Source organism: Pseudomonas sp. G1002, assembly GCF_013385455.1.
Taxonomy (GTDB): Bacteria; Pseudomonadota; Gammaproteobacteria; order Pseudomonadales; family Pseudomonadaceae; genus Aquipseudomonas.
This window is the reverse complement of the sequence record NZ_JACAPY010000028.1, coordinates 272,462-322,722: the sequence shown is the minus strand read 5'-3', so window position 1 is coordinate 322,722 and position 50,261 is coordinate 272,462. Positions and strand designations below refer to the sequence as shown.

Here is a 50,261-nt window from a genome sequence, read left to right as displayed (position 1 = left end):
GCTTTTCTGATGAAAGGGGCCGTTGTGCTTCTTGCGCGTTTAAAAAGGTCTGGTAGAATCCGCGGCCTAATTACGTGCGGTATTCAACAATAGTGTTGATTGGCGGCACGCTAGCCTGAGGAATACACCATGAAAGCCGATATCCATCCAAACTATGTTGCCATCGACGTTACCTGCAGCTGCGGTAACAAGTTCGAAACCCGTTCGACTTTCGGCAAAGCTCTGCCAATCGACGTGTGCAACGAGTGCCACCCGTTCTACACCGGTAAGCAGAAGACTCTGGATGTTGGCGGCCGTGTTGACCGCTTCAAGACCCGCTTCGGTGCTTTCGGCGCTAAAGCTGCTCCTAAAGCCGAGTAAGGCTGGTCCGCTTGGATGGCCTGTATGGCTTGTCCTCGCTGATGAAAAAGGCGTCCCTTGTGGGCGCCTTTTTTGTGTCTGCGATTTGGCTGGCGCCCGCCCAGGCCGAGGTGTTCTGCCCTGCGCCCGGCGATGTCGCGACCTTCGACGTGCAGCGGGTAGTGGATGGCGACACCGTGCGCCTCAAGGATGGCCGCAGCATACGCATGATCGGCGTCAATGCCCCGGAAACCGGCAAGCAGGGGCGCACTGACGAGCCCTTCGCCGTGGCCGCTCGCGAGCGCCTGCAAAGTCTTGTGGGCGCGAGCGGTGGGCGCGTTGGCGTGGTGCCCGGACGGGAGAGCAAGGACCGTTACGGCCGCACCCTGGCCCATCTCTACGGTGCCAATGGAGCAAATCTGGAAGCGCAGTTGCTCGCCGAAGGCCTTGGCTTCCAGGTGGCGGTCGCGCCGAATGTGGAACTGGTGGCCTGCCAGCAAGCCGCCGAACGCAGCGCCCGGCAGGCCCGGCTGGGGGTGTGGCGCCGGTCACCGGTGGTCGATGCGGCGAAGATCCAGCGCTCGGGCTTTGCCGTGGTCAACGGCCGAGTGAGCAAAATCGAACGCAATCGCGGCGGAGTCTGGATTGAGTTGCAGGGCTCACTGGTACTGCGCATTGCACCCAATTTGGTGGGCCGATTCGACAGTGCGCTGTTGAAAGGTTTGCAGGGCCAGTCCATCGAAGCCCGCGGCTGGGTGCTGGACCGCTCCCGACGCGGCGGCCTGGAAAAGGGCCAGGCACGCTGGCTGTTGCCACTGACCGATCCCGGCATGCTCGAGCAGGCGCCGTAAGAAAAAATTGTAGACATTTTTCAGGTCGATTGTGAACAGTTGAGCCCTTGTATCCCGTGGCTCTTGGCCAAAAGTCGTAGGGCAGGGCCCTTGACACCTGTGACTGCCCAGTCTTGTGGGGACTTTGCGACACGCGTATCCTCGGCGGTCCGTCGACCAACAGTAAAAGCGGAATGCCGATATGTCTGATTTGAAAACTGCCGCTCTCGAATATCATGCCCATCCTCGTCCAGGAAAGCTGAGTGTAGAGCTCACCAAAGCCACTGCCACCGCTCGCGACCTGTCGCTGGCCTACAGCCCTGGCGTTGCCGAGCCCGTACGTGAAATCGCCCGCGATCCTGAACTGGCCTACAAGTACACCGGCAAAGGCAACCTGGTTGCAGTGATCTCTGATGGCACCGCGATCCTCGGCCTGGGTAACCTCGGCCCATTGGCTTCCAAGCCAGTCATGGAAGGTAAGGGCGTGCTGTTCAAGCGCTTCGCCGGCATTGACGTATTCGATATCGAAGTCGATTCCGAGAGCCCGCAGGCTTTCATCGACACCGTCAAGCGCATCTCCATCACCTTCGGTGGCATCAACCTGGAAGACATCAAGGCACCTGAGTGCTTCGAGATCGAAAAGGCCCTGATCGAACAGTGCGACATCCCGGTATTCCACGATGACCAGCACGGCACCGCGATCGTTACCGCGGCCGGCATGATCAATGCCCTGGAAATCGCCGGCAAAACCCTTGGCGAAGCCAAGATCGTTTGCCTGGGCGCCGGCGCCGCGGCCATCTCCTGCATGAAGTTGCTGGTGAGCATGGGCGCCAAGCTGGAAAACATCTACATGGTCGACAGCAAGGGCGTTGTGCAGTCCGAGCGTACCGACCTGAACCAGTACAAGGCGATGTTCGCGCATCCGTCCTCCAAGCGTACCCTGGCTGATGCCCTGGACGGTGCAGACGTGTTCGTTGGCCTGTCCGGCCCGAACCTGCTGAGCGCCGAAGGCCTCAAGTCCATGGCGGCCAACCCGATCGTGTTCGCGTGCTCCAACCCGGATCCGGAAATCTCCCCGGAGCTGGCCCACGCCACCCGTAGCGACGTGATCATGGCCACCGGCCGTTCGGACTACCCGAACCAGGTCAACAACGTACTGGGCTTCCCGTTCATCTTCCGTGGTGCCCTGGACGTTCGCGCCAAGCGCATCAACGAAGAGATGAAAGTCGCGGCCGCCAACGCCCTGCGCGAACTGGCCAAGCTGCCGGTTCCTCAGGAAGTGTGCGACGCCTACGGCGGCATCAAGCTGGAATTCGGTCGTGAGTACATCATCCCGAAACCAATGGACAAGCGCCTGATCACCCTGATCTCCGATGCCGTGGCCAAAGCCGCAATCGAGACGGGTGTGGCCACCCTGCCGTATCCGAAGAACTACCCGCTGCAAAGCGTGGATGATGTGTTCAACGGCTAAGCCGTTGTAGCGCACCACCAAAAAGCCCCGGCTCTTGCGAGTCGGGGCTTTTTTTGTGGCTGGCAATTGGCTCGAGCCTGGCGGTGATCCAACTGTGGGAGCGGGCTTGCTCGCGAAGACGGTGTGTCAGTCGGCCCATGTGAGCCTGATACTCCGCTTTCGCAAGCCCGCTCCCACATTGGAACTGCGTGTTAGAACAAGTCGATCGGCGCCGCCTCGTCCGCCGGCAGCGGGCTGCCCGGTGCAACACCATTGCCCAGCTCGTTGACCGACGGCGGCGTGTCCTCGCTCTTGAACAGCTCGAAGTACGCATTCGGCGTGCTCGGCGCTGCTGCACGGCCGCTGACCGGGTCGATCCGCAGGCTCAGGATGCCTTCCGGTTCCGGCTGGGTATGCAGCGGCATATCCTTCAGCGCGGCGCCCATGTAGCTCATCCAGATCGGCAGCGCGACGGTGCCGCCGAACTCCCGGCGACCGAGGCTTTCCGGCTGGTCGTAACCGGTCCATACGGTGGTCACGTAGTCGGCGTTGTAGCCGGAGAACCAGGCATCCTTGGAATCGTTGGTGGTACCGGTCTTGCCGGCGATATCGGCACGGCCCAGGGCCAGGGCGCGACGCCCCGTACCTTTCTTGATCACGTCTTCCAGGATGCTGTTGAGGATGTAGGTGGTACGGCCATCCACAACGCGTTCGGCTACCGCCGGCGCTTGTGGTGCGGCGGGAGCGCCGGCTGCCGGGGCTTCGCCTGGCGTCGGCTCGATGGTGATGCCGCCGTTGGCCGGTGCTGCCTGGCCGTCAGTGGCCGCGACGCCATTGACCACGTCGCCCGGTACCCGTGGTGGGTTGGCGGTGAACAGGGTTTCGCCGCTACGGCTTTCTATCTTGTCGATCAGGTACGGGGTGATCTTGTAGCCGCCGTTGGCAAAGGTGCTCCAGCCGGTGGCGATTTCCATCGGTGTCAGCGTGGCGGTACCCAGTGCCAGGGACAGGTTGGGCGGCAGGTCCGACTTGTTGAAGCCGAAGCGGGTGATGTAGTCGATGGTCTTGCCTACGCCCATCGCCTGCAGCAGGCGGATCGACACCAGGTTACGCGACTTGTACAGCGCCTCGCGGACGCGGATCGGGCCGAGGAAGGTGTTGGTGTCGTTCTTCGGGCGCCAGACTTTGTCCAGGTACTCGTCGACGAACACGATCGGTGCATCGTTGACCAGGCTGGCGGCGGTGTAGCCGTTATCCAGTGCAGCGCTGTAGATGAACGGCTTGAAGCTGGAACCTGGCTGGCGCTTGGCCTGGGTGGCGCGGTTGTAGTTGCTCTGCTCGAAGGCAAAGCCGCCGACCAGGGCACGGATTGCACCGTTCTGCGGGTCAAGCGACACCAGCGCGCCCTGTGCCACGGGCACCTGGCTGAATTTCAGGCTGTCGTCCTTCTGGCGCTGCACGCGAACCAGGTCACCGACCTGCGCCACGTCCGACGGCTGCTTGGGCATCGGGCCCATGCTGTTGGTGTTCAGGAAAGGGCGGGCCCATTTCATGCTGTCCCACGACACATGCTCTTCGCCGGTGCGGGTCAGTACCTGCACGCCATCTTTCTTCACCTGGGTGACGATGGCGGGTTCAAGGCCGCTGATCGGGCGCTGTTTGCCCAGCTCGACGGTCCAGGCGCTCAGGGTCTTGCCCGGCAGGCGCGATTCAGGGCCGCGGTAGCCATGGCGCTGGTCATAGGCGACCAGGCCATCGTGTACCGACTTGTTGGCGATTTCCTGCAGGTTGCTCGGAATCGTCGTGGTCACGCGGAAACCTTCGGTGTACGCCTCGCTGCCATAGCGGCCGACCATCTCGGCACGGGCCATTTCGGCGATATACGGGGCATTCACTTCCGGGGTCGGCACGTGATAGCTGGCGTTCAGCGGCTCGGCCACCGCACTTTCGTACGCGGCCTGGTCGATCTTGCCCAGCTTGTACATGCGGCCCAGGATCCAGTCGCGGCGCTCTTTGCTGCGCGCCGGGTTGGCCAGCGGGTTAAAGCGTGAAGGCGCCTTGGGCAGGCCGGCAATCATCGCCATCTGCGCCAGGCTGGCGTCACGAATCGACTTGCCGTAGTAAACCTGCGAAGCCGCCTCGATGCCGTAGGCGCGGTTGCCCAGATAGATCTTGTTGACGTACAGCTCAAGGATCTCGTCCTTGGTCAGCTGACGTTCGATCTGCAACGCCAGGAGGATTTCCGTGGCTTTGCGGGAAAAGCTGCGTTCGCTGGTGAGGAAGAAGTTCTTCGCCACCTGCATGGTGATGGTGCTGCCACCGGATTGAATGTGTCCGCTTTTTACCAACTGCGTGGCCGCCCGCACCAGGCTGCTTGGGTCGACGCCATAGTGATTGGCGAAGTTATCGTCTTCAGCCGACAGCAGGGCATTGATGAAATTGGGTGGAATGTCGGCGAAACGGATCGGTGTGCGGCGCATTTCGCCGAACTCCGCGATCAGTTTTTCATCGCTGCTGTAGACCCGCAAAGGAATCTGCAACTGGATACTTCTCAGGGCCTCTACGGAGGGCAAACCCGGACTAAGGTAGAGATAGGCCCCGCTGAGCACGAGCATCAGCCCGCAGACGATCGCGACAATGGAGTACCCGAAAAACTTCAGCAGACGAATCAAGGCTTTTGGATTTCCAAGGAAAAGAATGGGTTAGGCGTCGGGGCATGCACGGCAAGTGGTGGATCGACCCGGCCAGCAGATAAACGCGGGAAAAAACGCTGGGCATTAAAGCATTTTTCGGCTTCGGGCGTCATTCGCGCCGCTCATACAAGCCGACCGAATGCAGGAAGCCTGGCAGCAATCAGTCCGTAAGACAGGGAAAGTTTTGGGGAGTTTTATGAGAAAGGGATTTTTCAGGCGAAAAGCCGATGCCGTCCTGGGTATCGACATCAATGACACCGGCGTCAGGCTGGTGGAGCTGGAGGCTTCAGGCACTGGCTACAGCGTGCGGGGCTACGCCATGCAGCAGTTGCCGGCCCATGCGGTGGTCGACAGCAGCGTGGTTGATTTCGATGCCGTCGCGCAGGCACTTTCCCGGGCGCTGGTACAGGCGCATACATCACTCAGGCATGCCGCCGTGGCCGTGGCAGGGCCCTCGGTGATTACCCGCGTGCTGGAGATGGACGCGGGGCTGACGGATGCTGAAATGGTGCGTCGAATCCATGGGGAAGCAGACCAGTACATTCCTTATCCGCTGGAGGATGTGGCTATCGACTTCCAGGTGCAGGGCCCGTCGGCCCATGACCCGCAAAGCGTCGATGTGCTGCTGGTTGCCTGCCTCAAGGAACAGGTGGAGGCCCGTGAGGCGGTTTTGGCCCTTGCGGGGCTGGCGACGCGGATAGTGGATGTCGAAGCATTTGCATTGGCTCGCGCGGGCAGGCAGGCTTCGGACAGCATCACGCCGGGCCGTCGTGTCGATGGCGCGCAATGGGCCGTGGATGCCCAGGGAATGGGAGTGGCCTGCGGGCTGGCCCTGAGGAGTTTCGACTGATGACACGAATCAACCTGTTGCCGTGGCGCGCAGAACGGAATGAGCGGCGGCGCAAATATTTTCTGGTGTTTTTGGCAGGGGCTGCAGCGGTGGCGCTGGCTGCGGTTTGGCTGGCAGACCAGGTGATCGACCGTGCAATTGATCGGCAGTTGGCTCGCAATAACCAGTTGAGCCAGGGTGTCACCGGGCTCGACTCGCGGATCAAGGCCATCGACGAACTGCATGAGCAGCGCCAGCAGTTGATGGAACGGATGAAAGTTGTGCAGGGTTTGCAGGACGATCGTGCGGCGGGTGCTCAGTTGCTGGACCAGTTGGCCCGTGCCGTGCCGGAGGGGGTGCAGTTGCGCGAAGTGAGCGTCGACGGCGGTTCTGTTTCCATCAGCGGCACGGCCGGATCGAACCGGGACATTGCTCAGTTCATGCGAGGCCTCGAAGCTGCCGAAGACTTGGAAGCGCCCCGGCTTCAACGGGTTCGCGGCGCGCAGGAGGGCGACGACAATGGCTTCCAGTTGACGGTTCGCCATGGTCACTCGGATGAGGTGCGCCAATGAGAGGGGCGTCAGGCCTGCCAGGGCTGACGGAATCCGATATAACCGAGCTCTGCCAGAACGCCGCCAACTGGCCCTTGCCGGGCAAGGCGTTGCTGGCTGGCGCGGTGGTTTGCCTGCTGTGGGCGGTGGGCAATACCGTCTACTTGAGTGGGGCGCGGGAGCAACTGCGCCAGCTTGAGTCGCAGGAAGTGGCGCTTGAACAGCAGGTCGCGCTGAAAACCATCCAGGCTGCCGGCCTGGAGTCCCTGGTCCGCGAACTCGAAACAATGCGAGGCCATTTCGCCAACCTGTTACGGCGGCTGCCTGCCGACACCCAGGTACCCGGCCTGCTTGAAGATATTGGCCGCCTGAGTGCCGCCAATGGCTTGGTGCTGGAGGCCATCGAACTTCGGGATGACCAGCCTCGCGCCCTGTACATCGAATCGCCCATGCAGATTGGCGTCACCGGGACTTTTCACGACCTGGCGGCGTTCATCAACGGCATGGCCAGCTTGCCAGGAATTGTCACGGTGCATGACTTGGCATTCAGTCCTGTCGATCCCTCGGAGTTGCATCTCAGTCTGGTAGCCAGGACCTATCGTCACAACCGCCAGGCGGGCGATGACCTGGAGGTTGATTTGCACCCGCCGGCACAGGCTGTCGCCGAGCCCGGGCCGCAGCAAGTGGCGTACGATTTTGCAGCCTTGCGCGACCCTTTCCAGCCGCCCTCTCGCCAACTGGTTCGACCCGCCGGGCGACCGGCTGCCGGACCTGATCTCGCCAGGCCTCGCGGAATCCTCGAAGGCTTCGCCGTGGAGCAGTTCGAAATGGTCGGGACCCTGTCCCTGGGGGCCCAAACCTTCGCCCTGCTGCGCGGAGCGTCGTCTGTCCATCGGCTGGCAATCGGCGATTACCTGGGCCCGGACCACGGGCGCATCACGGCAATCCACGACTCCCATGTCGAACTGGCCGAGCTTTTCCCGGATGGCCAGGGCGCGTGGCTGGAACGCTCGCAAACCCTTGCCCTGAACGTGAACTCATAACGGAAACAAACAATGAAAAGGACTTTTTCGTCCTTCGGTGTGGCGCTATGGATAGCGTTCACGGCACCGATGGTCATGGCTGTGCCCAATCGAATCGACTTGATTCACCTGCCGCCACCTGGCAATGCGCCCCTGAGTACCGGGCGCGTGGCATTCACCGGGGACAAGCTGTCCCTCAACTTCCAGAACATCGAGTTGCGCGCGGTGTTGCAGCAGATTGCTGACGTTGCCGGCCTCAATCTGGTGACCAGCGACGACGTGCAGGGTTCGATCACCCTGCGCCTCAAGGACGTGCCCTGGGACCAGGCCCTGGACCTGGTGCTGCAAACCAAGGGGCTGGACAAGCGTGTGACGGCCAATGTGCTGCTGGTCGCGCCGGCCGAGGAGTTGGCCGCCCGCGAGTTGCTGGCGATGGAGTCGCGCAAGCAAATGACTGAGTTGGCACCGCTGCGCCGCGAGTTGCTGCAAGTCAATTACGCCAAGGCGTCGGACCTGGCCAAGCTCTTCCAGTCGGCCGTGGGCCTGGAAGGCGCCACCGATGAGCGCGGCTCGGTGGCGGTGGATGACCGCACCAACAACATCATCGCCTACCAGACCCGGGAGCGGCTGGAGGAGCTGCGCACGATTGTGGCGCAACTGGATATTCCGGTAAGGCAGGTGATGATCGAGGCGCGGATCGTCGAGGCCAATGTGGATTACGACAAAAGCCTTGGCGTGCGCTGGGGCGGGAATCTGAATCGGGGTAACTGGAGCGCTGGCGGGATCAGGAAACCGCTGGCCGAAGGCGCCGAGCCGCCTGAAATCCCGCCCAGCTCGCCGTTTGTGGACCTGGGGGCGGTCAACGGCAGCGCCGGCCTGGGTGTCGCGTTTATCACCGACAACCTGCTGCTGGACCTGGAACTGACCGCCATGGAAAAAACCGGCAATGGTGAAATCGTTTCGCAGCCCAAGGTCGTCACCTCCGACAAGGAAACCGCGCGAATCCTCAAGGGCACCGAGATTCCCTATCAGGAGTCCAGCTCCACCGGCGCGACCTCGGTGTCGTTCAAGGAGGCCTCCTTGTCATTGGAAGTGACCCCGCAAATCACCCCGGACGGCTGGGTGATCATGGAGGTCAAGGTCACCAAGGACGAGCCCGACTACCTGAACAGGCTCAACGATGTGCCGCCGATCAAGAAAAACGAGGTCAATGCCAAGGTGCTGGTCAAGGACGGGGAGACCATCGTGATCGGCGGGGTTTTCTCCAATACTCAAAGCAAAGTGGTAGATAAAGTGCCATTTTTGGGCGATGTGCCGTATCTTGGCCGCCTTTTCCGGCGGGATGTGGTTTCGGAGAAAAAATCCGAGCTGCTGGTATTCCTGACTCCGCGTATTATGAATAACCAGGCGATTGCTGTGAGTCGTTGATTCTGTGCGAAATTTGATTCTTGTAGGACCGATGGGGGCTGGAAAAAGCACCATCGGCCGTTTGCTGGCCAAAGAGCTGCGCCTGCCATTCAAAGACTCCGATAAGGAAATTGAATTGCGCACGGGCGCCAATATCCCGTGGATCTTCGATAAGGAAGGCGAACTGGGCTTTCGCGACCGCGAGCAGGCGATGATTGCCGAACTGTGCGGCTGCGATGGCGTGGTATTGGCCACCGGCGGTGGCGCAGTGATGCGCGACGAGAACCGCCGGGCGCTGCACGCCGGCGGTCGCGTGGTTTATCTGCACGCGTCTGTCGAGCAGCAGGTGGGCCGCACCGCTCGCGACCGCAATCGCCCATTGCTGCGCACCGCCGACCCGGCAAAAACCCTGCGGGACCTGCTGACGCTGCGCGACCCGCTTTATCGGGAAATCGCCGATCTGGTGGTGGAAACCGATGAGCGGCCGCCACGAATGGTGGTTCTCGACATTCTCGAGCGCCTGGCACAGTTGCCACCCCGTTAAAGCCAGGGCCGAAATGCGCTATCCTCGGCGGCGCGTCATGACCGTCCGAGTTGTGGCGTAGAGCCATCAGGCAGCGTCAGATCCCGACGTTGCCGACAACGTTAATGTAGGGCAGGACGCCTGCTTTCATCTTCAACGCGGGGACACATGCAGACACTTAAGGTCGATCTTGGCGAGCGCAGCTACCCGATCCATATTGGCGAAGGTTTGTTGGACCAGCCCGAGTTGCTCGCACCGCATATTGCCGGGCGGCAAGTGGCGATCATCTCCAATGAAACGGTCGCGCCGCTGTATCTTGAGCGTCTGAGCCGCAGCCTGGCGGCGTACTCGGTGATCTCGGTGGTGCTGCCGGACGGCGAGGCCTTCAAGACCTGGGAAACCCTGCAACTGATCTTTGATGGCCTGCTGACGGCCCGTCATGACCGGCGCACCACGGTGGTGGCGCTGGGTGGCGGTGTGATCGGCGACATGGCTGGCTTTGCAGCCGCCTGCTATCAGCGCGGCGTGGACTTTATCCAGGTGCCGACCACCTTGCTGTCCCAGGTCGATTCGTCGGTGGGCGGCAAGACCGGCATCAACCACCCGCTGGGCAAGAACATGGTCGGCGCGTTCTATCAGCCGAATGTGGTGCTGATCGACACTGCCACCCTCAATACCCTGCCACCCCGCGAGCTGTCGGCGGGCCTGGCGGAAGTCATCAAGTACGGGCTGATCTGCGACGAGCCGTTCCTGACCTGGCTGGAAGAACACGTCGACGCCCTGCGCGCCCTCGACCAGGTGGCACTCACCGAAGCGATTTCCCGCTCCTGCGCCGCCAAGGCGCTGGTGGTGAATGCCGACGAACGTGAGTCCGGCGTGCGCGCCACCTTGAACCTCGGCCACACCTTCGGCCATGCGATCGAGACCCACATGGGCTATGGTGTGTGGTTGCATGGAGAGGCCGTAGCGGCTGGCACAGTGATGGCATTGGAGATGTCGCAACGCCTGGGCTGGATCAGCGCCCAGGAGCGTGATCGCGGGATCCGCCTGTTCCAGCGCGCCGGGTTGCCGGTCATTCCTCCCGAGGAGATGACCGAGGCAGATTTTCTCGAACATATGGCAATAGACAAGAAAGTGATCGACGGTCGACTGCGACTGGTGCTGTTGCGCCGAATGGGCGAAGCGGTAGTGACCGACGATTATCCGAAAGAGATTTTACAGGCCACGCTGGGAGCGGATTACCGCGCCCTGGCCCAGCTTAAAGGTTAATAAGATCCCGATGACTAGTTTGCATGCCGACGAGGCGTTCCTCGGCCATTACCAGTTAAGCCACGACCCTTTTGCTCCTCGGGTGCCTGGTTTCAAGTTTTTCCCTGCGCAACGCAAGCCGGTGCTGGGGCAACTGCACCACCTGGCGCGCTACAGCCAGTTGCTGCTGGTGGTCACCGGCCCATTGGGCAGCGGCAAGACCTTGCTGCGCCAGGCACTGGTGGCCAGCACCAACAAGCAATCGGTACAGAGCGTGGTGGTTTCCGCCCGTGGTGCCGGTGATGCGGCAGGCGTGTTGCGTCAAGTGGCCCAGGCCCTCGACGTGTCCACTGCCGAGCCGAATGCGATCCTCAAGCAAGTGGTGCAACTGGGCCTGACCGGCCAGGAAGTCTACCTGCTGGTGGATGACGCCGAGCAGCTCGACGAATCTGCCCTGGAAGCGTTGCTGGCCCTGGCGGCCGGTACGCCTGAAGGGCGCCCGCATGTGTTCCTGTTTGGCGAGTCTTCGCTGATCGCCGAACTTGAACAGATCAGCGGCGAGCAGGAGCTGTTCCACGTCATCGAACTGCAGCCTTACGAAGAAGAAGAAACCCGCGAATACCTGGCCCAGCGGCTGGAAGGCGCAGGGCAGGGCATCGAACTTTTCTCCGCTTCGCAGATCTCTGATATTCACGAAAGCTCCGACGGCTGGCCTGGCACCATCAACCAGGTTGCCCGGGATGCCATGATCGAAGCCATGATTGCCAGCCGCTCAGCGGTAAAGCGTCCAAAGATGGGGTTTACTATGCCGAAGAAGCACGTATTGGCAATTTCTGCCGTTGTCGTGGTTGCCGTCGCCGCCGCCTGGTTGATTCCAGGTCGCAACAAGGCACCGACCACCGCTGGCGCGCCAACCGAACAGGCGCAGTTGCCACTGGGCAAGCCAACGCCGAACGTTGAGTTTGCCAACTCCGGCCAACCCACCAACCTGCCGATGGTCGGCCAGCCAGTGATGCGCGGCCCGCTCGCCGAGGAAGCTGGCGGCATTTCTGAAGGCGACGACGGCGTGCCGGTAGAGGGCTCCAGCGCCACGCCGCCGACCGTGACCACCACCGCGCCACCTGCGGGCGTGCCAGCCGGTCAGCCAGCGGCCAAGCCGACGCCAGCGCCAGCCCAGGTCGCCACTGCCAAGCCTGCGCCTGTTGCCAAGCCAGTCGCCCCGGCGCCTGCGGCCAAGCCGGCTCCAGCCGCCAAGCCTGCCGAAAAACCGGCCGTCGTGGCCAAGGCCGCGACTGGCGCTGCCGGCAGCAGCTGGTATGCCAGCCAGCCTACCGGTAACTTCGTGGTGCAGATCCTCGGCACCAGCTCCGAAGCCAACGCCCAGGCGTTCGTGAAAGAGCAGGGCGGCGAGTACCGTTATTTCAAGAAAGTGCTCAACGGCAAGCCTCTCTACGTGATCACTTACGGCAACTTCTCCAGCCGTACAGCAGCGGAATCCGCTATCAAGGCCTTGCCAGCGAAGGTTCAGGCTGGTAAACCTTGGCCTCGCACTGTCGCCAGCGTTCAACAAGAACTGGCAACAACTCGCTGAAGATCCGGCGGCCTTACCCAGGCCGCCCTCTCGGCACCTCAAAAAAAACAACACAGCGTGCAGCCCTGAAGGCCGCGCGCGTTGTGGTGTCTGCGTCACAGTGGCTTTTGAGTCGTAGCGGTCAAAATTAAAAAAGTTTTGACTAGCACAGCATATCGCTTTAAACCTTTCATAAATGCGACATAGATTTGCGACATTTCGTCGCTAAATTTGTGAGCGTCTGTGTCGGTGTGTACAATGACCTCCCTTTTGCCCCCGCTAAGCCGGCGTACGTTCGGCGTGGAAGGTAACCGGTTGAATTGAAAAGAAATTTGCCTCGGAATAAGAGGCAGCCTGGTGAGAAAGTGTCTATGAAAGCAGGTCTGTACCAACCCGATGAATTCAAGGATAACTGCGGTTTCGGCCTGATAGCCCACATGCAGGGCGAGCCCAGTCATACCCTTTTGCAAACGGCCATCGAGGCCCTGACCTGCATGACCCACCGCGGTGGGATCAACGCCGACGGCAAGACCGGTGACGGTTGCGGCTTGCTGATTCAAAAGCCCGACCAGTTCCTGCGCGCAGTCGCCAAGGAACATTTCGGCGCCGATTTGCCCAAGCAGTACGCTGTGGGCATGGTGTTCTTCAACCAGGACCCGGTAAAAGCCGAAGCTGCTCGCGAGAACATGAACCGCGAGATCCTGGCCGCTGGCCTGCAGCTCGTCGGCTGGCGCAAAGTGCCGATCGACACCAGCGTACTCGGCCGCCTGGCCCTGGAGCGCCTGCCGCAGATCGAACAAGTGTTCATCGCAGGCGACGGCCTGAGCGACCAGGACATGGCGATCAAGCTGTTCACCTCTCGTCGTCGCTCGTCCGTGGCCAATGCCGCCGACACCGACCACTACATCTGCAGCTTTTCCCACAAGACCATCATTTATAAAGGCCTGATGATGCCGGCGGACTTGACCGCCTTCTATCCAGACCTGAGCGATGAGCGCCTGCAAACCGCAATCTGCGTGTTCCACCAGCGCTTCTCCACCAACACCCTGCCGAAATGGCCGCTGGCCCAGCCATTCCGCTTCCTCGCCCACAACGGCGAGATCAACACCATCACCGGCAACCGCAACTGGGCCGTAGCCCGTCGCACCAAGTTCGCCAACGACCTGATGGACCTGGAAGAGCTCGGCCCGCTGGTCAACCGCGTGGGTTCCGACTCCTCCAGCATGGACAACATGCTCGAACTGATGGTCACCGGCGGCATCGACCTGTTCCGTGGCGTGCGCATGATCATTCCGCCAGCGTGGCAGAACGTCGAGACCATGGACCCCGACCTGCGGGCGTTCTATGAGTACAACTCGATGCACATGGAACCGTGGGACGGCCCGGCCGGCGTGGTAATGACCGACGGTCGCTACGCCGTGTGCCTGCTCGACCGTAACGGCCTGCGCCCGGCGCGCTGGGTGACCACCACCAACGGCTTCATCACCCTGGCGTCGGAAATCGGCGTGTGGAACTACAAGCCGGAAGACGTGATCGCCAAGGGCCGCGTTGGCCCGGGCCAGATCCTCGCCGTGGACACCGAGACCGGTCAGATCCTTGACACCGATGCCATCGACAACCGCTTGAAGTCCCGTCATCCGTACAAGCAATGGCTGCGCAAGAATGCCCTGCGCATCCAGGCAACCATGGAAGACAACGACCACGGTTCTGCCTTCTACGACGTCGACCAGCTCAAGCAGTACATGAAGATGTACCAGGTCACCTTCGAAGAACGTGACCAGGTGCTGCGCCCACTGGGCGAGCAGGGCTACGAAGCCGTCGGCTCCATGGGCGATGACACGCCAATGGCCGTGCTGTCCCAGCGCGTGCGCACGCCGTACGACTATTTCCGCCAGCAGTTCGCCCAGGTGACCAACCCGCCGATCGATCCGCTGCGCGAAGCCATCGTGATGTCCCTGGAAGTGTGCCTCGGTGCCGAGCGCAACATCTTCCAGGAATCGCCTGAGCACGCTTCCCGCGTGATCCTCAGCTCGCCGGTCATTTCCCCGGCCAAGTGGCGCTCGTTGATGACCCTGGATCGCCCGGGCTTCGACCGGCAGATCATCGACCTGAACTACGACGAGAGCCTCGGCCTGGAAGCCGCTGTGCGCAACGTCGCCGATCAGGCTGAAGAAGCCGTGCGCGCCGGCCGTACCCAAATCGTGCTGACCGACCGCCACATTGCCCCGGGCAAGTTGCCGATCCACGCTTCCCTGGCCACCGGCGCGGTACACCACCGCCTGACCGAAAAGGGCCTGCGTTGCGATTCCAACATCCTGGTTGAAACCGCCACCGCCCGCGACCCGCATCACTTTGCGGTGTTGATCGGCTTCGGCGCTTCGGCGGTGTATCCGTTCCTGGCTTACGAAGTACTCGGCGACCTGATCCGTACCGGCGAAGTCCTGGGCGACCTCTACGAGGTGTTCAAGAACTACCGTAAGGGCATCACCAAGGGCCTGCTGAAGATCCTGTCGAAGATGGGCATCTCCACCGTCACGTCCTACCGCGGCGCGCAATTGTTCGAAGCCATCGGCCTGTCGGAAGAAGTTTGCGAGATGAGCTTCCGTGGTGTGCCGAGCCGCATCAAGGGTGCGCGTTTCGTCGACATCGAAGCCGAGCAGAAAGCCCTGGCCGCCGAAGCCTGGAGCGCGCGCAAGCCGATCCAGCAAGGCGGCCTGCTGAAGTTCGTGCACGGTGGCGAATACCACGCCTATAACCCGGACGTGGTCAACACCCTGCAAGCCGCCGTGCAGCAAGGCGACTACGCCAAGTTCAAGGAATACACCGCGCTGGTGGATAACCGCCCGGTGTCGATGATCCGCGACCTGTTCAAGGTGAAAACCCTGGACACGCCGCTGGCCATCAGCGAGATCGAGCCACTGGAATCGATCCTCAAGCGTTTCGACTCCGCCGGTATTTCCCTGGGCGCCTTGTCGCCTGAGGCTCACGAAGCCCTGGCCGAAGCCATGAACCGCCTGGGTGCGCGTTCCAACTCCGGCGAAGGCGGTGAAGACCCGGCGCGCTACGGCACCATCAAGAGCTCGAAAATCAAGCAGGTCGCCACTGGCCGCTTTGGTGTGACCCCGGAATACCTGGTCAACGCCGAAGTGCTGCAGATCAAGGTTGCCCAGGGCGCCAAGCCGGGCGAAGGCGGGCAACTGCCAGGCGGCAAGGTCAATGGCCTGATCGCCAAGCTGCGTTATGCAGTGCCGGGCGTGACATTGATTTCGCCGCCGCCGCACCACGACATCTACTCGATCGAGGATTTGTCGCAGCTGATTTTCGACCTGAAACAAGTCAACCCGCAGGCCCTGGTCTCGGTGAAACTGGTAGCGGAAGCCGGCGTGGGCACCATCGCCGCCGGTGTGGCCAAGGCCTATGCCGACCTGATCACCATCTCCGGCTACGACGGCGGCACCGGCGCTTCGCCGCTGACCTCCATCAAGTACGCCGGCGCACCGTGGGAACTGGGCCTGGCTGAAACCCACCAGACCCTGCGCGGCAACGACCTGCGCGGCAAAGTCCGGGTACAAACCGACGGTGGCCTGAAAACCGGCCTCGACGTGATCAAGGCTGCAATCCTCGGCGCCGAAAGCTTCGGCTTCGGCACCGCGCCAATGATCGCCCTGGGCTGCAAATACCTGCGCATCTGCCACCTGAACAACTGCGCCACCGGCGTGGCCACTCAGAACGAGAAGCTGCGCAAGGACCACTACATCGGTACCGTCGACATGGTGGTGAATTTCTTCACCTACGTCGCCGAGGAAACCCGTGAGTGGCTGGCCAAGCTGGGCGTGCGTTCCCTGGAAGAGCTGATCGGCCGTACCGACCTGCTGGACATCCTTGAAGGCCAGACCGCCAAGCAACAGCACCTGGACCTGACGCCGCTGTTGGGCAGCGATCACATCCCGGCCGACAAGCCACAGTTCTGCCAGGTTGACCGCAACCCGCCGTTCGACAAGGGCCTGCTGGCCGAGAAGATGGTCGAGATGGCCACTTCGTCGATCAACGACGCAAGCGGCGGCGAATTTGCCCTGGATATCTGCAACTGCGACCGTTCCATCGGCGCACGCATCTCCGGCGAAATCGCGCGCAAGCACGGCAACCAGGGCATGGCCAAGGCGCCGATCACCTTCCGCTTCAAGGGCACCGCTGGCCAGAGCTTCGGTGTGTGGAACGCCGGTGGCCTGAACATGTACCTCGAAGGCGATGCCAACGACTACGTGGGCAAGGGCATGACCGGCGGCAAGCTGGTGATCGTCCCGCCAGTGGGCAGCGTCTACAAGACTCAAGACAGTGCCATCATCGGCAACACCTGCCTGTACGGCGCAACCGGCGGCAAGCTGTTTGCCGCGGGCACGGCCGGTGAGCGTTTCGCAGTGCGTAACTCCGGTGCCCACACCGTGGTTGAAGGCACGGGCGATCACTGCTGCGAGTACATGACCGGGGGTTTTGTCGCGGTGCTGGGCAAGACCGGCTACAACTTCGGTTCGGGCATGACCGGCGGTTTCGCCTACGTGCTCGACCAGGACAACACCTTCGTCGACAAGGTGAACCACGAGTTGGTGGAGATCCAGCGGATCAGCGGCGAAGCGATGGAATCCTATCGCAACCACTTGCAGCATGTGCTGGACGAATATGTCGAGGAAACCAACAGCGAATGGGGTCGTAACCTCGCTGAAAACCTCGATGACTACCTGCGCCGTTTCTGGCTGGTCAAGCCCAAGGCTGCCAACCTGAAATCGTTGCTTTCCAGCATCCGTGCCAACCCGCAGTGATATGCGCCTGAAGAGTTTGATGAGGTTTTAACATGGCTGAACGTCTGAATAACGACTTCCAGTTCATCGATGTCGGGCGCAAAGATCCGAAGAAGAAACTGTTGCGTCAACGCAAGAAAGAGTTCGTGGAAATCTACGAGCCCTTCAAACCCCAGCACTCGGCCGACCAGGCCCACCGCTGCCTGGGTTGCGGTAACCCGTATTGCGAATGGAAGTGCCCGGTGCACAACTTCATTCCGAACTGGCTGAAGCTGGTGGCCGAGGGCAACATCCTCGCCGCCGCCGAGCTGTCTCACCAGACCAACACCCTGCCGGAAGTGTGCGGCCGGGTGTGCCCGCAGGACCGTCTGTGCGAGGGTGCGTGCACCCTCAACGACGGCTTCGGCGCGGTGACCATCGGTTCGGTGGAGAAGTACATCACCGACACCGCGTTCGCCATGGGCTGGCGCCCGGACATGTCCAAGGTCAAGCCGACCGGCAAGCGCGTCGCGATCATCGGCGCGGGCCCGGCGGGTCTGGGCTGTGCCGACGTGCTGGTACGTGGCGGCGTGACCCCGGTGGTGTTCGACAAGAACCCGGAAATCGGCGGCCTGCTGACCTTCGGCATTCCTGAGTTCAAGCTGGAAAAAACCGTACTGAGCCATCGTCGCGAAGTCTTCACCGGCATGGGTATCGAGTTCCGCCTCAATACCGAAATCGGCAAAGACGTGACCATGGAACAACTGCTTGAAGAATACGATGCCGTGTTCATGGGCATGGGCACCTACACCTACATGAAGGGTGGCTTCGCCGGTGAAGACCTGCCGGGCGTGTACGACGCTCTGGACTTCCTGATCGCCAACGTCAACCGCAACCTGGGCTTTGAAAAGTCGCCGGAAGATTTCGTCGACATGAAAGGCAAGAAGGTCGTGGTGCTGGGCGGTGGTGATACCGCGATGGACTGCAACCGCACTTCGATTCGCCAGGGCGCCAAGTCGGTGACCTGTGCCTACCGTCGTGACGAAGCCAACATGCCGGGTTCGCGCAAAGAGGTGAAGAACGCCAAGGAAGAAGGCGTGAAATTCCTCTACAACCGCCAGCCGATCGCTATCGTCGGTGAAGACCGTGTCGAAGGCGTGAAAGTGGTCGAGACCCGTCTCGGCGAACCGGATGCCCGTGGCCGTCGCAGCCCCGAGCCGATCCCGGGTTCCGAAGAGATCATCCCGGCAGACGCCGTGGTCATCGCCTTCGGTTTCCGCCCAAGCCCGGCGCCTTGGTTCGAGCAGTTCGAAATCCAGACCGATAGCCAGGGCCGCGTTGTAGCCCCGGAACAAGGCCAGTACAAACACCAGACCAGCAACCCGAAAATCTTCGCCGGTGGCGACATGGTTCGCGGGTCTGACCTGGTAGTGACGGCCATCTTCGAAGGCCGCAACGCCGCCGAAGGGATCCTGGATTACCTGCAGGTCTGACCCCGATCCCGGATTGAAATGGGATCAAAATGTGGGAGCGGGCTTGCTCGCGAATGCGGTATATCAGTCACCAAATGTGTTGGCTGACCCACCGCTTTCGCGAGCAAGCCCGCTCCCACATTTGTTTTGTGGCGCTTTCATATCCGCGACAAATTGACCCGATAGACAAAAGGCACGGCTCTTGCCGTGCCTTTTGCGTCGCGCTCTGAGAAAATGCCCGCACTTTTTTTGCGGATGCCGACATGACTGCCCTCAAGAACGACCGTTTCCTTCGTGCCCTGCTCAAGCAACCCGTGGACGTCACCCCTGTGTGGATGATGCGCCAGGCCGGTCGCTACCTGCCGGAATACCGCGCCAGTCGCGCCCACGCCGGCGACTTCATGAGCCTGTGCATGAACCCGGAGTTCGCCTGCGAAGTCACCATGCAACCGCTGGACCGCTATCCACAGCTGGATGCGGCCATCCTGTTCTCCGATATCCTGACCATCCCTGATGCCATGGGCCAGGGCCTGTACTTCGAAACCGGCGAAGGCCCGCGTTTCAAGAAAGTCGTCAGCACCCTGGCCGACATCGAAGCCCTGCCGATCCCCGATCCCCACAAGGACCTGGGCTACGTCATGGATGCGGTCAGCACCATCCGCCGCGAGCTGAACGGCCGCGTGCCGCTGATCGGCTTCTCCGGCAGCCCGTGGACCCTGGCCACCTACATGGTCGAAGGCGGCTCGTCGAAAGACTTCCGCAAGACCAAGGCCATGCTGTACGACAACCCGCAAGCCATGCACCTGCTGCTGGACAAGCTGGCGCAGTCGGTCACCTCCTACCTCAACGGCCAGATCATGGCCGGCGCTCAGGCGGTGCAGATCTTCGACACCTGGGGTGGCAACCTGTCGGCGGCGGCGTACCAGGAGTTCTCCCTGGCCTACATGCGCAAGATCGTCAGCGGCCTGATCCGCGAACACGAAGGCCGCAAGGTGCCGGTGATCATGTTCACCAAGGGCGGCGGCCTGTGGCTGGAAAGCATCGCCGACGCCGGCGCCGACGCGCTGGGCCTGGACTGGACCTGCGACCTCGGCGAAGCTCGTCGCCGCGTGGGCAGCAAGGTTGCGCTGCAAGGCAACATGGACCCGACCGTGCTGTACGCCAAGCCGGAAGCGATCCGCGCTGAAGTGGGCCGCATCCTTGCCAGCTACGGCAAAGGCAGTGGTCACGTGTTCAACCTTGGCCACGGCATTACTCCGGAAGTTGATCCGGAGCACGCAGGCGCGTTCCTGCGGGCGGTGCACGAGTTGTCGGCGCAGTATCACGAGTGATCGCGCGGCAATGAAAAAGCCCGGCAGATGCCGGGCTTTTTTGTGAGCGGTGATTAAGCCTTGGCTTCCTGCAACGGCGGTAACTTCGCCAGCTTCAACGCCACCAGCAACGCGACGATCAACAGCGCGACGATAAACCCGCCAATCCCGTTCCACCCGGCGTAGTGCCAGAAAAACCCGCCCGCCGTCCCCGCAATACTCGACCCCACGTAGTAACTGAACAGGTACAGCGACGACGCCTGGCCCTTGGCTTTCAGCGCGCGGCGGCCGATCCAGCTGCTGGCCACTGAGTGGGCGCCGAAGAAGCCGAAGGTGAAGATCAGCATGCCGGGCACTACCAGCCACAGCGGGGTAAACAGCGTCAGGGCGATACCGCCGAGCATCAGCACGATGGTGCCCCAGAGCACACGGCGACGGCCCAGGCGGTCGGCCAGGGAGCCGATTTTCGCCGAGCTGTAGATACCCGAGAGGTAGACCAGCGACAGCAGGCCTACCACGGCCTGGCTCAAATCGTACGGGTCCGCCAGCAAGCGGTAGCCGATGTAGTTGAACATCGTCACAAAGGCGCCCATCAGCACGAAGGCCTCGAGGAACAGCCACGGCAGGCCGGCGTCCTTGAAGTGCATGGTGAAGCCGTCCACCAGGCTGCGCGGGTGCAGGGTGCTGGCGCGGAAGTTGCGCGACTCGGGGAGGATCTTCCAGAACACCGTGGCTGCGATCAGCGCCAGGGCGCCAATGATCAGCATCGCCGTGTGCCAACTGACGAAGTCGATCAGCACACCGATGATCAAGCGCCCGCTCATGCCGCCAATGGCGTTACCACCGATGTACAAACCCATGGCCAGGCCGATGTGTTGCGGGTGGATCTCTTCACTCAGGTAGGTCATGGCCACCGCTGCAAGGCCGCTGAGGGACAGGCCCACCAGTGCGCGCATCAGCAGGATGCCTTCCCAGCTTGGCATCAGGCCGCTGGCGATGGTGCACAGTGCGGCGCAGAACAGCGCGGCAACCATCACCGGCTTGCGCCCCAGGGTGTCGGAAATCGGCCCGGTGATCAGCAGGCCAATGGCGAGCATGCCGGTGGCCACCGAGAGAATCAGGCTGCTTTGCGCGGCATTGATGGAAAATTCGTGGGACAGCGCCGGCATCATCGGCTGTACGCAGTAGAGCAGGGCGAAAGTGGCGAAACCGCCGGAGAACAGCGCCAGCACCGTGCGCATGAACATCGGGGTGCCTTTTTCGATGTACTGCTCGTTGAGCTGTGCCACCACTTCATCGAGGGCGGTGGGCGGTACTTCTTGAGCAAGCGGAGCGACAGCAGATTTCACGCGGGACCTCGGGGAGGAAAGGCTGCCAGGGCTGGCAATGCAAAAAAGAATATAGCTCCCTATTGATTCTTTCCAATATATTGTTCGACCTGTTTAAGAGCTTTTACGACCTAATGAGGTTTTCATGGAACTGCGCCACCTGCGTTACTTCATCGCCGTGGCTGAAGAGCTGCATTTTGGCCGCGCCGCGCAGGTGCTGGGGATCTCCCAGCCGCCCCTGAGCCAGCAGATCCAGGCGCTGGAGCAGGAGATAGGTGCGCGGTTGTTTGAGCGTACCAATCGTCGGGTCGAGCTGAGCGAGGCCGGCAGGTTGTTCCTGCAAGAGGCGCGGTTGGTGCTGGCGCAGGTGGATAAAGCGGCGGACGTGGCGCGTCGGGCGCAGCTGGGGGAACTGGGGGAGTTGAAGATTGGCTTCACCTCTTCTGCGCCGTTCAACTCCAGCATCCCACAGGCGATCTTCGCGTTTCGCCAGGCATTCCCGGCGGTGCATTTGAATCTGCAGGAGATGAGCAGCACGGAGGTGGCCGAGTCGCTGGTGGATGAGTCGATTCAGGTGGGGTTGATGCGACCGTTGCCGTTGCCCGATTCCCTGAGCGTCGTGGAACTGATGCGCGAGCCCTTGGTGGCCGTGCTGAACGCCGGGCATCCGTTGGTGGAAGGCAGCGAGCGGGGTTTGCACCTGGCGCAATTGGCCGAAGAACCGTTTGTGTTTTTCCCGCGGACTTACGGCAGCGGGTTGTATGCCCAATTGATGAGCCTGGCGCGTGATGCCGGCTTCAGCCCGCACTTCGCGCAGGAGGCCGGGGAGGCAATGACCATCATTGGCCTGGTGGCGGCGGGGTTGGGTGTCTCGGTGTTACCGGCGTCGTATCAGCGGATCCGCATTGATGGCGTGGTGTATCGCACGTTACTGGATCAGGAGGCGGTGACGGCGGTGTGGCTGGTGCAGCGCAAGGGCCAGCAGACGCCGATGGCCAAGGCGTTTGTCGAGTTGCTGACCCGTAAGGCATTGGTATGACCGACGCATAACCTGTGGCGAGGGAGCTTGCTCCCGCTGGGCTGCGCAGCAGCCCCGAAACCCGACGACTGAGTTTTACCAGGCAACCTTCAATCGCAGGTTTCAGGGGCGCTTCGCGCCCCAACGGGAGCAAGCTCCCTAGCCACAGGGAAGCGGGTGTTTCAGTTCTGCTTCGACGTCCCGGTCTGCTGGAGCAACTGCGCCGTGTCACTCACACCATTGGTGCGCAACGCCGCCAGGATGTCACGGTCCAGCATGCTCACCCAGCGGTTGTAGTTGCGGTGAATCTTGCCGTCCTTGTAGCCCAGGTCGCGGCTGTCGCGGTAGGTGATGGCGTAGCTGGTGGCGGTGTAGCGAATGTCGATTTCAGCGTGGAACTGGTTGCGCACGTTGATCTCGGCCTGCACCAGTTGCGGGCTCAGGCGCTGCACCACCCATTGGCGTTTGTTCAAGGCCGCGATAATGGTCTGCTTCATTTTTTCTTCGTTGACCTGCGGGTTCGCCGGCAAGTCATGCTGGGTGTTGAGCACCGGTTTGTTGGTGCAGCCAGCGGTGGTGAGCAGGGCCAAAGCGACCAGTGTTGCGCGTAGCAGGGAAGACATTCCATTTCTCCAGTCAGTAAAAAAACTTACACCCAGCGGCGGAAAATCAGCGAAGTGTTGACGCCGCCAAAGGCAAAATTGTTGTTCATCACGTAGTCGCTGTGCAGCTCGCGGAACTCACCTTGCAGGTAGTCCAGCTCGCCGCAGCGCGGGTCGACTTCGTCGAGGTTGAAGGTGTGCACGTATTGGTTGCGGTTCATCATCTCGATGCTGAACCACGACTCCAGCGCGCCGCATGCACCCAGGGTGTGGCCGAGGAAACTCTTCTGCGAACTGATGGGCATGCGGCTGCCGAACAGGCTGCTGGTGGCCAGGGTTTCGGCGATGTCGCCCTGGTCGGTGGCGGTGCCATGGCCGTTCACATAGCCGATCGCGTCGGGCGCAAGCCCCGCATCTTCCAATGCCAGTTCCATGGCGCGGCGCATGGTGGCCTGTTCCGGGCGGGTGGTGTGCTGGCCGTCGGCGTTGCTGCCGAAGCCGACGATTTCGGCGTGGATATGCGCGCCACGGGCCAGTGCATGTTCCAGTTCTTCGAGTACCAGGATGCCGCCGCCTTCGCCGATCACCAGGCCGTCGCGGCCACTGTCGTAGGGACGCGGGCTGGTTTGTGGTGCATCGTTTTTCAGGCTGGTGGCGTACAGCGCATCGAACACCATGGCTTCGGTAGGGCACAGCTCTTCGGCGCCACCTGCCAACATCAGCGGCAGGCGGCCGAACTTGATGGCTTCATAGGCGTAGCCGATGCCCTGGCTGCCGCTGGTGCACGCGCTGGACGTGGGGATCAGCCGGCCGGTGAGGCCGAAGAAGATGCTGATATTCGCCGCCGTGGTGTGGGGCATCATCCGCACGTAGGAGTTGGCGTTCAGCCCCTCGGCCACCGAGTTCAGCAGCATATTGCCGAAGGCCTTGATCTCGTCGGTGCTGCCGGTGGACGAGCCACAGGCCACGCCCATGCGCCCGTCCTTGATCGACTCGTCGCCCAGCAAGCCGGCGTCTTTGAGCGCCTGCTCCGCCGCCCATACCGCTAGCCGGGAAACCCGGCCCATGCTGCGCAGTTGCTTGCGGGTCCAGTGGGCGGGCACCACGAAATCATCGATCGGCCCGGCCAGCCGGGTGTTCAGTTCGGTGAAACGGTCCCACTCGTCCATGCGCCGGATGCCGCTGCGGTTGGCGCGGAAGTTGGCGGCGATGGTTGCCCAATCGCTGCCCAGGGACGTAACGCCGGCCATGCCGGTGACCACCACACGTTTCATCAGCACAGGCCTCCATTCACGGCCAGCACTTGGCGGGTGATGTAGCCGGCTTCTGCCGACATCAGGAAATTCACCGCCCCGGCGACTTCTTCCGGAGTGCCCATGCGCTGGGCGGGGATCATTTTCATCAGCTCTTCCACCGGTACGTTCTCATCGAGCATCGCGGTGTCGATCAGCCCGGGGGCCACGCAATTGACGGTGATCTTGCGCTTGCCCAGCTCGATGGCCAGGGCCTTGGCGGCGCCGATCAGGCCGGCCTTGGACGCGCTGTAGTTGACCTGGCCGCGGTTGCCGATCAGCCCGGATACCGAGGTGATGCACACGATCCGCCCGGCGGCGCGACGACGAATCATCGGCATCATCACCGGGTGCAGCACGTTGTAGAAACCGTCGAGGTTGGTGCGCATCACCACGTCCCAATCGTCTTCCGACAGCGCTGGAAACGCGCCGTCGCGCGTCAGGCCCGCATTGAGCACCACGCCGTAATACGCGCCATGGGCTTCCACGTCGGCTTCAAGGATCTCCTTGCAGCTGGCGCGGTCCGCCACATCGAATTGCAACACCCGGGCCTTGCGCCCCAGCGCTTCGATTTCGACCTGCACCGCATCCGCCTCGGCACGCCCGCTGCGGCAGTGCAGCACGATGTCGTGCCCGGCCTGGGCCAGGCGCACAGCGATAGCGCGGCCGATGCCACGGCTGGAGCCGGTCACCAATACGGATTCAGTCATGGCGTGGTGTCCTTCGATTCATCTAAATAGTTGGCCGCCTGGGGCGGTCGAAATACGTTCAAGCGCGCGCTGGCCTGGATGCCGTGACCGGTGAGGTGGCATTCGAACACACCCATGCCGTTGTCGTCTTCCAGGGAGCGCAGGCCGTGGATGGTCAGCTCGGTGCCGGCGGGAAAGTGCTCGACGTTGCACTCGAACTTGCGCGTGCCCAGCAGGAAGCCCAACTCCACGGCTTCACCTTTCTGGCGCGCGCGGCAACCGGCGTAGGCCGCGACGCTTTGCGCCATCAACTCAATGCCGACCCACGCGGGCAGGCTGCCGTCAGCGCGGTTGAAAAGCCCGCCGGGCTTGACCGTCAGGCGGGTCTGGATCTGTTCTTCATCAAAGCTCAGGACCTGATCGATCAGGATCATGTCACCGGCGTGGGGCAGCAGTTCGGCGAGCGGCCAATCAGTCATGGGGCGTCTCCGATAATCAGGCTGACGTTGTTGCCGCCGAAGGCAAACGAGTTGCTCATCAGGCAGCGTTTTTCCAGGGCGTCGCCGGGCGACGCCCACTTCAGTACGGGCAGGTCGGGGTCCGCCTGGCCATCCCAGACATGCGGCGGCACTACGCCTTCTGCCAGGCTCAGCCAGCAGAACGCCGCTTCCAGCGCGCCGGCGGCGCCCAGGGTGTGGCCGGTCATGGGTTTGGTCGAGGAGCAGGCTACGCCGTCCGGGAACAGGGCCGCGACCGCCAGGCTTTCCATGGCATCGTTATGTTGGGTAGCGGTGCCGTGCAGGTTCAGGTAACCGATTTGTCCGGGCGCCAGTTGTGCGCTGGCCAGGGCCTTGCGCATCGCTTGCAACGCACCCTTGCCGGTAGGCTCGGGGGCGGAAATATGGTGGGCGTCGCAACTGGCGCCACTGCCCAGCAGTGCGAACGGCGCCGGGGTTTTGCTCATCAGGAACAGCACGGCGGCTTCGCCGATATTGATGCCGTTGCGGTTCAGCGAAAACGGATTGCAGCGCTCTGCCGAAACCGCCTCCAGCGACGAAAAACCATTGAGGGTCAGCTTGCACAGCGTGTCGACGCCACCGCAGATCACCGCATCGCACACGCCCAGGTCCAACAGGCGTTGGGCACTCATCAGCGCTCGTGCGCTGGAGGTGCAGGCGGTGGAAATCACGTAAACCGGGCCGCTCAGTTGCAGCCAGTCGGCGAGGAAATCGGCCGGGGCGCCAAGCGCCTGTTGCTGATAGTCGTAGTCGGCGGGGAACTGGTTTTCCCGCAGATAGTGGGCGATGCCACGGCTGGCTTCATCGATGCCCGAGGTGCTGGTGCCGAGCACGATGCCAATGCGCGACGCGCCGAACGTCTGGATCGCTTGCCGGATCTCGTCGTCAATCTGCAACGCGGCTTCCAGCAGCAACTGGTTATTGCGGCTGCGATGGGATTCCAGCCCGGGCGGTATCGCCGCCAGTTCACCGTGCACAGCGGCCACCGGCAACACACGCTCCGGCACCCAGCCGCTTTCGGCGCGCATGCCGGAGCAGTCGCCGGCAAACAGGCTGCGGCTGACTTCGCGCTTGTCGCGGCCCAGGGCGCAGATCACGCCGAGGGCATTGAGGTAGGCGCTCATCGGGCAGCCCCTAGCGGCGAGATGTGGTAGGTCAGGTGTTGCCCGATCACGTCCACGCGAAACACCAGGGAGGAGTGATAGGTGATCTTCCAGTGGGACGGCAGGGTGCGGATCAGGTCCATTTCCTGGGTCCCGGGGTACAGCCTGGAAACTTCATCCGCCGAGGTCAGGGCGAACAACAGCGCGGCAAACAGTTCACGCGCCTGGGGATTGGGCGGCAGCAGACCGTCGGCCTGCCAGGCGCCATTGATCAGCATCTGCCGAGCCTGGGGAATGCCCAGCGGGTCCATCATCGACCAGCGGATCCCGCCGCCTTCGCGCTGCATCACCAGCAACCAGTCCTGGCGCTGGCCACCCTGTTCGCGCTGTACGTGCAGTTGCAGTGGCAGGCTCAGTACCGGGTTTTTCGACGGCAACGGCGGCTGGCTGGCGCACGCGCCCAGCAGCAACAGACAGCCGATCAACAGCATTCGGATCATGTTTCAGCGCTCGCCAGAGGTTTGCGGGCGACCACGTTGACCAGGGTTTCTTCGCGCTGGCCGGCCGGTTTTGGCTGGCGCAGGCCCCAGCGCTCAAGCAGGCCGAAGTCGGTGGCGCGGCTCCACCACAGGTACGGGTACGAGACGTTCTGCGGGCCGAACTCAAAGCCCTGCTCGCGAATCATCTCAAGGTACTCTTCTGCGCTTTTCTGCACATGCATCGGGTGACGAAACAGCCAGCGGATTACCCAGGTGTCGATATAGGCCTCGGTGGATTCGGCAAACAGCAGGTAGCCGCCCGGCTTGAGCACCCGATAGAACTCTTTCAGGGCGCGATGCTGTTCCACCAGATGATGGAAGGTCTGGTGACAGAACAGCACGTCGACACTGGCGTCGGCCACGTCGAGGGTCGCGCAGTCGCTGCCGATCAACTCGATGGCGATACCCTGGCGCGCGGCTTCGGCGCGGCTCAGGTCGAGGCTGTGGGGGTCGGCGTCGAGGCCGATCAGGCGTTCGGGGGCGAACACCTGCTGCAGGTACTGGAACGACTTGCCCTGGCCGCAGCCGGCGTCCAGCAGCACCGGAGCAACCGGCAGCGGGTCGCTGAACAAGCTGCGCAGGTCGTTGATGGCCACGCGCAGCACATGGTGCTGCCAGGTGTGGCTGCGCAGGAACCAGAAGCCGAACTTGGTTTCTTCGACGTAGTTTTTACTCAGGTATTGGCTGCTCATCTCATCTTCCTTGTCCCGGACGGGCTGGCCCACGGCGCCAGCATGAAGCTGAACGCCAGCCCCAGGCTCACCGACAGCCCAAAATTACTCACCGCCGGTGTGCTGGAAATAGCCAGCAGGCCGAACGATAGCCAGGTAGTCACGGCCGCCAACAGTGTGCCCAACAGGCTCACGGCGGCGCCGCCAATTTGTTCACGCATCAGGATCGCGTAGTCGACGCTGATGGCGGTCACCAGCAGCAGGCCGAACAGGCTGAACAACGTCAACGGCTGCCCCAGCCAACCCAGGCTGGCCAGGCTGCACAGCGCCGCCAGCAACGGCAGGGCGACGATGCGCAAGGCGCCGCCGAAGCCGAACGGCAGGATCAGCAGCAGTACGATCAACACGCAGGACATCAATTTCAATTCCGCCGCGCTGATCTGTGTGGCGGCGAACACCTGGTTCAAGTCGCCGAGGCGATCCACCAACTGCACGCCGGGCAGATCCAGGGCCTGCACCCGCAGCAAGGCCGGGTTGTTCAAACCTTGCAGGCTCACCATCGCCGCCACGCCACCGTCGACATTCCCCAGCCACAGTGTGCGCCACGGCTCCGCCAGTGGGCCGATCAGCGCCGCGTCGATGTCTTCGGTGGGCAGTGACTGCAACTGGGCCAACTCGGCTTGCAGGGCGGCGGCCGGTACGCCGAGGTCCAGCAATGGCTGCCAGTACTGCGGCAGTTGGTTCAGGGCTTCACGCAGTTGCTGTTGCTCCGCCGGCGCGCTGACCAACTGATTGAGCGCCAGGTAACCCTGGAGCTTGTCCATGTTCACCAACTGATCCAGGCGCTGGCTCAGCGCGGCCTGGCGTTCCAGCAACTGCTGCTGGTTGTCCGCCCGCACGAGGAAGAACTGGCTGGTGGGCTGGAACCCGGTAATCCGCGCAACGGCCTGGGCTTCCTGCAGCAACTGCGGCGGCGCACCGATCCACTGGCGGATATCGTTTTTGCTGTTCAGGTGCCACAGCCCACCGGCGCAAAACACCAACACCAGTATCAACAACACCGGGCTTGGCAGGCGCTTGAGCAGCGACTCGCGCACGCTCAGCAGGAACTCGGCAATGCGCAGCGGCCATTGCGCCGGGCGCAGCTCGACGCCTTTGAGCAAGGCCGGCAACAGGCACACGGCCGACAGGTAAGCGCCCACCAGACCGGCAGCGGAGAACACCGCGATTTGCGTCAGCGCCGGGAACGGCGTCCACGCCAGGGCCAGGTAACCGATGCAACTGGTGGCCAGGCTCAGGCTCAGGCCCGGCAAGGTCACGCGCAAGGCCGGCCAACTGCGCCAAGGGCTCATGCTCCAGCTCTTGGACAGGTAATGCAGCGGGTAATCCACCGCCACGCCGATCAGGCTCGAGCCCAGCACCAGCGTGATCACATGCATATGCCCGAACAGCGCCACACAGGCCACCGCACCAAACAGCATGCCCACCAGCACCGGCACGAACGCCAGCAACACCCGCCAGCGGCGGAACGCAAGCAGCAGCAATAACAGGATGCCTACCGTCGCGCCGCCGCCGACCCAAGTGATTTCCCGGGTGGCCTGCTGCTGACCATTGGCTGCATACAGCAGGCCGCTGGCGGCGAGCAATTGCGCGCCTTGCTGGTCGGCCTGCTCGCGGCTGGCCTTGAGCAGGTCAGCCACTTGCAGCGGCAGTTTCATGTCGAAGGCATTGCCGGTGGTGCGGGCCCGCAGCAGTACCCAGCTTTTGCCGTCGGCATCGGCGATCAGCGCGCCGCTGCCGATATCCAGCTGCACCGAACCGTGTTGCGGCTGGCTGTTCTGGATGCGCCCGGTGAGGCCCAGCCAATCGTCCTGGCTCGGCACCAGGCTGAAGCCGGTGAACGGGTCGAACAGCGCCTGAACCCGCTGCTGAATAAACGCCTGGGGCTCGTCGATCAGTTGCTCGCGATCCTTGGCCGAGAGCATCGCCAGCCGGCCTTGCAGCAACTGCTGACGCAGGGCCGGCAGGTCGGCTTGGAGGTTCCACTGAACTTTCTCAAACAGGCCGCTGGCTTGCCAGGCTTCGCCCAATTGCGTCGCCATGGCCACGGCTTTTTGCCGGTCGGCGTGCCCCACCAGCACCAGCATTTCGCGGTTCAGCGGTTCCTGCATGCGCTGTTCGGCGCGCAGCTCCAGCGCATCCGGCGCGGTGCCGGGCACCAGTTCCATCAGGTTCGCCGACAGCGGTGCGCCATGGCGCCATTGCCAACCCGCCAGGGCCAACACGGCCACCAGCAGGATCAGGAACAGGCGCGGCAACCAGCGTTCACTCGGCAAAGTCGTGTTGCTCCGCGTCGCTCAAGGGTTGGCTGCTGGTGCTGTCCTGCATGCGCAGTACGGTGCTGTCGCCCTGGGTTTCCAGCAGCTCGATCTTCTGCACCAGTTCGCCGCCGTCGATATTGATTTGGGTGAACACCTGCTTGAGCAGCAGCGAGCGCGGGATCAACGTGAGTTTCCACTGCTGGGCTTCGCCTTGCAGTTGCAGCTCGAAGTCACGCTGCAAGCCACTGCTGTCGCCCTGTAACACGGCGAGGAACAAACGGTTCTGCTCGGCGCCGGCGCTCTTGTTCGGCAGCAATTGCCAGCCGTTGGCGTCACGCCGGGCGATGCCGTTGGCGCTGATGCGGTAGTCCTGTTGCAGCGGGGTTTTCAGCAGCCACAGCAGGCCGTGGTCCTTGGCCAGGACGAAGGTGCCCTTGCTGGTCAGCGGCTGCGGCAGCGCGCGCAGATGTTTTTCCTGGATGAAGTTTCCGTGGATCACCGTTGGCTTTGCAAGCTGATCACTGAGTTGTTGCAGGTCGAAAGCATGGGCCAGGCCTGGAATGCCCAACAACAGAATGAAGGCGATTCCTGTGGGAGCGGCGGTGCGACGATTCGACTTGCTCGCGAAGAACCTGAGGGCGCCACGGGGTGTCAGGCGGCCTGCGTTATCGTTGACGATTTTCGCGAGCAAGTCGAATCGTCGCACCGCCGCTCCCACAGGGAATCTCATTTCAAGGCTCTCTCTATGGCGTCAGTGAATATTTTTGGCGACGCCAACTGCATTTCACGGCTGGCAATTTCCACCGCCACTTGCACGGTGCTGGCGCGGGTCAGACGCTCACCGGTGGCCTTGTCGCTGATCAGGTAATTGACCTTCAAGCGGTTCTCCCACTCCACCAGGCTGGCGCGCACGTTGATGGTCTGGCCGAAGGTTGCACCGCGCACATAGCGCAGTTGCATATCGATCACCGGCCAGGCGTAACCCGCTTGCAGCATTGCTGTGTAGTTGTGGCCGAGCTTGTCCAGCAAGGCGCAGCGGGCGACTTCCAGGTACTTTACGTAGTGCCCGTGCCACACCACGTTCATGGTGTCGATGTCGAAAAACGGCACGAGGATTTCAGTGTCGCAGTGCAACACGCCGGGGCTACGCATGCAGCCTCCAGTGTTGCTCGGCGATGCGTTTCAGGCACAGGCGCAATTCGCCTTCCAGGGCGCGGTCTTCGATGACCGGCGGAAAGTCTTTGGCCAGCTCGTCGTGCATGGCGGCCAGCGCCGGCGGCAGCGGACGCGCGTCTTCAGCCTGGGCCCGCAGCCATACGCCCTGATTAGCGGCGAGCAAGGTGGCGGCGGCGACTTGTTCGGTCAGTTCCAGCACACGAATCGCATCGCGGGCGGCGATGGTGCCCATGCTCACCTTGTCCTGGTTGTGGCACTCGGTGGAGCGCGAGAACACGCTGGCCGGCATGGTGTTTTTCAACGCTTCGGCGGTCCAGGCGCTGGTGCCGATCTGCACAGCCTTGAAGCCGTGGTTGATCATCGCCCGCTCGGCTGGCGCACCGGACAAATTGCTCGGCAAGCCGTGGTTGTAACGCACGTCCACCAGCAGCGCGAGCTGGCGGTCCAGCAGGTCGGCGACGTTGGCCACCAGGGTCTTGAGGCTGTCCATGGCGAAGGCGATGTGGCCGCCGTAGAAGTGGCCGCCGTGCAGCACGCGTTCTTCTTCGGCGTCGATGATCGGGTTGTCGTTGGCGCTGTTGAGTTCGATCTCGATGAACGAGCGCAACCAGTTCAGGCTGTCGGCCAGCACGCCCAGGACGTGGGGCGCGCAGCGCAGGGAGTAACGGTCTTGCAGGCGATGCAGCGGCGCGGTCGGCGCGTCAATCGCCAGATCCTTGCGCAGCCAGGCGGCGACTTGCATCTGCCCCGGGTGTGGCTTGGCGGCGAACAGGCGCTCGTCGAAATGCTCCGGATTGCCTTGCAGCGCCACCACGTTCAGCGCGGTGATGCGCGTGGCCAGTTGCAGCAGGTAGTCGGCGCGGGCGAAGGCCAGGCAGGCGAGGCCGGTCATCACGGCGGTGCCGTTCATCAGTGCCAGGGCCTCTTTCGGGCGCAGTACCAGCGGGTCCCAGCCCAGCTCGCGGTGCACCTCCGACGCCTGGCGGCGTTCGCCACGGAACATCACTTCGCGCTCACCAGACAAGGTTGCGGCCACGTAGGACAGCGGCGTCAAGTCACCGCTGGCGCCCACCGAGCCTTCTTCCGGAATCAGCGGCAGCACGTCGAATTCCAGGAACGCGTGCAGGCGCTCCAGCAACTCCACGCGCACGCCCGACACGCCATGGCACAGCGACTGCAACCGCGCCGCCAGCACCGCGCGGGTGGCTTGCGCATCCAGCAACTTGCCCAGGCCGCAGCCGTGGAACGTGTAGAGGTGGCGGGGCAGCGCTTCGACGTGCTCCAGCGGCACCGCCACCACGCACGAGTCGCCGTAGCCGGTGGTCACGCCGTAGATCACGCCTTCCTTGTCCAGCAACGAATCCAGGAACTGCGCGCCCTTGGCGATGCGCTGGCGGTACTTGGCATCGGCTTGCAGTTGAGTCGGCGCCTGACGGTTGGCCAGGGCCAGCACGTCTTCGATGCGCAGGGGAATTTCGCCGAAGGTTACCGGCTCAAGATGCGTCGTCATCGGTCTTCCAGAAAGGGTAAAAGTTGAACCATTGTTGGGGCGCTTCCAGGCAGAACTGGCCCAGGCGCTCGGCGTAGCGGGCGGTCCATTGTGCGATCACCTGCTGGCGGTCGCTGCGTTTCCATTCGATCAACCGGGCGAACGGCTCGATGATCAGGCGATAACGGCCTTGATGCTTCAAGCACATCAGCAGGTTGACCGGGCATTTCAGCAAACCGGCCAACAGCCACGGGCCTTGGGGGAAGGCGGCGTCATGGCCGAGGAAATCCACGCGTACCGTGCGCCCGCCATGCAGCGGTACGCGGTCGCCGGCAATCGCCAGCCACTCGCCGTCGTCGAGGCGCTGGCTGAGCAGCATCATCACTGCCGGATCAAGTTCGCTGACCTGGATCAGGCGCAGATTGGTCGCCCCGGCTTCGCCCAGAATCCGGTTGAAACGTTCAGCGTGCTTGGTGTGCACCAGCACGTTCATGGTGACCTTTTCGCCAAGCTCGGCGAGGGCGCGGCACACTTCAAGGTTGCCCAGGTGCGCGCCCACCAGCATCTGCCCGCGTTCGCTGCGCAGCTGGCCGCGCAGTTGGGCCGGGTCGATGATTTCGATCTGCTCCAGGCGCAGCTTGCCGTTCCATACGTCGAGCTTGTCCAGCAGGGCGTCGGCGAATGCCATGAACTGGCCGAAGACGCTTCTGTGGGTAGGGCGCAGGTCGTCGCGCCGGCTCCAGTCGGCCAGGCGCTGCTGGTATTGCCAGGCGCTTTGGCGGGCCGTGCGGCCGAACAGAAAGAAGTAGAAAACGATGCCGTAGAGCAGCGGGCTCAGCAGCCGGCGCCCGAGGACCTTGGCGGCGAAGGCGGTGAATTTCATCAGCCAGAAGCTGCCGCGCTCCTCGCGGTCGGCCCAGTGCTTGGTGTCCTGGCTCATGCCTGCCACCGGCGCCAGAGGATCATCGGCGCGCGCACCAACATGCCGAAGAACAGCCGGGTGTGCATCGAGGAAATCAGCGCGTTGTCATGGAACAGGCGAAAGTGCGACAGGCCGTCGGCGGGATAGTGCACCTTGGTCGGCAGCCAGCGCATCGGCTGGTTGCGCCAGGCCAGTCGCACCAGGATGTCGGAGTCGAAATCCATGCGTTTGCCGATGTTGGCCGAGTCCATCAAGGCCAGGGTCGGTGGCAGTGGGTACACGCGAAAGCCGCACATGGAATCGCGGATCTGCAGCGACAAGGTGTTGATCCACACCCAAACGTGGGTCAGGTAGCGCGCGTAAAGGCGGCCCTTGGGCACGCTGTCGTCGTATTCCGGGTAGCCGCAGATCACCGCATTCGGGTGGGCGCGGGAGGCGTCGAGGAAGGTACCGACTTCCCGCAGGTCGTGCTGGCCGTCGGCGTCCACTTGCAGGGCGTGGGTGAAACCCAGGCGTGCGGCTTCGCGAAAGCCGGCCATGACGGCGGCGCCTTTGCCCTGGTTGGCGGGCAGGGTCAGCAGGGACACGTTGTCGAGGGTTGCCAGTTGCGCCAGCACGGCGGCGCAGGCGGCGCTGCTGCCGTCGTCTACCAGCAGGCATGGCAGGCCGCTGGACAGCACGGTGCGCACCACGGCGGGCACGGCGGCCTCGTGGTTGTAGACCGGGATCAAGGCGCAGGGGTTATGCATAACAGGTACCCCATTGGCACAAGCACTTCGTGTGGCGAGGGAGCTTGCTCCCGCTGGGCTGCGAAGCAGCCCCAACACAGGCGACCGAGACCTGCCTGATAAACCACAGTGCCTGGGTTGGGAGTGCTGCGCACTCCAGCGGGAGCAAGCTCCCTCGCCACAAAAGCTTAATCACTGACCCTCTCCAGCACGATCCGCCCACTGGAGCAGGCGGCCGCCTCATTGCGGTAGGCGAAGTACAACTTGCCGCGCTCCTGATCGAACCGCAGGTGCAGTTCGATCCGGTCATCCGGGCGTACCAGTTGCTGGAACTTGAGCACTTCCATCCCGGCGAACGGCCCCGGCAGCTTGAGCAGTTGCTGGCCCAGGCTCAGCGCCCAATCCACTTGCACCACGCCCGGTAGCACCGGGGTTTGCGGGAAGTGGCCGCTGAAGTAGGCGAGGTCCGGCGGGATCGCCAGTTGCAGGGTCCATTCACCGTTGGCTTCGACTTGTTCCAGTACTTCCGGGGCTTTCGGGCGCGGTGCCAGCAGCAGGGCTTCGACGTCGGCCTGGGGCAGCTTGCCTTGGGTGTTCAGCGGCAATTGGCGCAACAGGCGCCAGCGGCGGGGCAGGGCCAGGGCTTCGCAGTGTTGGCTCAAGTGCTGGCGCAGGGTTTGGGTGACGGTGCGTCGGCCCTGGTTACGCAGGGCATGCAAGCCGTCTGCGCTGAGCACCACGAGGGCGCCGAGGGAGGCGCGGTTTTCCTGCACCACGCCCAGGCGCGTTTCGGCGACCCAGGCATGGTCCATCAGCGCTTGTTCGAGCATCGGCAGGGAGATGCGTTTTTCCTCCAGCTTGACGATGCGGTCCAGGCGGCCGAGCAATTCGAAGCGGCCGTCGGCGTGGATGGTGGCGGCGTCGGCGGTCTGTTCGACATGGCCGGCGGGCAGGTATGGCGAGGCGATGCGCAAGGCGCCGTCGGCGTCCTGGCTCAGTTGCACGTCGGCAAACGGCTGCCACGGTTGTTCGCCCTGGCGCCAGGCGATACCACCGGTTTCCGAGCTGCCGAGGATTTCCGTCGGCCATTGCTGCAGGCGCTGATGCAGGCTGCCGGCGGCCTCAAGGGGCAAGGCGCCGCCGGAGGAAAACACCCGTTTGACCGGTGTAAGCGCTGGCCAGTCGAGGTTGTCACCCATGCGCTTGAGGAGCGCCGGGCTGGCGACCCAGGCAAATTGCGCATGCTCGCGGCTGGCGCGCTGCAAGTCCTCGGGAAATGCCAACTGTTGGCGCACAAAGGTGCGCCCGGCACACAACGGCCACAGCACCCGAAACAGCAAGCCATAGATATGCTGGGTGGCGACGCTGCCGATGATGCACGCCTCGCCCAGGTCGGCGCCCCACAGGGTTTCCAGCGCCTGGACTTCATTGGCCATCTGCCGCAGGGTTTTGTCGATGCGCTTGGGTTCGCCGCTGGAGCCGGAGGTGCACAGGCTCAGGCAGCAGGCGTCCAGGTCCAGGGCCGCGGCGCTTAATGGCGCTTGATACAGCGCATCCAGGTCGCCAGCTTTGGTCAGCCAGGCATCGACGACATCATCCCAGCGTTGGCGCGTTTGTGGTTGCAGGTCAGCGGGCAACAACACGCTGACGCCTGCTCGCCATGCACCCAGCAGCGCGATCGCCAGCAAGCCGGCATCTTCCAGGTACACCGCCAGGCGCTGGATGCCCCGGGCTTGCAACCCGGCGGCCAGGCTCAGGGACTTCTCCCACAAGTGTGGGTGATCCAGGGCAGGTTCGGTGGTCACCAAACGCTGCTCCACAGGCTCAAGCAGCAAGTGCTCAAGATTCAACCAATTCATACGCGGCCTCGAACCCTTTGTCGTACCAGCCATTCCACGGCAAACAACAGCCCCATCAGCCCGTAGGCGATCATGCCGTTGTACAACGTCCACCAGCTCAGCGGCGCCCACAGGGTGAGGGCGGCGGCGAGCAGGCCGTTACACAGGAAAAATACACTCCACACCACGGTGACCTTGCGGGTATACACAATCGCTTTTTCGGGCAGTTGCGGCTCGCTCATGCGCGCCAGGCGCTCGACCATCGGCGGCCCGTATTTCAGGCTCAGGCCGAACAGTGCCAGCATGAAGGCGCTGACCAGGCTCGGGTACCAGCGCAGCATCTGCGGGTTGTCGAACCAGGCGAGCAGCAGACAAAAGACAATGATCGCCGCCGCCATCCAGCGGCTGCCCGGGCGCCTGGCGCCGGTCAGGGCGCGCAACAGCCACAGGCTGCCCAGCAGCAGGCCAAATTGCCACGGGGCAAAATGCTCAGTGCCGTAATACACCGCAAAAGGGTACAGCAGCCCCGCCAGCAACAGGCCAAGGCCGATCAGCCGGCTCATGCGGCCGGTTGAACCAGACGGTAGACCGCCTCGACCACGTCATTCACGGTACGCACGGCCTTGAACTCTTCGGCGGCGATTTTCTTGCCGGTCTGGCGCTTGATGTGGTCGATCAGGTCCACTGCATCAATGCTGTCGATTTCCAGGTCCTGGTACAGGTTGGCGTCGAGCGTGACGCGTTCCGGTTCCAGTTCAAACAGTTCCACCAGGGCGTCGCGCAAGGTGTTGAAAATATCGTCACGAGTTTGCATGGTACGGTCTCAAGCTGCCTGTCGGGCCGTGACGAACGCCGCGAGGCTGGCCACGTTGGTGAAGTGATTGCGGGTGTCCTTGGCGTCGGCATCGATCTTGATGCCGTACTTTTTCTGGATCGCCAGGCCCAATTCCAGGGCGTCGACTGAATCCAGGCCAAGGCCTTCGCCGAACAGGGTTTGCTCGTTGCCGATGTCGCTCTCGCTGATGTCTTCCAGGCCCAGGGCCTCGATGATCAGCGTTTTTATGTCGTGCTCAAGGCGGTGTTGGTCGCTCATCTTCGGCGAGCTCCTTAATAAAATACTGGTGCAGGTAATCGTTGAGCTTGCGTGATGCCTGGGGCGCGGGCCCTTGTGCGGCAAACGCCTGTGGTTCTATATCGGCACCCACGCGCAAACTGAAGTGAAAGCGGCGATTCGGGATGCGATACCAGGGTTCGGCCTTGGTCAGTGTGGTGGGGCTGACCTTGATCACTACCGGAGTGATGATGCTCGCACCGCGCAGGGCAATGGCGGCGGCGCCGCGATGAAAGGTCGGTGCCTGGCCCGGTGAGGTGCGGGTGCCTTCCGGGAAAATGATCAGGGTCTGGCCGTCCCGTAGGGCATCGGCGGCGGCGTCGAGCATGTCGGCGCTGCCGTCGTTGCTGATGTAGCCGGCGTCGCGCACCGGGCCTCGGGTGAAGGGGTTCTGCCACAGGCTCTGCTTGACCACGCAGTTGGTCTGGCGCATCTGGGCGATCAGGAACACCACATCCACCAGCGATGGGTGGTTGGCGATGATCATCTGGCCCGGGCGGCCGAGCTTTTCCGCGCCTTCGACGCTGTAGGTCAGGATGCCCAGGCGCATCATCATGCGGATAAACAACCAGAACAGGCAGCTGATGGTGTGGCGGGCGCGTCGCTGATGCTGTTTGGCATCACCCGGCAGGCAACTGAGCAGCGGAAACACCAGGACACGCAGGCACAGGCCGCCGAGGCCAAACAGGGCGAAGGCGGTGGCAGTGGCGAACAGGCGCCAGTAGTAGGCCTTCCGGGGCTTTTCGGTCAGGACTTGCGTTGCCAGTTCCATACTCGGTTCTTCCAGGCATGTTGGCAGGCGCCCTCTTCGTTCAGCAGGGTGCGCAGCAGGTTCAGGGCGTGGGGCCACTGGGCTTTGGTGGTGGGTTGGACAGCGGCTGTATTCAGTTCCAGCTGCCACTCGTCGCCCGGTGTCAGCAGCAGGCCGAGGGCGTAGGGGAAGGGCACGTCCTCGATCCAGCGCGCATAGGCTTCGGGGGGCTGTTCCTCGGTAATGATCAGCAATACAGCCGGTGCGCCTTCATTGAGCAGGGCAGCGGCTTCGAGCATGCCGTGCTCCAGGCCATCGCCGGCGGCGGCGAGGGCGGTCATTTCACTGGTTTCATTGCGCAGGATCGACCACAGGCCAATCACCGCGTTATGCACCGACAGGCTGAACTGGGTCGGCGACAGGGGCTCGTCGTTGGCCAGGTCGCTGAGAATATCGAGGGTGCGTGGGGTTTCGCCGTGACGGGAAACAAACACCAATGGCAACTGTTGCAAGCCTTCGGCCAGGGGCCAGCCCACACTGAAGGCCATGCGCGCCAGGCGGCTCAGGCGCCGGCGCTGCATGGCCGGCAGGAAGGACACATCGGGTGCCGCGTCGGTGCGGGCGAGCAATGTCGGCTGCCGGCACCAGGTGCGCCAGTCGTCCGCGCTTTCGAGCCCGGGAGCCCAGGCGCGCCATTGGGCGATGTTGAAATTGATCACTGAGAAGTTATCCCGCCCCTGCGGGCTTCCTTGTGCGGCCATTGGCCCCGAATACCGGGACAGGGTGCAATCGCCGAATGGCGCGCATTATCCCGGTGCTGCGGGGTTCTAGCAAACTTTGGTAAAGAATTGTTCACGGATGATTACAAATTCGCTGGAAAGAATTACCGATTGTCCATCATGCAGGTAGGGCAGCAGGTGTCAGGCAATTCCTGCTTTGTCGGACAGACGGGAAATTGTTATGCGAGATAGAGCCTCTGATGCTGTAGTACAGGAACAAACGAGGTAGCTAACGGGCGCTTTTGCCCTCTACACTCGGGTCATTCATTGATACACGGAGGTTTTTCCATGCGGCGCGTGGTGTTCAACCAAAAAGGCGGTGTTGGCAAGTCCAGCATTGCCTGCAACCTGGCGGCGGTCAGCGCCAGCGAAGGCTATCGAACCCTGTTGGTGGACCTCGATGCCCAGGCTAACTCTACCCAGTACCTCACCGGGCTGACCGGCGACGATATCCCCATGGGAATCGCCGACTTCTTCAAGCAAACCCTGTCTTCCGGGCCGTTTTCGAAGAAAAACCAGGTGGATATCTACGAAACCCCGTTCGACAACCTGCACGTCATCACCGCCACCGCGGAACTGGCAGACCTGCAGCCCAAGCTCGAGGCCAAGCACAAGATCAACAAGCTGCGAAAGCTGCTGGATGAATTGAGCGAGGACTACGACCGGATCTACCTGGATACGCCGCCGGCGTTGAACTTTTATGCCGTTTCAGCGCTGATTGCCGCTGATCGCGTGCTGATCCCCTTCGATTGCGACAGCTTCTCCCGCCAGGCGCTGTATGGCCTGCTGGCAGAGATTGAAGAATTGAAGGAAGACCACAACGAAGGGCTGGAAGTGGAAGGCATCGTGGTCAACCAGTTCCAGGCCCGGGCGAGCCTGCCGCAGCAGATGCTGGATGAATTGATTGCCGAAGGTTTGCCGGTACTGCCGGTGTACCTCACCAGTTCGGTGCGCATGCGTGAATCGCACCAGGCGAACATGCCGCTGATCCACCTGGACCCACGGCACAAGCTGACACAGCAGTTTGTGGAATTGCATAACTTGCTGGAAAACGCGTGATTTAGCAGGCAACACATCACCCATGTGGGAGCGGGCTTGCTCGCGAATGCGGTGGATCAGTCGAATTCTCTATTGACTGACTCACCGCATTCGCGAGCAAGCCCGCTCCCACATTTGGTCTTTGTTTCTACAGGGAAATCGTCGTCTTGCGCCGTTGCCTACAGTTACGCCAGAATCCGCCGGCTTGTGCGTCTGGATGGGCGTCTCTAAGGTTGCTCGGTCGCTGAATTCTCAGTGATCGGGTTTAGTAGCCCGAGTGTTTGTCGTTAAGTGCATAAGCTTCATCTTTCAGGCGCTGAGTCTGTGCTTGATGGTAGCTGTGCGTAGGGCGTCTTCGGGCGCGCCGGCTTCGACATTTCCCGGTCTACTAACCTGCGTACAGCTGCCACCCTAATTCGTTTAGTAGCGATCAGATGGCGGCTCCAATCAGGAATGTCGACCATGTTTAAAGCTACTCCAAATCCCCTGTCGTACCTTTTTACAGTCAGCCCCGGCCAAGCCACCGAAACCCTGATCCTCAATACCTACGAAACCTTCTCCTCAGTCACCACCCTCTTGCTCGACCTTTCCGACGACCTCACCGGCAAGCAGCGCGATGTCGCGTTGGCCATTCATCAGTTGAGCGAATTGGGCGTATTGCTGATGGGGCAGGTGATGGACCGGGGCGTCCCGCTACCTCAAACGCCCTGACTGCGCAGCCAGCTCATCAACTGCGGTAACGGAAACGCACCGCTCTGACGCGCCACTTCCCGGCCATTCTTGAACAGGATCAGGCTGGGAATCGAGCGAATCCCCAACTGAGCGGATAACTGCTGATTGGCCTCGCTATCGAGCTTGGCCAATCGGCACTTCCCGGCCAACTGCCCGGCGGCCTGCTCAAACACCGGCGCAAACGACTTGCACGGCCCGCACCATTCGGCCCACACGTCCACCAGCAACGGCAGGTCGCCCTTGAACTGGCTGGCGTAATCGCCCTGTTTCAGCTCAAAGGGTTTGCTTAACAGCACCGGTTGCTTGCAGCGCCCGCATTTAGGCGCATCGCCCAGGCGTTCATTGGGGATGCGGTTAAGACCGTTGCAGTGGGGGCAGGGGATTACTAGAGAGTCGGACATGCTGGGCTCCGTGAAAGTGGCCAATGGGTTCTATTTGGAGCCGGGAAGGGTGTTTATCAAGGTTCGACGCTAGTGACGTACGCGTTCACATTTTTGGTGGTGACTTCTATCGCGGCGTATCTAGGCTGTTGAAGGGTGCTTGGAATTGCGCCACTGGTCCGCCAAGGAATATCGCAGATTGCGATATTTTTTCGGGAAGACTAACCTTCATAGCAAGATGCGATAAGGATGTTGCATGCGAGTGATCAGCGAAAAAAGGATATGGGAAGCGAAAGAAAGATGGCCGCATTCAGCCACGGCACTGGATGAGTGGTATCGCAGAATGAAACGCAACAGTCCCGCCGACTTTGCGTCGATGAAAGGAATGTTCCCTGCAACAGACAAAGTCGGGCAGTTCCATGTGTTTGACATCTGGGGCAATAAGCTGAGGTTGATTGCTTTCGTGCATTACCAAGTACAACGAATTTATATCAAGTACCTGTTCGATCACCGTGAATATGAGCAAGGTAAATGGAAGGAGAAAATCAGATGAGCGCACTCATCAGGCAGGCTGCCGAACACTGGCAATTTGTTTCGTCATTGCTGCGCAAGCCAAGAAACGAGGCGGACTACGATACCTTGGTCAGCGCCCTCGACGAATTGCTGGACCTGATAGGCGAAGATGAATCCAGCCCGCTCATGAGCCTGGTGGATATCCTCAGTGACTGGATCGAGGCCTACGATCTCGAGCACCGGCCGATGCCCGTTGCCAGTGGCGTTGAAGTGCTACGTTCAATGATGCGAGAGCATGGCTTGACCCAAAGTGATCTCCCGGGCGTTGGTGCGCAGTCGGTTGTCTCTGAAGTACTTAGTGGCAAACGCCAGCTCAACCTGCGGCAGATTCGTTGGCTGGCGGAGCGCTTTGGGGTTTCAGTGGAGACCTTTATCTAGGTCGCGCTATGAAGAACAACTAATCTCCAAATGCTTCCCCCAATCCGGCGGCCGCTGGGCGTATTGTTCCATCCCCGGCTGCTCTTCAAACGGTTTGGTCAGCACTTCATGCAGCCGGCGCACTTCGCTGTAATCCCCAAGCTCCGCCGCCTGGATGGCGTTCTGCGCCAAATAGTTGCGCAGGATATAAAGCGGATTCACCTCATGCATCCGCTCACGTCGCTGTTCTTCTGTGCCGCTGGCGTCGCGCTCTACGCGGGCTTTGTACAGGTCCGCCCACTCATCAAACCCCTTGAGGTCGACAAAGTCGTCGCGCAACCGCGCCACGGCCAATGCGGCGGATTCATCCCCCAGCCGGCGGAAGAACAGGGTGTAGTCGACGCCGCTGTTCTGCATCAGTTGCAGCAGGCGCTCCACCAGTTTCTGGTCGTCATCTTCGGCGGTGGTGAGGCCCAGTCGGCGGCGCATCAGGTCCAGGTAGTGGGCCTGGAACAACGGCAGATACAGCCCCAGCGTTTCCCGCAGCGCCTCGACGCTGATAAACGGCGTCAACGCCTGGGCCAGTGCGCTCAGGTTCCACTGCCCGATCGGCACCTGGTTGCTGAAGGAATAACGCCCTTCATGGTCGGAGTGGTTGCAGACGAACTGCGCGTCGAAATCGTCCAAAAATGCAAACGGCCCGAAGTCGAAGGTGATGCCGAGGATCGACATGTTGTCGGTGTTCATCACTCCATGGCAGAACCCATAGGCCTGCCACTTGGCGATCAACTCGGCATTACGCTCGACGATTTCGCGGAACATCGCCAGGTACGGCTCGGGCTGTTCCATGCATTCCGGGAAGTGCAGGGACAGCACGTGCTCCGCCAATTGCTTCTGCAATTCAGGCTTCTTGGTGTAGTAGAAATATTCGAAATGCCCAAAGCGCACGTGGCTGTGGGCCAGGCGCAGCACCATGGCGGCGCGCTCCTGTTTCTCGCGCCACACCGGCGTGGTGGAACCGATCACACACAGCGCACGACTGCTGGGAATGCCCAGCGCATGCAGTGCTTCCGACGCCAGAAACTCCCGGATCGACGAGCGCAACACCGCACGACCATCGCCCATGCGCGAGTACGGGGTTTGCCCGGCACCCTTGAGGTGCAGGTCCCAATGCTCGCCGGCCTGGTTGTACACCTCGCCCAGCAACAATCCGCGGCCATCCCCCAGTTGCGGGTTGTACGAGCCAAACTGATGCCCGGAATAGATCATCGCCCGCGGCTCGGCCTCGGCCCACAGCTTGTGCCCGCCGAACAGCTCGGCAAATACCGGTGTTTCGGCCACGGCGGGGTCGAGATCCAGCAGCGCCATGGCTGCCTCGCTCGCCACCACTAAACGCGGTTCGTCGATGGGCTCGGGCAGCACATGGGTTGAGAAGCCGTCGCCCAGGCGGGCGAAGCGGTTGTCGAAGGTCAGTTCGTCGAGGGCTTTCAACGGCCATCTCCTGAGCAGAATGTCCGACCATTCTGCTGGGGAGAGCGCGTTTAGTCGAGTTTGGCGGGCGGCGGCTCGGGCAGGTCCTGGTCCTGGGCGGGCGGCAGGATGGTCCGGTTTTCTTCTTCCACCGGCACCAGCTTGTATTCCTGGCCATGCAGGTTCTTCAGGTAAACCTCCATCTGCCGGAACGAGATGTTGATGTGGTGGTTCTTGAACTCGCGGTTGATGAAGCGGTTGACCTCATCGATCACCGGGTTGCGGTCGCCCAGGTCCCGTACATGCATGCGCAGTTCGTGATCGAGGGTGCTTTCACCGAAGTTGAGGAAGTACACGTGGGGCGCCGGGTCTTTCAGCACGCGTGGGTTTTCGGCGGCGGCCTTGAGCAGCAATTCCTTCACCAGGTCCAGGTCCGAGCCGTAGTCCACGCCCAGTTTCAGGGTAACCCGGGTGATGGTGTCGGTCAGCGACCAGTTGATCAGTTGCCCGGTGATGAACGTTTTGTTCGGGACAATGATGTCCTTGCGGTCGAAGTCAGTGATGGTGGTGGCGCGGATGCGGATCTTGCTCACCGTGCCCGACAGGTTGCCGATGGTGATGGTGTCGCCGATCCGTACCGGGCGCTCGAACAGGATCATGATGCCGGAGATGAAGTTGGCGAAGATTTCCTGCATCCCGAAACCCAACCCCACCGACAGCGCGGCCACCAGCCATTGCAACTTGTCCCAGCTCACGCCGAGGGTCGACAGGGTGGAGACAAACCCGACGCCGGCAATCACATAGGACAGCAAGGTGGTGGTGGCGTAGGCGCTGCCCTGGGCCAGGTCGAGCTTGGACAGCACCAACACTTCCAGCAGGCCGGGCAGGTTGCGCGCCAGGGCGAAGGTGATGCCGATGATGATCAGGGCGCCGAGCAAGTCGCCGATGCTGATGGGCACCATGCTGATATTGGCGCCGGTGCCGCTGGTGTATTCGTAGAGGGTGACGTTGTCCAGGTAGGAAAACACCGAGATCAAGTCGGACCACACCCAGTACAACGCAGCGATAAAGCCGCCCAGCAGCGCCAGGCGAATCAGGCGCATCGACTGTTCGTTGACCTGTTCGATGTCCAGGGTCGGCTCTTCGATCACTGCTTCACCCTCACCGGCTTCCTTGGCGGCCTGGCGTTTGGCCAGGGCCCGCGCATAGGCCAGGCGCCGTGCCGCAACACCCAGGCCACGTACGAAGGTGGCTTCGATCACCAGCCAGAACATCAGCAGGTACAAGGTGTTGATCAGCCGGTCGCTGAGCTTGAGGGCGGTGTAGTAGTAGCCAAAACATACGGCGATAAACAGCGCCACCGGCAGTGCCGTAAACACCAGGCCCACGGCCTTGCGAAACAGCGAGGCTTTTTCATGAGTCGGGCTGTTGAGCAGCAGGCGCCCGAGCAGCCACGCCATCAGTGCGTAGCAGGTCAGTACCACACCGATGCCCAGCACATCGTCGGCCAGCGCTGCCGGCTGATGTTCGGCGATGGCCACCACGGCCACCAACGCCAGTACCACGAGCCCGAGCTTGCGTACCCAGCCCTGGAGGAATTCGACCTGGGGTTTTTCCCAGCGGAAGTGCAATTCGGCGACGCCGCCAGGCGCGAGGATCCGATACGCGGTGTAGAACACCAGCCACGCCTGGGCGATCTGCAGCAGGGCGGCGCCGAGGTTGGCGTTTTGCCCGCGGGCGTCGATCTGCAACGCATAGCCGCAGAGTGCCAGGCCCAGGGCCACCGGCATCGCCAGCGCGATATTCACCAGGATCGCCACCGGCGTGTGCCACTGGCTGTCGCGTTTGAAGTGGCCGATGTCCATATGGATTTTTTTCAGCCGGGCATACAGGTAGCTGCGACGCCACAGCAGCGCGCCGATCAACAACAGCAGGGGCAGGAACAGCAGCGGGCGCTGGGTCAGGCCGTCATACAGCTCGCTGACGCTGGAGGCCCACGGCAGGGTATTGACCTGTTTGCTCAGGTGCGCCGGTACGGTTTCCAGCCATTCGGTATCCAGCGGCTTGTTGCTGGGAATCCAGAACATCTGTTCGTCGAGGGTCGCCCGCAAGGTGGTGGCGGTGCTCAGCAGTTGTTTCTGGTTCAGTTGCAGGGTGATGGATTCGTTGAGCAGTGCGCTCAGTTCCCGGCTCAAGCGTTCCAGCAGGTCGCTGCGGGTGATCGCCAGTTCCAGCAGGGTGCGCCGCAGTTGTGGCGTCACCTGGTCGGCCGGCTGGTTGGCCAGCAAGCTGTCGACGTAGGTGCTCGGGGTGCTGATCAGTTCGCGCTGTTGATTGACCTCGAACTGGTACAGGCGAATGTTGGCGATGTCATCCGCCAGGTCGCGGTCCACGGTCAGGCGCGGGAGGGCCTGCTTCTGTTTGTAGAGGATCTTGGACAGCAACAGGCTGCCCTTGAGCACGTTGATCTGCTCGTCCAGCGCCGAGTCGCTTTGGGTCACGCTGTCCAGTTGCTGCTTGGTTTGCAGGTTTTTCTGGGTCAGCTCGTTGAGCCGGTCAGTGCTTTTGAGCAGGTAGTCGGACAGTTTCAGGTTGGCCGCGCTTTCCGTGGCGAGCAGGCTGCTGCCACCGGCCTTCTGGGCTTCGATGGACTGCTGGGTCACGGTTTCCTGGGACTGGGCCAGGCGTTTCTGGTTGATCAGGGTTTGCAGGTCCTGGATTTCCTGCTCCAGGCGCGCGGTCTTTTCCAGCACCAGGTCGTGCTGGCTGTTGCCCAGGTCTTGCAGTTGGCTGTTGCCGGCCAGTTCCTGGCGGCGCAGGGGAATCAGCGCGTTGAGGGCGGCCAACTCGGCGTTCAGCTGGTTGCGCTGGTCACCGCTGAGGGTCTTGCCGTTGTCCTTGCCTGCCTTGAGAGTCGCGTTGATCTGCTGGATACGTGTCTGGCTGCTGCTGATTTCGGTCTGGGCGCGCTCGGGACGGGTTTGGGCCGCGATGGTCAGGCTGTTGGCGTCGGCCAGTTCCTTTTGCAGGTCGCCTTGCTGGGTGGTGCGCTGCACCAGCAGTTGTTCAAGTTGCGGCACCGGCAAGGTGGCGTAGCGCTGGGCGACCGGAATCACCTTGGTGGCCTTGAGGCGGGTCAGTTCGCGCTGGTTGTCGACGGTCTGGCGCGGCGCGTCTTCGAGCTGGCGCTTGAGGTCCACCAGGCGCTGCTGGTAGTCCTGCTGGTTGCCCAGGAAGGTGAGCGTTTGCTGCAGGATGCTTTGCAGCGCCTTCATGTCGGCGTCGGGCAGCTTGCGGTCCGGCAGCTTGTCCAGGGTTTGCTGGACGGAATCGATGCTGGGCGGGTCGGCCGCGTGTACGGTGCCGACGCAGAGAGTCAGGCCCAGCAGGGCAGTGGCGAGAAAAGTGCGCAGGGTTGTCATAGAGACCGGTCGAGCAAGGTGAAAAATAGGGGGCGTCCCGACATCGACTGGCGCGCCGTCGCCCCGCAGTTTAGAGGAAGAGTCCGGGGCCCGGGCGACTTCCTTCGGGGAATCTGACGCCGACTTTGCCGATCTTGTTCCCGTCCATGACCGCGACGGTCCAAATGGTGTTGTTCCATTCCACCTGGTCGCCGACGACCGGCGCACCGCCGACTTTCTGGGTGATGAAACGACTCAGTGGCATGTCCGGGTCGATGCCCTCGAGCTTGAGCCCGTACAGGGCCGAAACCGCGCCCAGCTGGGCGTCGCCTTCCAGGACGAAGTCACCGAAGAAGCGCAGGTCGAGGCCCCGTTGTGGTGCCTGGCTGAACAGTTTGCCGAGGGCCGGCAAGTTGTGTTCATGGCCGATTACGCACAGCAAATCATCGACTTCGAGCACCGTACTACCCGACGGATGGAGCAGTTGCTGGCCACGAAACAGCGCGGCGATCCGCGTGCCTTCGGGCATTTTCAGCTCCCGCAGGGCGGCGCCGATGCACCATTTTTCGGCGCCCAGGCGGTAGACGAACAGCTCCCACTCGCTGGTGACGTGCACTTCCAGGGCCGCCCGGGAAATCGGCGCCGGCTCTGGCGGTACCGTCACTTTCAACAGTTTGGCGACCCACGGCAGGCTCGTACCCTGCACCAGCAACGACACCAGCACGATAAAGAACGCCAGGTTGAAGTACAGCTGCGCGTGGGGCAGGCCGGCCATCAGCGGGAACACCGCCAGAATGATCGGCACCGCACCGCGCAGGCCGACCCAGGCGATAAAGGCTTTCTCTCGGCCATGGAAGGCCTTGAACGGCAAGAGGCCGACGATAACCGACAGCGGCCGTGCGAAGAGAATCATCCACAGCGCCAGGCCCAGGGCCGGCAGCGCGATGGGCAGCAAATCATGGGGCGTGACCAGCAGGCCCAGCACCAGGAACATGCCGATCTGCGCGAGCCAGGCCATGCCGTCGAGCATATGCAAAATGCCATGCCGGCTGCGCACCGGGCGGTTGCCGATCACCAGGCCGCACAGGTACACCGCGAGGAAGCCGCTGCCGTGCAGGGCGTTGGTCAGGGCGAACACGAAAAGGCCGCCGGAAATCACCAGGATCGGGTACAGGCCGTTGGCCAGGTTGATCCGGTTGACCATCTGCAGCATCAACCAGCCGCCGCCCAGGCCGATGATGCCGCCGATGCCGAACTCGCGGATCAGGTGGCCCAGGAGGCTCCAGTGCAGGCCGGTCTGGCCGCTGGCGAGCATGTCGATCAGGGTGACGGTGAGGAACACCGCCATCGGGTCGTTGCTGCCGGATTCGATTTCCAGGCTGGCGGTGACCCGTTCGTTCAGGCCTTTGCCGCCCAGCAGCGAGAACACCGCTGCGGCGTCCGTGGAGCCGACGATGGCGCCGATCAGCAGGCCTTGAATGATGTTGAGGTTGAACAGCCAGGCGGCTGCCATGCCGGTGAGGCCGGTGGTGATCAGCACCCCGACCGTCGCCAGGGACAACGCAGGCCAGAGGGCTACACGGAAACTGGCTACCCGCGTTCGCAGTCCGCCGTCGAGCAGGATCACGGCCAGGGCGAGGTTGCCCACGAGGTAGGCAGTCGGGTAGTTATCGAAGATGATGCCGCCGCCGTCGACGCCGGCGATCATGCCCACGGCCAGGATGATTACCAGGATCGGAATCCCCAGGCGGGACGAAAGAGAACTCACCAGAATGCTCGCACCTACCAGCAACGCGCCGATCAAGAACAGGCTGTTGATGGTCGTCGCATTCAAAGGCAGTACTCCATGAGCAGGAAAGACGAGGCGCAAACTGACCATGCAGTCTGCGTGCCAGCGATTCTAACCTGTTGAATTGCTGTGCTGTCAAAAAGGTTTTGAATGGCTGGCGCATATTCAATGTGGGAGCGGGCTTGCTCGCGAAAGCGGTGTGTCAGTCGCCTTATGCGTATCTGATCCACCGCATTCGCGAGCAAGCCCGCTCCCACATTTTTAGCCCTGCGGTATCCGTTAAAGCCTGAACCGCCCCACCATCCCGTTCAAATCCACCGCCAACCGCGACAGCTCACTGCTCGCCGCACTGGTCTGGCTGGCGCCGGTCGCCGACTGCACCGACAAGTCACGAATATTCACCAGGTTGCGATCCACTTCCCGCGCCACCTGCGCCTGCTCTTCAGCGGCACTGGCGATCACCAGGTTGCGCTCGTTGATTTCAACGATGGCAGTGTTGATGGTGTCCAGCGACATCCCCGCACCCTTGGCGATGTTCAACGTCGATTCCGCCCGCTCGGTGCTGTTGCGCATCGAATCCACTGCATGCTCGGTACCGGCCTGAATGCTGCCGATCATCCGCTCGATTTCGCTGGTGGACTGTTGGGTGCGATGGGCCAGGGCCCGCACTTCATCCGCCACGACCGCAAATCCACGCCCGGCTTCACCGGCACGCGCCGCTTCAATCGCGGCGTTCAGGGCCAGCAGGTTGGTCTGGTCAGCCAAACCACGAATCACGTCCAGCACCTTGCCGATGTCCCGGGACTCTTCCGCCAGGTTGCCGATCAAGGTGGCAGTGGCTTGCACGTCGCTGCTCATGCGTTCAATGGCGCTGACGGTTTCCTGCACCAAATCACGTCCATCGCCCGCAGACGACGTGGCGTTCTTCGAGGCTTCGGAAGTGCTGACCGCGTTGCGGGCCACTTCTTCAACCGCGCTGGTCATCTCGTTCACCGCCGTGGCGGCCTGTTCGATTTCGTTGTTTTGCTGGGTCAGGCCACGGGCGCTTTCGTCGGTCACGGCATTCAGCTCTTCCGCTGCGGAGGCCAATTGGGTGGCCGAGCCGGAAATGCGCTGCAAGGTGTCCTTCAATTTGTCCTGCATCTTGGCCATTGCCAACAGTAGTCGGCCGGCTTCGTCGTTGCCTTCCACCTTGATCGGGCGCGTCAGGTTGCCTTCGGCGATTTCCTCGGCGGCATCCAGGGCCTGGGCGATCGGCAGGGTGATGCTGCGGGTCAGCAACCAGGCGAACAGCATGGTCAGCGCCGTGGCGAGGATCAGCAGGATCACCACCAGCTCAAACGCCATGTCGTACTGGTCGGCGGCTTGCTGGTTGGTGGCCAGCGCCATCTTGTTGTTGATGTCCAGCAGGCGGTTCAGTACGGCGTTGACCTGATCCGAGTTGTTCAGCAGCTCGGTATTCAGCAGCGTGCGCAGCTCTTCCACCTGATTGGCCCGTGACAGGCTCTTCATGCGCTCTTCAATCTGATGGTACTGGGCCAGCAGACGCACGTATTCGTCGTAGGCAGCACGTTCTTCGCTGCTGTCGATCAACTTCTCGTAGACCGCCTGGGCCGTACGAATCTGC

The 50,261-nt window shown here is 62.2% G+C and carries 44 protein-coding genes (1 of these 44 cut by a window edge); 18 read left to right on the top strand and 26 right to left on the bottom strand.

Annotation, left to right across the window (positions count from 1 at the left end; genetic code table 11):
* Positions 1 to 129: 129 nt before the first annotated feature.
* The 3 genes from rpmE (at position 130) to HX801_RS19195 (ending at position 2,640) form a co-directional block, all read left to right on the top strand.
* Entirely contained in the window at positions 130 to 360 is a 231-nt protein-coding gene (gene rpmE, locus HX801_RS19205; protein ID WP_003209330.1) for a 50S ribosomal protein L31, read from the top strand.
* A gap of 41 nt (positions 361 to 401) precedes the next feature.
* Positions 402 to 1,190, top strand: a complete 789-nt coding sequence (locus tag HX801_RS19200) for a thermonuclease family protein (protein ID WP_134327619.1) — start codon at positions 402 to 404, stop codon at positions 1,188 to 1,190.
* 181 nt (positions 1,191 to 1,371) lie between these two features.
* Positions 1,372 to 2,640: a malic enzyme-like NAD(P)-binding protein gene (locus tag HX801_RS19195; protein ID WP_003209334.1), complete on the top strand. Its 1,269-nt coding sequence runs from the start codon at positions 1,372 to 1,374 to the stop codon at positions 2,638 to 2,640.
* 191 nt (positions 2,641 to 2,831) lie between these two features.
* Here the strand turns inward: HX801_RS19195 and HX801_RS19190 are convergent, their stop codons facing one another.
* Positions 2,832 to 5,288 carry a penicillin-binding protein 1A gene (locus HX801_RS19190; protein ID WP_371316571.1) on the bottom strand — a complete coding sequence of 819 codons (2,457 nt, stop codon included), beginning with the start codon at positions 5,286 to 5,288 and terminating at the stop codon, positions 2,832 to 2,834.
* A 220-nt stretch (positions 5,289 to 5,508) separates the two neighbouring features.
* Between HX801_RS19190 and pilM the strand changes: the two genes are divergently transcribed.
* The 10 genes from pilM (at position 5,509) to hemE (ending at position 20,040) form a co-directional block, all read left to right on the top strand.
* Positions 5,509 to 6,162 carry a type IV pilus biogenesis protein PilM gene (gene pilM, locus HX801_RS19185; RefSeq protein WP_087692533.1) on the top strand — a complete coding sequence of 218 codons (654 nt, stop codon included), beginning with the start codon at positions 5,509 to 5,511 and terminating at the stop codon, positions 6,160 to 6,162.
* Positions 6,162 to 6,713 (top strand): PilN domain-containing protein, encoded by a 552-nt coding sequence (locus HX801_RS19180; protein ID WP_003209339.1) that lies wholly within the window; start codon positions 6,162 to 6,164, stop codon positions 6,711 to 6,713. Before pilM ends, HX801_RS19180 begins: the two co-directional genes overlap by 1 nt.
* Entirely contained in the window at positions 6,710 to 7,735 is a 1,026-nt protein-coding gene (locus HX801_RS19175; RefSeq protein ID WP_177022523.1) for a pilus assembly protein PilP, read from the top strand. The genes HX801_RS19180 and HX801_RS19175 overlap by 4 nt, the downstream gene beginning before the upstream one ends.
* 69 nt (positions 7,736 to 7,804) lie before the next feature.
* On the top strand, positions 7,805 to 9,142 hold the full coding sequence (locus tag HX801_RS19170) for a type IV pilus secretin PilQ (protein ID WP_177022538.1): 1,338 nt from the start codon (positions 7,805 to 7,807) through the stop codon (positions 9,140 to 9,142).
* A gap of 4 nt (positions 9,143 to 9,146) precedes the next feature.
* The gene (gene aroK, locus HX801_RS19165; protein WP_003209345.1) at positions 9,147 to 9,665 is read left to right on the top strand and encodes a shikimate kinase AroK; all 519 of its coding nucleotides are present in this window, start codon (positions 9,147 to 9,149) and stop codon (positions 9,663 to 9,665) included.
* Positions 9,666 to 9,812: 147 nt separating this feature from the next.
* Positions 9,813 to 10,913, top strand: coding sequence for a 3-dehydroquinate synthase (gene aroB, locus HX801_RS19160; RefSeq protein WP_003209346.1), 1,101 nt, complete (start codon positions 9,813 to 9,815; stop codon positions 10,911 to 10,913).
* Between the two features lie 10 nt (positions 10,914 to 10,923).
* Positions 10,924 to 12,483: an SPOR domain-containing protein gene (locus HX801_RS19155; protein WP_003209350.1), complete on the top strand. Its 1,560-nt coding sequence runs from the start codon at positions 10,924 to 10,926 to the stop codon at positions 12,481 to 12,483.
* Positions 12,484 to 12,833: 350 nt separating this feature from the next.
* Positions 12,834 to 17,279: a glutamate synthase large subunit gene (gene gltB / locus HX801_RS19150; RefSeq protein WP_003209351.1), complete on the top strand. Its 4,446-nt coding sequence runs from the start codon at positions 12,834 to 12,836 to the stop codon at positions 17,277 to 17,279.
* Between the two features lie 32 nt (positions 17,280 to 17,311).
* Positions 17,312 to 18,730, top strand: a complete 1,419-nt coding sequence (locus tag HX801_RS19145) for an FAD-dependent oxidoreductase (RefSeq protein ID WP_003209353.1) — start codon at positions 17,312 to 17,314, stop codon at positions 18,728 to 18,730.
* 242 nt (positions 18,731 to 18,972) lie between these two features.
* The gene (gene hemE, locus HX801_RS19140) at positions 18,973 to 20,040 is read left to right on the top strand and encodes a uroporphyrinogen decarboxylase (protein WP_008439243.1); all 1,068 of its coding nucleotides are present in this window, start codon (positions 18,973 to 18,975) and stop codon (positions 20,038 to 20,040) included.
* A 53-nt stretch (positions 20,041 to 20,093) separates the two neighbouring features.
* Here the strand turns inward: hemE and HX801_RS19135 are convergent, their stop codons facing one another.
* Positions 20,094 to 21,311 (bottom strand): MFS transporter, encoded by a 1,218-nt coding sequence (locus tag HX801_RS19135; RefSeq protein ID WP_371132458.1) that lies wholly within the window; start codon positions 21,309 to 21,311, stop codon positions 20,094 to 20,096.
* A gap of 181 nt (positions 21,312 to 21,492) precedes the next feature.
* Between HX801_RS19135 and HX801_RS19130 the strand changes: the two genes are divergently transcribed.
* Positions 21,493 to 22,386 carry a LysR family transcriptional regulator gene (locus HX801_RS19130; protein ID WP_003209358.1) on the top strand — a complete coding sequence of 298 codons (894 nt, stop codon included), beginning with the start codon at positions 21,493 to 21,495 and terminating at the stop codon, positions 22,384 to 22,386.
* Between the two features lie 161 nt (positions 22,387 to 22,547).
* Here HX801_RS19130 and HX801_RS19125 read toward each other — a convergent pair whose 3' ends face one another.
* The 19 genes from HX801_RS19125 to HX801_RS19035 all read right to left on the bottom strand — a co-directional run bounded on the left by HX801_RS19125 (position 22,548) and on the right by HX801_RS19035 (position 38,834).
* Positions 22,548 to 22,988 carry a hypothetical protein gene (locus tag HX801_RS19125; RefSeq protein ID WP_003209360.1) on the bottom strand — a complete coding sequence of 147 codons (441 nt, stop codon included), beginning with the start codon at positions 22,986 to 22,988 and terminating at the stop codon, positions 22,548 to 22,550.
* Between the two features lie 26 nt (positions 22,989 to 23,014).
* A complete protein-coding gene (locus tag HX801_RS19120) occupies positions 23,015 to 24,241 on the bottom strand; it encodes a beta-ketoacyl-ACP synthase (RefSeq protein WP_008439241.1) in 1,227 nt (408 codons plus the stop codon).
* Complete coding sequence (gene fabG / locus HX801_RS19115; RefSeq protein WP_087692521.1) at positions 24,241 to 24,969, bottom strand: 3-oxoacyl-ACP reductase FabG; 729 nt, start codon at positions 24,967 to 24,969, stop codon at positions 24,241 to 24,243. Before fabG ends, HX801_RS19120 begins: the two co-directional genes overlap by 1 nt.
* On the bottom strand, positions 24,966 to 25,427 hold the full coding sequence (locus HX801_RS19110; protein ID WP_102604305.1) for a hotdog family protein: 462 nt from the start codon (positions 25,425 to 25,427) through the stop codon (positions 24,966 to 24,968). The genes fabG and HX801_RS19110 overlap by 4 nt, the downstream gene beginning before the upstream one ends.
* Positions 25,424 to 26,590, bottom strand: coding sequence for a beta-ketoacyl-[acyl-carrier-protein] synthase family protein (locus HX801_RS19105; RefSeq protein ID WP_177022522.1), 1,167 nt, complete (start codon positions 26,588 to 26,590; stop codon positions 25,424 to 25,426). Before HX801_RS19105 ends, HX801_RS19110 begins: the two co-directional genes overlap by 4 nt.
* Positions 26,587 to 27,069, bottom strand: a complete 483-nt coding sequence (locus HX801_RS19100; protein ID WP_177022521.1) for a hypothetical protein — start codon at positions 27,067 to 27,069, stop codon at positions 26,587 to 26,589. Before HX801_RS19100 ends, HX801_RS19105 begins: the two co-directional genes overlap by 4 nt.
* Positions 27,066 to 27,800 carry a class I SAM-dependent methyltransferase gene (locus tag HX801_RS19095; RefSeq protein ID WP_003209370.1) on the bottom strand — a complete coding sequence of 245 codons (735 nt, stop codon included), beginning with the start codon at positions 27,798 to 27,800 and terminating at the stop codon, positions 27,066 to 27,068. The genes HX801_RS19100 and HX801_RS19095 overlap by 4 nt, the downstream gene beginning before the upstream one ends.
* The gene (locus HX801_RS19090; protein WP_177022520.1) at positions 27,797 to 30,115 is read right to left on the bottom strand and encodes an MMPL family transporter; all 2,319 of its coding nucleotides are present in this window, start codon (positions 30,113 to 30,115) and stop codon (positions 27,797 to 27,799) included. The genes HX801_RS19095 and HX801_RS19090 overlap by 4 nt, the downstream gene beginning before the upstream one ends.
* Complete coding sequence (locus tag HX801_RS19085; protein ID WP_177022519.1) at positions 30,105 to 30,830, bottom strand: outer membrane lipoprotein carrier protein LolA; 726 nt, start codon at positions 30,828 to 30,830, stop codon at positions 30,105 to 30,107. Before HX801_RS19085 ends, HX801_RS19090 begins: the two co-directional genes overlap by 11 nt.
* Positions 30,827 to 31,252 (bottom strand): thioesterase family protein, encoded by a 426-nt coding sequence (locus tag HX801_RS19080; RefSeq protein WP_134325616.1) that lies wholly within the window; start codon positions 31,250 to 31,252, stop codon positions 30,827 to 30,829. The genes HX801_RS19085 and HX801_RS19080 overlap by 4 nt, the downstream gene beginning before the upstream one ends.
* Complete coding sequence (gene hutH, locus HX801_RS19075) at positions 31,245 to 32,786, bottom strand: histidine ammonia-lyase (protein ID WP_003209379.1); 1,542 nt, start codon at positions 32,784 to 32,786, stop codon at positions 31,245 to 31,247. Before hutH ends, HX801_RS19080 begins: the two co-directional genes overlap by 8 nt.
* Positions 32,770 to 33,705 carry a glycosyl transferase gene (locus HX801_RS19070; protein WP_003209381.1) on the bottom strand — a complete coding sequence of 312 codons (936 nt, stop codon included), beginning with the start codon at positions 33,703 to 33,705 and terminating at the stop codon, positions 32,770 to 32,772. Before HX801_RS19070 ends, hutH begins: the two co-directional genes overlap by 17 nt.
* A complete protein-coding gene (locus HX801_RS19065) occupies positions 33,702 to 34,436 on the bottom strand; it encodes a glycosyltransferase family 2 protein (RefSeq protein ID WP_003209383.1) in 735 nt (244 codons plus the stop codon). Before HX801_RS19065 ends, HX801_RS19070 begins: the two co-directional genes overlap by 4 nt.
* 167 nt (positions 34,437 to 34,603) lie before the next feature.
* Positions 34,604 to 36,274: an acyl-CoA synthetase family protein gene (locus HX801_RS19060; protein WP_177022518.1), complete on the bottom strand. Its 1,671-nt coding sequence runs from the start codon at positions 36,272 to 36,274 to the stop codon at positions 34,604 to 34,606.
* The gene (locus HX801_RS19055; protein ID WP_177022517.1) at positions 36,271 to 36,816 is read right to left on the bottom strand and encodes a hypothetical protein; all 546 of its coding nucleotides are present in this window, start codon (positions 36,814 to 36,816) and stop codon (positions 36,271 to 36,273) included. Before HX801_RS19055 ends, HX801_RS19060 begins: the two co-directional genes overlap by 4 nt.
* Positions 36,813 to 37,067 (bottom strand): acyl carrier protein, encoded by a 255-nt coding sequence (locus HX801_RS19050; protein ID WP_003209389.1) that lies wholly within the window; start codon positions 37,065 to 37,067, stop codon positions 36,813 to 36,815. Before HX801_RS19050 ends, HX801_RS19055 begins: the two co-directional genes overlap by 4 nt.
* A gap of 9 nt (positions 37,068 to 37,076) precedes the next feature.
* Positions 37,077 to 37,346 carry a phosphopantetheine-binding protein gene (locus HX801_RS19045; protein WP_008439197.1) on the bottom strand — a complete coding sequence of 90 codons (270 nt, stop codon included), beginning with the start codon at positions 37,344 to 37,346 and terminating at the stop codon, positions 37,077 to 37,079.
* Positions 37,324 to 38,136 (bottom strand): 1-acyl-sn-glycerol-3-phosphate acyltransferase, encoded by an 813-nt coding sequence (locus HX801_RS19040; protein ID WP_008439194.1) that lies wholly within the window; start codon positions 38,134 to 38,136, stop codon positions 37,324 to 37,326. The genes HX801_RS19045 and HX801_RS19040 overlap by 23 nt, the downstream gene beginning before the upstream one ends.
* Positions 38,112 to 38,834, bottom strand: coding sequence for a beta-ketoacyl synthase chain length factor (locus tag HX801_RS19035; RefSeq protein ID WP_177022516.1), 723 nt, complete (start codon positions 38,832 to 38,834; stop codon positions 38,112 to 38,114). Before HX801_RS19035 ends, HX801_RS19040 begins: the two co-directional genes overlap by 25 nt.
* A 348-nt stretch (positions 38,835 to 39,182) precedes the next feature.
* On the opposite strand from HX801_RS19035, the gene HX801_RS19030 reads away from it, so the two are divergent.
* Both HX801_RS19030 and HX801_RS19025 read left to right on the top strand, forming a co-directional pair.
* Positions 39,183 to 39,953: a ParA family protein gene (locus HX801_RS19030; protein WP_003209397.1), complete on the top strand. Its 771-nt coding sequence runs from the start codon at positions 39,183 to 39,185 to the stop codon at positions 39,951 to 39,953.
* 441 nt (positions 39,954 to 40,394) lie between these two features.
* A complete protein-coding gene (locus tag HX801_RS19025) occupies positions 40,395 to 40,643 on the top strand; it encodes a DUF6124 family protein (RefSeq protein ID WP_177022515.1) in 249 nt (82 codons plus the stop codon).
* Here HX801_RS19025 and trxC read toward each other — a convergent pair.
* Entirely contained in the window at positions 40,631 to 41,065 is a 435-nt protein-coding gene (trxC, locus tag HX801_RS19020) for a thioredoxin TrxC (protein ID WP_177022514.1), read from the bottom strand. The genes HX801_RS19025 and trxC overlap by 13 nt on opposite strands.
* A 235-nt stretch (positions 41,066 to 41,300) precedes the next feature.
* On the opposite strand from trxC, the gene HX801_RS19015 reads away from it, so the two are divergent.
* Together HX801_RS19015 and HX801_RS19010 are read left to right on the top strand one after the other, a co-directional pair.
* Positions 41,301 to 41,597 carry a type II toxin-antitoxin system HigB family toxin gene (locus HX801_RS19015; protein ID WP_177022513.1) on the top strand — a complete coding sequence of 99 codons (297 nt, stop codon included), beginning with the start codon at positions 41,301 to 41,303 and terminating at the stop codon, positions 41,595 to 41,597.
* Complete coding sequence (locus HX801_RS19010) at positions 41,594 to 41,995, top strand: type II toxin-antitoxin system HigA family antitoxin (RefSeq protein ID WP_134325620.1); 402 nt, start codon at positions 41,594 to 41,596, stop codon at positions 41,993 to 41,995. Before HX801_RS19015 ends, HX801_RS19010 begins: the two co-directional genes overlap by 4 nt.
* A gap of 6 nt (positions 41,996 to 42,001) precedes the next feature.
* Here HX801_RS19010 and selO read toward each other — a convergent pair whose 3' ends face one another.
* From selO to HX801_RS18990, 4 genes are all read right to left on the bottom strand, one after another.
* Positions 42,002 to 43,465, bottom strand: a complete 1,464-nt coding sequence (gene selO / locus HX801_RS19005) for a protein adenylyltransferase SelO (RefSeq protein ID WP_177022512.1) — start codon at positions 43,463 to 43,465, stop codon at positions 42,002 to 42,004.
* A gap of 50 nt (positions 43,466 to 43,515) precedes the next feature.
* Positions 43,516 to 46,866, bottom strand: coding sequence for a mechanosensitive channel MscK (mscK, locus tag HX801_RS19000; protein WP_008439184.1), 3,351 nt, complete (start codon positions 46,864 to 46,866; stop codon positions 43,516 to 43,518).
* Positions 46,867 to 46,936: 70 nt separating this feature from the next.
* Positions 46,937 to 48,679: a potassium/proton antiporter gene (locus HX801_RS18995; protein ID WP_003209410.1), complete on the bottom strand. Its 1,743-nt coding sequence runs from the start codon at positions 48,677 to 48,679 to the stop codon at positions 46,937 to 46,939.
* Between the two features lie 234 nt (positions 48,680 to 48,913).
* Positions 48,914 to 50,261 carry the 3' portion of a methyl-accepting chemotaxis protein gene (locus HX801_RS18990; RefSeq protein ID WP_023659353.1) on the bottom strand. The gene runs 278 nt beyond the window's last position, so 1,348 of the gene's 1,626 nt are visible here — the last part of the coding sequence; its start codon lies beyond the right edge, outside the window; its stop codon occupies positions 48,914 to 48,916.

Coding starts and splice junctions, on each gene's coding strand:
- HX801_RS19080 (WP_134325616.1), bottom strand. CDS start 31,252: ATGCGTAGCCCCGGCGTGTTGCACTGCGACACTGAAATCCTCGTGCCG.
- fabG (WP_087692521.1), bottom strand. CDS start 24,969: ATGACTGAATCCGTATTGGTGACCGGCTCCAGCCGTGGCATCGGCCGC.
- HX801_RS19100 (WP_177022521.1), bottom strand. CDS start 27,069: ATGATCCGAATGCTGTTGATCGGCTGTCTGTTGCTGCTGGGCGCGTGC.
- HX801_RS19010 (WP_134325620.1), top strand. CDS start 41,594: ATGAGCGCACTCATCAGGCAGGCTGCCGAACACTGGCAATTTGTTTCG.
- HX801_RS19085 (WP_177022519.1), bottom strand. CDS start 30,830: ATGAGATTCCCTGTGGGAGCGGCGGTGCGACGATTCGACTTGCTCGCG.
- gltB (WP_003209351.1), top strand. CDS start 12,834: ATGAAAGCAGGTCTGTACCAACCCGATGAATTCAAGGATAACTGCGGT.
- HX801_RS19040 (WP_008439194.1), bottom strand. CDS start 38,136: ATGGAACTGGCAACGCAAGTCCTGACCGAAAAGCCCCGGAAGGCCTAC.
- HX801_RS19015 (WP_177022513.1), top strand. CDS start 41,301: ATGCGAGTGATCAGCGAAAAAAGGATATGGGAAGCGAAAGAAAGATGG.
- aroB (WP_003209346.1), top strand. CDS start 9,813: ATGCAGACACTTAAGGTCGATCTTGGCGAGCGCAGCTACCCGATCCAT.
- HX801_RS19105 (WP_177022522.1), bottom strand. CDS start 26,590: ATGAGCGCCTACCTCAATGCCCTCGGCGTGATCTGCGCCCTGGGCCGC.
- mscK (WP_008439184.1), bottom strand. CDS start 46,866: ATGACAACCCTGCGCACTTTTCTCGCCACTGCCCTGCTGGGCCTGACT.
- hemE (WP_008439243.1), top strand. CDS start 18,973: ATGACTGCCCTCAAGAACGACCGTTTCCTTCGTGCCCTGCTCAAGCAA.
- HX801_RS19175 (WP_177022523.1), top strand. CDS start 6,710: ATGAGAGGGGCGTCAGGCCTGCCAGGGCTGACGGAATCCGATATAACC.
- HX801_RS19120 (WP_008439241.1), bottom strand. CDS start 24,241: ATGAAACGTGTGGTGGTCACCGGCATGGCCGGCGTTACGTCCCTGGGC.
- HX801_RS19045 (WP_008439197.1), bottom strand. CDS start 37,346: ATGAGCGACCAACACCGCCTTGAGCACGACATAAAAACGCTGATCATC.
- HX801_RS19050 (WP_003209389.1), bottom strand. CDS start 37,067: ATGCAAACTCGTGACGATATTTTCAACACCTTGCGCGACGCCCTGGTG.
- HX801_RS19110 (WP_102604305.1), bottom strand. CDS start 25,427: ATGACTGATTGGCCGCTCGCCGAACTGCTGCCCCACGCCGGTGACATG.
- HX801_RS19125 (WP_003209360.1), bottom strand. CDS start 22,988: ATGTCTTCCCTGCTACGCGCAACACTGGTCGCTTTGGCCCTGCTCACC.
- HX801_RS19060 (WP_177022518.1), bottom strand. CDS start 36,274: ATGAATTGGTTGAATCTTGAGCACTTGCTGCTTGAGCCTGTGGAGCAG.
- HX801_RS19025 (WP_177022515.1), top strand. CDS start 40,395: ATGTTTAAAGCTACTCCAAATCCCCTGTCGTACCTTTTTACAGTCAGC.
- trxC (WP_177022514.1), bottom strand. CDS start 41,065: ATGTCCGACTCTCTAGTAATCCCCTGCCCCCACTGCAACGGTCTTAAC.
- HX801_RS19155 (WP_003209350.1), top strand. CDS start 10,924: ATGACTAGTTTGCATGCCGACGAGGCGTTCCTCGGCCATTACCAGTTA.
- hutH (WP_003209379.1), bottom strand. CDS start 32,786: ATGACGACGCATCTTGAGCCGGTAACCTTCGGCGAAATTCCCCTGCGC.
- rpmE (WP_003209330.1), top strand. CDS start 130: ATGAAAGCCGATATCCATCCAAACTATGTTGCCATCGACGTTACCTGC.
- HX801_RS19055 (WP_177022517.1), bottom strand. CDS start 36,816: ATGAGCCGGCTGATCGGCCTTGGCCTGTTGCTGGCGGGGCTGCTGTAC.
- HX801_RS19170 (WP_177022538.1), top strand. CDS start 7,805: ATGGTCATGGCTGTGCCCAATCGAATCGACTTGATTCACCTGCCGCCA.
- HX801_RS19030 (WP_003209397.1), top strand. CDS start 39,183: ATGCGGCGCGTGGTGTTCAACCAAAAAGGCGGTGTTGGCAAGTCCAGC.
- HX801_RS19130 (WP_003209358.1), top strand. CDS start 21,493: ATGGAACTGCGCCACCTGCGTTACTTCATCGCCGTGGCTGAAGAGCTG.
- HX801_RS19065 (WP_003209383.1), bottom strand. CDS start 34,436: ATGCATAACCCCTGCGCCTTGATCCCGGTCTACAACCACGAGGCCGCC.
- HX801_RS19180 (WP_003209339.1), top strand. CDS start 6,162: ATGACACGAATCAACCTGTTGCCGTGGCGCGCAGAACGGAATGAGCGG.
- HX801_RS19095 (WP_003209370.1), bottom strand. CDS start 27,800: ATGAGCAGCCAATACCTGAGTAAAAACTACGTCGAAGAAACCAAGTTC.
- HX801_RS19070 (WP_003209381.1), bottom strand. CDS start 33,705: ATGAGCCAGGACACCAAGCACTGGGCCGACCGCGAGGAGCGCGGCAGC.
- HX801_RS19200 (WP_134327619.1), top strand. CDS start 402: ATGAAAAAGGCGTCCCTTGTGGGCGCCTTTTTTGTGTCTGCGATTTGG.
- HX801_RS19195 (WP_003209334.1), top strand. CDS start 1,372: ATGTCTGATTTGAAAACTGCCGCTCTCGAATATCATGCCCATCCTCGT.
- pilM (WP_087692533.1), top strand. CDS start 5,509: ATGAGAAAGGGATTTTTCAGGCGAAAAGCCGATGCCGTCCTGGGTATC.
- HX801_RS19145 (WP_003209353.1), top strand. CDS start 17,312: ATGGCTGAACGTCTGAATAACGACTTCCAGTTCATCGATGTCGGGCGC.